At 56.0% G+C, this 55908-nt stretch carries 55 protein-coding genes, 1 tRNA gene, 1 riboswitch and 1 other annotated feature (1 of these 58 only partly in view); of the genes, 28 read left to right on the top strand and 28 right to left on the bottom strand.

Features of this window, described 5'->3' with window-relative positions:
• Positions 1–880, top strand: the 3' portion of a protein-coding gene (locus tag RDQ42_RS07760; protein WP_308588520.1) for an ATP-binding protein. It extends 221 nt beyond the left edge of the window; only the last 880 of its 1101 coding nucleotides appear in the window; its start codon lies beyond the left edge, outside the window; the stop codon is at positions 878–880.
• 86 nt (positions 881–966) lie between these two features.
• On the opposite strand, the gene megL is transcribed toward RDQ42_RS07760, so the two are convergent.
• On the bottom strand, positions 967–2166 hold the full coding sequence (gene megL / locus RDQ42_RS07755) for a methionine gamma-lyase (RefSeq protein WP_054331750.1): 1200 nt from the start codon (positions 2164–2166) through the stop codon (positions 967–969).
• A gap of 172 nt (positions 2167–2338) precedes the next feature.
• Between megL and RDQ42_RS07750 the strand changes: the two genes are divergently transcribed.
• Positions 2339–3283, top strand: a complete 945-nt coding sequence (locus RDQ42_RS07750; protein ID WP_054331749.1) for a LysR family transcriptional regulator — start codon at positions 2339–2341, stop codon at positions 3281–3283.
• A gap of 132 nt (positions 3284–3415) precedes the next feature.
• Here RDQ42_RS07750 and RDQ42_RS07745 read toward each other — a convergent pair whose 3' ends face one another.
• The gene (locus RDQ42_RS07745) at positions 3416–3817 is read right to left on the bottom strand and encodes a pyridoxamine 5'-phosphate oxidase family protein (protein ID WP_071427979.1); all 402 of its coding nucleotides are present in this window, start codon (positions 3815–3817) and stop codon (positions 3416–3418) included.
• Between the two features lie 153 nt (positions 3818–3970).
• On the opposite strand from RDQ42_RS07745, the gene RDQ42_RS07740 reads away from it, so the two are divergent.
• Positions 3971–4306: a helix-turn-helix domain-containing protein gene (locus RDQ42_RS07740; RefSeq protein ID WP_054331748.1), complete on the top strand. Its 336-nt coding sequence runs from the start codon at positions 3971–3973 to the stop codon at positions 4304–4306.
• Between the two features lie 178 nt (positions 4307–4484).
• Complete coding sequence (locus tag RDQ42_RS07735) at positions 4485–5033, top strand: NADPH-dependent FMN reductase (RefSeq protein ID WP_071427975.1); 549 nt, start codon at positions 4485–4487, stop codon at positions 5031–5033.
• A 62-nt stretch (positions 5034–5095) separates the two neighbouring features.
• Here RDQ42_RS07735 and RDQ42_RS07730 read toward each other — a convergent pair whose 3' ends face one another.
• Entirely contained in the window at positions 5096–6538 is a 1443-nt protein-coding gene (locus RDQ42_RS07730) for an FAD-dependent oxidoreductase (RefSeq protein WP_054331746.1), read from the bottom strand.
• Between the two features lie 438 nt (positions 6539–6976).
• Positions 6977–7063, top strand: a riboswitch (ZMP/ZTP riboswitch).
• 82 nt (positions 7064–7145) lie between these two features.
• Here RDQ42_RS07730 and pflB point away from each other — a divergent pair.
• From pflB to RDQ42_RS07715, 3 genes are all read left to right on the top strand, one after another.
• Complete coding sequence (pflB, locus tag RDQ42_RS07725; RefSeq protein ID WP_308588519.1) at positions 7146–9377, top strand: formate C-acetyltransferase; 2232 nt, start codon at positions 7146–7148, stop codon at positions 9375–9377.
• Between the two features lie 15 nt (positions 9378–9392).
• Positions 9393–10127, top strand: a complete 735-nt coding sequence (pflA, locus tag RDQ42_RS07720; RefSeq protein ID WP_054331744.1) for a pyruvate formate-lyase-activating protein — start codon at positions 9393–9395, stop codon at positions 10125–10127.
• 230 nt (positions 10128–10357) lie between these two features.
• Positions 10358–11869: an IMP dehydrogenase gene (locus RDQ42_RS07715; protein ID WP_308588518.1), complete on the top strand. Its 1512-nt coding sequence runs from the start codon at positions 10358–10360 to the stop codon at positions 11867–11869.
• Positions 11870–11937: 68 nt separating this feature from the next.
• Here RDQ42_RS07715 and RDQ42_RS07710 read toward each other — a convergent pair whose 3' ends face one another.
• Complete coding sequence (locus RDQ42_RS07710; protein ID WP_308588517.1) at positions 11938–13428, bottom strand: HAMP domain-containing sensor histidine kinase; 1491 nt, start codon at positions 13426–13428, stop codon at positions 11938–11940.
• Positions 13429–13445: 17 nt separating this feature from the next.
• Positions 13446–14120 carry a response regulator transcription factor gene (locus tag RDQ42_RS07705; protein WP_308588516.1) on the bottom strand — a complete coding sequence of 225 codons (675 nt, stop codon included), beginning with the start codon at positions 14118–14120 and terminating at the stop codon, positions 13446–13448.
• Positions 14121–14466: 346 nt separating this feature from the next.
• On the opposite strand from RDQ42_RS07705, the gene RDQ42_RS07700 reads away from it, so the two are divergent.
• Complete coding sequence (locus RDQ42_RS07700) at positions 14467–16215, top strand: PatB family C-S lyase (protein ID WP_308588515.1); 1749 nt, start codon at positions 14467–14469, stop codon at positions 16213–16215.
• Positions 16216–16588: 373 nt separating this feature from the next.
• On the opposite strand, the gene RDQ42_RS07695 is transcribed toward RDQ42_RS07700, so the two are convergent.
• The 3 genes from RDQ42_RS07695 to RDQ42_RS07685 all read right to left on the bottom strand — a co-directional run bounded on the left by RDQ42_RS07695 (position 16589) and on the right by RDQ42_RS07685 (position 21305).
• Positions 16589–17128, bottom strand: coding sequence for a methylated-DNA--[protein]-cysteine S-methyltransferase (locus RDQ42_RS07695; RefSeq protein ID WP_054331742.1), 540 nt, complete (start codon positions 17126–17128; stop codon positions 16589–16591).
• 91 nt (positions 17129–17219) lie between these two features.
• Entirely contained in the window at positions 17220–20426 is a 3207-nt protein-coding gene (locus RDQ42_RS07690) for a DUF4241 domain-containing protein (protein WP_308588514.1), read from the bottom strand.
• 573 nt (positions 20427–20999) lie between these two features.
• The gene (locus RDQ42_RS07685) at positions 21000–21305 is read right to left on the bottom strand and encodes a CRISPR-associated protein Cas5 (protein ID WP_231358219.1); all 306 of its coding nucleotides are present in this window, start codon (positions 21303–21305) and stop codon (positions 21000–21002) included.
• Between the two features lie 624 nt (positions 21306–21929).
• Here RDQ42_RS07685 and RDQ42_RS07680 point away from each other — a divergent pair.
• Complete coding sequence (locus RDQ42_RS07680) at positions 21930–22418, top strand: helix-turn-helix domain-containing protein (RefSeq protein WP_231358150.1); 489 nt, start codon at positions 21930–21932, stop codon at positions 22416–22418.
• A gap of 197 nt (positions 22419–22615) precedes the next feature.
• On the opposite strand, the gene guaA is transcribed toward RDQ42_RS07680, so the two are convergent.
• Positions 22616–24148, bottom strand: coding sequence for a glutamine-hydrolyzing GMP synthase (gene guaA / locus RDQ42_RS07675; protein ID WP_071427954.1), 1533 nt, complete (start codon positions 24146–24148; stop codon positions 22616–22618).
• Positions 24149–24440: 292 nt separating this feature from the next.
• Positions 24441–24683, top strand: a binding site (T-box leader).
• Between the two features lie 91 nt (positions 24684–24774).
• Here guaA and RDQ42_RS07670 point away from each other — a divergent pair.
• A complete protein-coding gene (locus tag RDQ42_RS07670; RefSeq protein WP_231358142.1) occupies positions 24775–27402 on the top strand; it encodes a valine--tRNA ligase in 2628 nt (875 codons plus the stop codon).
• A gap of 263 nt (positions 27403–27665) precedes the next feature.
• Here the strand turns inward: RDQ42_RS07670 and RDQ42_RS07665 are convergent, their stop codons facing one another.
• Entirely contained in the window at positions 27666–28250 is a 585-nt protein-coding gene (locus RDQ42_RS07665; protein WP_071427950.1) for a hypothetical protein, read from the bottom strand.
• Positions 28251–28429: 179 nt separating this feature from the next.
• On the opposite strand from RDQ42_RS07665, the gene RDQ42_RS07660 reads away from it, so the two are divergent.
• The 5 genes from RDQ42_RS07660 to RDQ42_RS07640 all read left to right on the top strand — a co-directional run bounded on the left by RDQ42_RS07660 (position 28430) and on the right by RDQ42_RS07640 (position 31808).
• A complete protein-coding gene (locus RDQ42_RS07660; RefSeq protein WP_071427948.1) occupies positions 28430–29725 on the top strand; it encodes a folylpolyglutamate synthase/dihydrofolate synthase family protein in 1296 nt (431 codons plus the stop codon).
• Between the two features lie 157 nt (positions 29726–29882).
• Positions 29883–30215, top strand: a complete 333-nt coding sequence (locus RDQ42_RS07655) for an anti-sigma factor antagonist (protein ID WP_308588512.1) — start codon at positions 29883–29885, stop codon at positions 30213–30215.
• The gene (gene spoIIAB, locus RDQ42_RS07650) at positions 30202–30648 is read left to right on the top strand and encodes an anti-sigma F factor (protein ID WP_054331721.1); all 447 of its coding nucleotides are present in this window, start codon (positions 30202–30204) and stop codon (positions 30646–30648) included. The genes RDQ42_RS07655 and spoIIAB overlap by 14 nt, the downstream gene beginning before the upstream one ends.
• The gene (locus tag RDQ42_RS07645; RefSeq protein ID WP_054331720.1) at positions 30641–31312 is read left to right on the top strand and encodes a sigma-70 family RNA polymerase sigma factor; all 672 of its coding nucleotides are present in this window, start codon (positions 30641–30643) and stop codon (positions 31310–31312) included. Before spoIIAB ends, RDQ42_RS07645 begins: the two co-directional genes overlap by 8 nt.
• A gap of 61 nt (positions 31313–31373) precedes the next feature.
• Positions 31374–31808, top strand: coding sequence for an N-acetyltransferase (locus RDQ42_RS07640; protein WP_231358140.1), 435 nt, complete (start codon positions 31374–31376; stop codon positions 31806–31808).
• A 53-nt stretch (positions 31809–31861) separates the two neighbouring features.
• On the opposite strand, the gene RDQ42_RS07635 is transcribed toward RDQ42_RS07640, so the two are convergent.
• From RDQ42_RS07635 to RDQ42_RS07625, 3 genes are read right to left on the bottom strand one after another with little or no spacing between them, the layout of a single operon-like run.
• Entirely contained in the window at positions 31862–32077 is a 216-nt protein-coding gene (locus RDQ42_RS07635; protein ID WP_054331718.1) for a hypothetical protein, read from the bottom strand.
• Between the two features lie 24 nt (positions 32078–32101).
• Positions 32102–32938: a hypothetical protein gene (locus tag RDQ42_RS07630; RefSeq protein WP_054331717.1), complete on the bottom strand. Its 837-nt coding sequence runs from the start codon at positions 32936–32938 to the stop codon at positions 32102–32104.
• A 30-nt stretch (positions 32939–32968) separates the two neighbouring features.
• Complete coding sequence (locus RDQ42_RS07625) at positions 32969–33823, bottom strand: radical SAM protein (RefSeq protein ID WP_054331716.1); 855 nt, start codon at positions 33821–33823, stop codon at positions 32969–32971.
• Positions 33824–34058: 235 nt separating this feature from the next.
• Between RDQ42_RS07625 and RDQ42_RS07620 the strand changes: the two genes are divergently transcribed.
• On the top strand, positions 34059–34256 hold the full coding sequence (locus RDQ42_RS07620; RefSeq protein ID WP_308588511.1) for a helix-turn-helix transcriptional regulator: 198 nt from the start codon (positions 34059–34061) through the stop codon (positions 34254–34256).
• Positions 34257–34299: 43 nt separating this feature from the next.
• Positions 34300–34725 (top strand): hypothetical protein, encoded by a 426-nt coding sequence (locus tag RDQ42_RS07615; protein ID WP_231358133.1) that lies wholly within the window; start codon positions 34300–34302, stop codon positions 34723–34725.
• A 107-nt stretch (positions 34726–34832) separates the two neighbouring features.
• On the opposite strand, the gene RDQ42_RS07610 is transcribed toward RDQ42_RS07615, so the two are convergent.
• Positions 34833–36110 carry a hypothetical protein gene (locus RDQ42_RS07610; protein WP_308588510.1) on the bottom strand — a complete coding sequence of 426 codons (1278 nt, stop codon included), beginning with the start codon at positions 36108–36110 and terminating at the stop codon, positions 34833–34835.
• A gap of 99 nt (positions 36111–36209) precedes the next feature.
• Positions 36210–37046 (bottom strand): purine-nucleoside phosphorylase, encoded by an 837-nt coding sequence (locus RDQ42_RS07605; protein WP_308588509.1) that lies wholly within the window; start codon positions 37044–37046, stop codon positions 36210–36212.
• A 162-nt stretch (positions 37047–37208) separates the two neighbouring features.
• Between RDQ42_RS07605 and RDQ42_RS07600 the strand changes: the two genes are divergently transcribed.
• Positions 37209–38237 carry an aldo/keto reductase gene (locus tag RDQ42_RS07600; protein ID WP_308588508.1) on the top strand — a complete coding sequence of 343 codons (1029 nt, stop codon included), beginning with the start codon at positions 37209–37211 and terminating at the stop codon, positions 38235–38237.
• Positions 38238–38321: 84 nt separating this feature from the next.
• Here the strand turns inward: RDQ42_RS07600 and RDQ42_RS07595 are convergent, their stop codons facing one another.
• From RDQ42_RS07595 to RDQ42_RS07580, 4 genes are all read right to left on the bottom strand, one after another.
• Positions 38322–40097 carry a DUF885 domain-containing protein gene (locus tag RDQ42_RS07595; protein ID WP_308588506.1) on the bottom strand — a complete coding sequence of 592 codons (1776 nt, stop codon included), beginning with the start codon at positions 40095–40097 and terminating at the stop codon, positions 38322–38324.
• A gap of 106 nt (positions 40098–40203) precedes the next feature.
• Positions 40204–40277 (bottom strand) — tRNA-Gly (locus tag RDQ42_RS07590).
• An 81-nt stretch (positions 40278–40358) separates the two neighbouring features.
• On the bottom strand, positions 40359–40616 hold the full coding sequence (locus tag RDQ42_RS07585) for a hypothetical protein (RefSeq protein ID WP_054331530.1): 258 nt from the start codon (positions 40614–40616) through the stop codon (positions 40359–40361).
• Positions 40617–40801: 185 nt separating this feature from the next.
• Positions 40802–41050, bottom strand: coding sequence for a helix-turn-helix domain-containing protein (locus RDQ42_RS07580; RefSeq protein ID WP_071427942.1), 249 nt, complete (start codon positions 41048–41050; stop codon positions 40802–40804).
• Between the two features lie 223 nt (positions 41051–41273).
• Between RDQ42_RS07580 and RDQ42_RS07575 the strand changes: the two genes are divergently transcribed.
• Both RDQ42_RS07575 and RDQ42_RS07570 read left to right on the top strand, forming a co-directional pair.
• Positions 41274–42137: a GGDEF domain-containing protein gene (locus RDQ42_RS07575; protein WP_231358127.1), complete on the top strand. Its 864-nt coding sequence runs from the start codon at positions 41274–41276 to the stop codon at positions 42135–42137.
• Between the two features lie 79 nt (positions 42138–42216).
• Entirely contained in the window at positions 42217–42534 is a 318-nt protein-coding gene (locus tag RDQ42_RS07570) for a putative heavy metal-binding protein (protein WP_054331528.1), read from the top strand.
• Between the two features lie 61 nt (positions 42535–42595).
• Here the strand turns inward: RDQ42_RS07570 and RDQ42_RS07565 are convergent, their stop codons facing one another.
• From RDQ42_RS07565 to RDQ42_RS07530, 8 genes are all read right to left on the bottom strand, one after another.
• Positions 42596–42886 (bottom strand): hypothetical protein, encoded by a 291-nt coding sequence (locus tag RDQ42_RS07565; RefSeq protein WP_054331527.1) that lies wholly within the window; start codon positions 42884–42886, stop codon positions 42596–42598.
• 132 nt (positions 42887–43018) lie between these two features.
• Positions 43019–44080, bottom strand: coding sequence for a type IV pilus twitching motility protein PilT (locus RDQ42_RS07560; protein WP_071427940.1), 1062 nt, complete (start codon positions 44078–44080; stop codon positions 43019–43021).
• 28 nt (positions 44081–44108) lie between these two features.
• Positions 44109–44498 (bottom strand): hypothetical protein, encoded by a 390-nt coding sequence (locus RDQ42_RS07555; protein ID WP_231358119.1) that lies wholly within the window; start codon positions 44496–44498, stop codon positions 44109–44111.
• On the bottom strand, positions 44488–44913 hold the full coding sequence (locus tag RDQ42_RS07550; protein WP_054331524.1) for a hypothetical protein: 426 nt from the start codon (positions 44911–44913) through the stop codon (positions 44488–44490). The genes RDQ42_RS07555 and RDQ42_RS07550 overlap by 11 nt, the downstream gene beginning before the upstream one ends.
• Positions 44910–45398 (bottom strand): DUF4860 domain-containing protein, encoded by a 489-nt coding sequence (locus tag RDQ42_RS07545; RefSeq protein WP_231358217.1) that lies wholly within the window; start codon positions 45396–45398, stop codon positions 44910–44912. The genes RDQ42_RS07550 and RDQ42_RS07545 overlap by 4 nt, the downstream gene beginning before the upstream one ends.
• A gap of 18 nt (positions 45399–45416) precedes the next feature.
• The gene (locus tag RDQ42_RS07540; protein ID WP_054331522.1) at positions 45417–45731 is read right to left on the bottom strand and encodes a hypothetical protein; all 315 of its coding nucleotides are present in this window, start codon (positions 45729–45731) and stop codon (positions 45417–45419) included.
• A gap of 93 nt (positions 45732–45824) precedes the next feature.
• On the bottom strand, positions 45825–46886 hold the full coding sequence (locus RDQ42_RS07535) for a type II secretion system F family protein (protein WP_195254306.1): 1062 nt from the start codon (positions 46884–46886) through the stop codon (positions 45825–45827).
• Between the two features lie 25 nt (positions 46887–46911).
• Positions 46912–47883 (bottom strand): transglutaminase family protein, encoded by a 972-nt coding sequence (locus RDQ42_RS07530; protein ID WP_231358118.1) that lies wholly within the window; start codon positions 47881–47883, stop codon positions 46912–46914.
• Positions 47884–48251: 368 nt separating this feature from the next.
• On the opposite strand from RDQ42_RS07530, the gene RDQ42_RS07525 reads away from it, so the two are divergent.
• The 5 genes from RDQ42_RS07525 to RDQ42_RS07505 all read left to right on the top strand — a co-directional run bounded on the left by RDQ42_RS07525 (position 48252) and on the right by RDQ42_RS07505 (position 50976).
• Entirely contained in the window at positions 48252–48491 is a 240-nt protein-coding gene (locus RDQ42_RS07525) for a heavy-metal-associated domain-containing protein (RefSeq protein WP_054331518.1), read from the top strand.
• Between the two features lie 481 nt (positions 48492–48972).
• Positions 48973–49338 carry a helix-turn-helix transcriptional regulator gene (locus RDQ42_RS07520; RefSeq protein ID WP_054331517.1) on the top strand — a complete coding sequence of 122 codons (366 nt, stop codon included), beginning with the start codon at positions 48973–48975 and terminating at the stop codon, positions 49336–49338.
• Complete coding sequence (locus RDQ42_RS07515; RefSeq protein WP_083386463.1) at positions 49335–49970, top strand: ImmA/IrrE family metallo-endopeptidase; 636 nt, start codon at positions 49335–49337, stop codon at positions 49968–49970. The genes RDQ42_RS07520 and RDQ42_RS07515 overlap by 4 nt, the downstream gene beginning before the upstream one ends.
• Positions 49971–50061: 91 nt before the next feature.
• A complete protein-coding gene (locus RDQ42_RS07510) occupies positions 50062–50289 on the top strand; it encodes a hypothetical protein (RefSeq protein WP_071427929.1) in 228 nt (75 codons plus the stop codon).
• A 108-nt stretch (positions 50290–50397) separates the two neighbouring features.
• Positions 50398–50976 (top strand): hypothetical protein, encoded by a 579-nt coding sequence (locus RDQ42_RS07505; RefSeq protein ID WP_054331515.1) that lies wholly within the window; start codon positions 50398–50400, stop codon positions 50974–50976.
• 195 nt (positions 50977–51171) lie between these two features.
• Here the strand turns inward: RDQ42_RS07505 and RDQ42_RS07500 are convergent, their stop codons facing one another.
• Entirely contained in the window at positions 51172–52752 is a 1581-nt protein-coding gene (locus RDQ42_RS07500) for a DEAD/DEAH box helicase (protein WP_308588504.1), read from the bottom strand.
• A 339-nt stretch (positions 52753–53091) separates the two neighbouring features.
• Here RDQ42_RS07500 and RDQ42_RS07495 point away from each other — a divergent pair, with 339 nt between their 5' ends.
• The 3 genes from RDQ42_RS07495 to RDQ42_RS07485 all read left to right on the top strand — a co-directional run.
• Positions 53092–54099, top strand: coding sequence for an extracellular solute-binding protein (locus RDQ42_RS07495; protein ID WP_231358116.1), 1008 nt, complete (start codon positions 53092–53094; stop codon positions 54097–54099).
• Positions 54092–54859 carry an ABC transporter ATP-binding protein gene (locus RDQ42_RS07490; RefSeq protein WP_071427924.1) on the top strand — a complete coding sequence of 256 codons (768 nt, stop codon included), beginning with the start codon at positions 54092–54094 and terminating at the stop codon, positions 54857–54859. The genes RDQ42_RS07495 and RDQ42_RS07490 overlap by 8 nt, the downstream gene beginning before the upstream one ends.
• Positions 54856–55908: ABC transporter permease subunit (locus RDQ42_RS07485; protein WP_308588502.1), on the top strand; the 1053-nt coding region annotated here is incomplete at its 3' end. The genes RDQ42_RS07490 and RDQ42_RS07485, both read left to right, overlap by 4 nt.

Raw genomic sequence — 55908 nt, 5'->3', positions numbered from 1 at the left:
CCCTGACGCCGAGGGCAAAGGCCAGCAGCTCTCCCTGGCTATCTCCGTACAAAGCGATGCCGTCCGCGGGGATCCCACCCGAGTGCAGCAAATCCTCCTCAACCTGCTGTCCAACGCGGTAAAATACACCGGTGAAGGCGGCCACATCTCCTTGAAAGTGGAAGAAAAGCTCTCCGGTAAGAGCGGGGTCGGCTGCTTTGAATTCCTGGTGGAGGACGATGGGATCGGCATGTCCCAAGAGTTCCTCGGCAAGGTGTTCACCCCCTTTGAACGGGCGGAAGGCCCCCGGGTGAATGCGGTCCAGGGCACCGGCCTCGGCCTTGCCATCACCCACAACCTGGTGCAGATGATGAACGGTACCATCCGGGTGGAAAGCAAGCTGGGCGAAGGCACCCGGTTTGTGGTAACTATCTTCTTAAAACTAGCCCAGCAAGGGGCATCCGAACCGGCCAGCACCGATCCAGCGGTGGAACTTCCCCCCTTCCCAGTGGGGACAAAGCTCCTTTTGGTGGAGGACAACGATCTCAACCGGGAAATCGCCCAGGAGCTATTAGGCATGGCCGGCTTGGACACCGTCAACGCCAGCGATGGCCAGCAGGCGGTGGATCTCTTTTCCTCCAACCCGCCAGGGACCTTCGCTTTGATTTTAATGGACATCCAGATGCCGGTGATGAACGGCTATGAAGCTGCCACAGCCATCCGCCGTCTGGCGGAAACCGGACAAAGGCCTGACGCAGCCACTATCCCCATCATCGCCCTGACTGCCAACGCCTTTGCCGACGACGCCTACCGCGCTCGGCAGGCCGGTATGAACGAACATGTGGCCAAACCCTTAGAAATGGACCGCCTGTTGGGGGTGCTCCACCGCTGGATCAGCTGACCTAGCCCATTTGGCACTGCCATTCCATATTTGCACTTAAAAAGGCGGAGAGATTTCTCTCCGCCCTTTTGCGCTATTTTTAATTGTTACCAAGTCAGAGCATCCAAGCCCGCCTTTAAATCTGCGATGATATCCTCTGGGTTTTCCAAGCCCACCGACAACCGCACCAATCCCTCAGAGATGCCCACTGCTTTAAGCTCCTCTGCACTATAGGGGGAATGGGTCATGGATGCAGGGTGCTCGATGAGGGTTTCTGCGTCACCCAAGCTGACTGCCAAAGTGCACAGCTTCAAACTGTTGAGGAGTTTCGCTCCGTTGGCACGGCCGCCCTTGACCTCAAAGGAGATCATGGCACCGGGGCGGGACATCTGCTTCTTAGCGACCTCGTGGCCGGGGTGCTCCGGCAAGCCGGGGAAGTTGATGGCCTCCACCGCGGGGTGGCCTTTGAGGAACTCCACGATCTTCTTTGCAGAATCGCAGTGGCGATCCATCCGCACCTCCAATGTCTTCATGCCGCGGAGGATCAAAAACGACTCAAAGGGACCGATGACCGAGCCGGTCATATCCTTGATGCCGAACAGCTTGACCTGGGATATGTAATCGGCTTTTCCCACCACAGCGCCAGCGATGACATCTCCATGTCCATTCATGTACTTGGTGAGGGAGTGGACCACCACATCCGCTCCCAGTTCCAGGGGACGCTGGAGATAAGGGGTGGCAAAGGTGTTGTCACAAATCACCTTGATTTCTGGATTGTAAGCGTGTACCAGGTCGCTGACCGCCTTGATGTCGGTGATTTTCAGGTTGGGGTTGGCCGGGGTTTCCAGGTACACCACAGTGGTGTTAGGGCGCAGGGCGGCCTCGATCTCCTCCAAGCTGCTGGTGTCCACAAAGCTGACATCCACGCCATAGCGGGAGATGCCGTGGGACAGGTATGCATAGGTGCAGCCATACAGCGTGCCGTCGGAGATGATGTGATCCCCCGCCTTGCAGATGGTCCAGATGGCCGAGGTGATGGCCCCCATGCCGGAACTGGTGACCGCGGCGGCTTCCCCGTTTTCCAAAGCGGCAATCTTCTCCTCCAAAATGGTAGAGGTGGGGTTGCCCAACCGGGAGTAAATATACCCGCGCTCCTCTCCGGCAAAGCGGGCGGCACCCTGCTCACAGCTGTCGAACACGAAGGTCGAAGTTTGGTAAATAGGGGTGGTCAGTGCTCCATTGACGGTGTCCTTTTTGTTCCCGGCGTGGATGGCGCGGGTCCCGAAACCGTAGTTGCTTTTCTCCATCACAGATTCCTCCTTGCTGTCGTGGGTGATTTCCTTACAATTCCATTATAGCTTTTCAACAAAAATAGTGATAATATGTTTTTGAAATGGTTTGTTATATCCAAAAGGAATAACCAACTGGAGATTATTTCTAACAGCTATGGAAATGCACCAAGAAAAAGGGAGGGGTTCTATGACATTTCAACAACTACAATATGTCCTGGAGGTGGCCCGCTGCGGTTCCATCAACAAAGCTGCCCAGGGGCTTTTTGTCTCCCAGTCGAGCATCAGCAAATTGCTTAAGGATTTGGAGGAGGAATTGGGGGTCACCCTCTTTTGCCGGACTAACCGGGGCATCACCGTCACCGACCAGGGCAAGGAGTTCATCGGCTATGCCCGAATTTTAGTGGAGCAGAAGAGGCGGCTGGAGGGGCTTTACTCTGCCAAGGAAGAGACCCCTTCCCTGCACTTTTCCATCTCCTCCCAGCACTATCCCTTTGCAGTGGATGGGTTCCTGCGCTTTCTCGGGGACTGCAACCCTCCCCAGTATGTGCTGCACATGATAGAAACCGACATGTACCAGGTCATTGAGGACGTCTACCAAAGCCGCAGTGAAATCGGGGTGATCTTCCTTTCCAACCTCACCGAAACCTTTATCAAGAAGGTGCTCAAATCCAAAGGCCTTGTCTTTCACCAGCTGCAAAGCCTCCTCCCCCATGTGTATGTGGGGGTCCAGCACCCTTTAGCGGGACGGGAATCGGTGCGGCTGGAAGAAATTGAAACCTACCCCATTGTGGTGTTTGAGCAGGAAAGCGGGGTGGGGATGGATTTTTCAGAGGAAATCGCCCTCCTGGACCTGCGGCGCACTGGCCGGATCATCTACATCAAAGACCGCTCCACCTTCTACAATGTTGTGGAAAACACCGATGCCTTCTCCATCGGCAGCGGCATTCTGCCCCGTCGGTTCAGCAGCGACCGGGTGGTTTCTATCCCTATCGCAGGGGAGCAGGACGCCATGAAACTGGGGTGGATTGCTCATCAGGACAAGCCGGTCACCCGAGAGATGACCGCATTTCTCCACCACATGACCGAAGCCCTCAACGACGCCCTCTCCCCGTCGGAGGAGATGCGCCAGTAGAAAAACCCCCTCCACAGTTGGAGGGGGGAGTTGTTGGGCTGGGGCTGCCGCAATAAGGGAACTTCCCCCATTGTGGTCGCCGCGGCAAAACTATACAATTTGGATATTTTTTAATCCATTTTACTATTTAGATTAAAATTGATACTCTCGAGGTGGGTTCCCGGAGAAGTCAGCGAGTACGGCGCGGGCCTCTTCCAAGTAGAACACCACAAAAATTGGGTTGTCTGCGGTCTGGTACTGGCTTTTGACAATGGGGTTGCCCATACACATCTCCTTGGCCTCCCGGCTGTCTTCAAACACGGCTTTGCCGCTGAGCCGGATCCAGGCGTAAGCAGGGCTTGCCACCGATACTTCCACATAGGGGTTTTCCACAATATCCCGGTAGACATCTTTTTGGTTGTTGGTGCAGAACCACAATTTGCCGTCCAGTTCCCCGGCGAACATAAAGGGGCGGCATTTGGCCCTGCCGTCCCGGCCAACGGTTGCCAGATACTGCACTGGGTTTTCCCGCAGAAAGGCGATTGCTTCATTCATGATTTGTACCTCCTTGGAATGGGTTTGCTTGGGGCTTGCTTTTTCCCCCTGCTGCCTTTATAATAAATCCATAGAGTAATTATGTAAAGTAAGCATAATTTTGTACTGTAGGTACCAAAATGATACTATTGGATTTACAAAGGGGATGATTCCATGTCTGAAAGAACTGCCACCCAGTTGCCCGCCTGCCCAGTAGAGACCACACTATCCCTGATCAGCGACAAGTGGAAGGTCCTGATCCTGCGGGACCTCCTGCCCGGGACCAAACGGTTCGGGGAGCTGAAAAAATCCATTGGCCACGTCTCTCAAAAAGTGTTGACTGCCCAGCTGCGGGAGATGGAGGCAAGCGGCCTCCTCACACGGACAGTCTATGCCGAGGTTCCACCCCGGGTGGAGTACACCTTGACCGATTTGGGGTATAGTCTCAAACCCATTCTGGACGCCATGTGGGACTGGGGGGAAGGATACCAGGAAAAGTGCCGCCAATAGCCCTCTTCCGTTTGACAATTTCCCCCTACGACAGTACAATGGATATCGTAGTGGCCCAAAAGGGGATAAGCTGCGTTTCATGCCGCTTTCGCCGGTGGGGCCTCCCCATTTTTCCGAATAGAATTGGGGGAAATCGCCCATGCTGGTCTGAGAATGGATGGATATGGAGGTTGGCTGTATGAACCAAAAGCGGATTTTAATGATAATTGGCTCCCTGCGGAAGGAATCGTTCCAGCGGCAGTTGGCCCAATTGGCCCAGGAAATGCTGGGGGAACGGGCTGAGGTCGCGTTTCTCGATTACACGCAGGTTCCCTTTTTTAATCAGGATATGGAATTCCCTGTGCCGCTGCCGGTGGCGCAGGTCCGGGAGGCAGTCTCCCGGGCGGATGGGGTATGGCTCTTTGTCCCTGAATACAACCACAGCCTCCCCGGTGTTCTGAAAAACCTGCTGGATTGGCTCTCCCGTCCCAATCAGCCTGGGGAAGCAACCTGCCTCTTTGGCAAACCAGTCACCTTTTCCGGGGCTGGCGGAGCTGCGGGTACCGCCTGCGTCCAGGACCATTTGATGATGCTTCTCTCTGTCCTGGGCATGAAGATGATGGCAGTCCCCCGCACCGGGATCCCCCTGTCTCCCGAGGCGTTCAAAAGCAACTGCCTTTCCCTCACCGAGAGCCAGGAAGGACGCCTGCGCAAACAGGCGGAGGCATTTCTCACCTTCTTAGATTAACAAATCTCCCCATCTGCATATACAGATGGGGAGATTCTTTTTCCAATTGCGTTCCGAAGGCCTTATCCCCGGTGGAGGCCGGTTTGGGCTGGGCCATCGATCCGGTTGCCCTTGTAGTCAAACCGGGAACCATGGCAGGGGCAATCCCAGCTTTTTTCATCGGGATTCCACTCCAGCTGGCATCCAAGATGAGGGCAGCGGGTGGACACCAGGAAGACCTCCCCTGCCTCATCCCGGTAAGCACCCACCTTCTCTTCCCCCCACTCCACGATGCCGCCGTGGCCAGGCTGCAAATCCTTGAGCAGAGCCCGCGGCGGTTCCAGAAGCTGGCTGCCCAGGCCTTTGACCGCTTGGAGGCCGTTTTCCAAAAAGGTTTTAGCCGAGGCGCCTGGGGTGAACCGCTGGGGGGAAAAAACCTCCCAATCCGGGTTTTCCCGGCCTAGAATCCGGTCGGAAATCAGTTGGGCCGCCACCATGGAATGGGTCATTCCCCATTTTCCAAACCCGGTGGCCACATACCAATTGGGGGTGGATTCGGCAAACTGCCCAATATAGGGAACCCCATCCAGGGTCATGCAGTCCTGGGCGGACCAGCGGGCTGCCTCCCGGCTCTGCGGCCAGAATTCTTTTGCCGCATCGGCGAGGGAGCGGTATTTCCCCCCGGATCGGTTGTCCCCCGTGCGGTGGTTGCCGCCGCCCAGGAGGAGATATTCCCCTGCGTTGCGCATGGACCAGCCTCCCTCTTCATCGACGCCATAATAGACGCCATCCAGCTTTTGGGCACCTTCCAGGGCGATCACATAACTGCGCTCCTGGTGCATCCGGGCAAAGTACATCCCCGGCAGGTTGAGGAACGGGTAATGGGTGGCAAAGACAATCTCCTCCGCAGTGACCCGCCCTCCTGGAGTGACCAAGGCATCCCCCTCCACTGAGAGGACCGGTGTTTCCTCATACACCGTCAGCTTCGGCAGAATCCCCTGGAGAAATTCCAGGGGATGGAACTGGGACTGATTTTCAAACCGGACTGCCCCCGCCACCGGAAAAGGAAGGGTGGTATCCATGGTGAAGGCTGCATCAAAGCCTAAAGATTTGGCAGCGTCTGCCTCCCGGCGCAGAGGCTCTTCCTCCAACCGGGAATACAGGTAGGCGGGAAGCTCCTCCATCCAGCAGGAAATCCCCAAATCCCCGGCGATCTGGCGGTATTGCTCAATGGCCCGTTGGTTGGCGTGGGCATATTGCTGGGCCTTTTCCCGGCCTAGGGTATCCAGCAGTTTGTGGTAGATCATGCCGTGCTGGGCGGTGATTTTGGCCGTGGTGTTGCCAGTCTGGCCGCCTGCCACCCGGTCCGCCTCCAGCACCACTGCCTCCACCCCATTGCGCTCGAGGAAAAGTGCAGTCAGCAGCCCCGCCATGCCCCCGCCTACAATGGCGCATTGCACTTGTAAATCTTGTCCCAGCACCCGTTGGCGGGGCAGTTCCACCGTCTTTTTCCATAAGGATTCCATATGTTTTCACCTCCTCTTTAGGATGGGCAAAAACCGTGGAATTACCCCTTCAAAGGGTGAAATCCCGGCGATTTTTTCCTGGGCAGAGGAGATAAAATTTATTTCAAAAAGTGATAGATCTTGGTTCCATTTTGTCCGCATTCTGATTGGGTAATACCCCGCCTTTTCCCTTTGAGACAAACCGTTTATCTAGGGGATTCTGTTTTTGCAAGCCGTTTCTTGCCTCAGCGCGGCCCCTCTTTGCCATCAGTGAGCTTCCAAAAAGTGGATATCACAGCAGCCATACATTTTTTCCTGTATATCAATGTTTTACACAAAAATTCGCTCTTTTCTCCAAAAACCTCTCATTTTATCTCTGCCAGGCCAGGGGATTCTCCAAACTTTTGACAAATACTTGACAAATTTCTCCTTTTCGTTCTATACTGGGGCTACAACAAAACACCTCTTCGCCACTGGCAGATAAGTGGACAAAACCACAGGGCGGCGCAGGGGATTGGGTTTACGCCGGCTGCCTGGGCAACATGGATGGATACACCATCTGTGTTGCCCTTTTTGTTTTGTCCGGTTGGCAGCCGGGGCACCTGTCAAAAGAAAGGGGAGCATCACCATGGAATTTGCAGCTTGGAAGGGATTCAAAGGCGGGCACTGGCAGCAGGAGATCGACCTGCGGGATTTTATCCAACAGAACTACACCCCCTATCTGGGGGATGAAGGCTTCCTCACCCCTGCCACAGATCGGACAAAAAGCCTGATGCACAAACTGGAGGGCCTGTTCCGGCTGGAGCAGGAGTTCGGCGGGGTGCTGGATGTGGACACCCAGACCGTCTCCTCCCTCACCGCCTACAAGCCCGGCTACCTGGACAAGGAGAAAGAGATCATTGTGGGCCTTCAGACCGACCGGCCCCTCAAGCGGGGGGTCAACCCCTTCGGCGGCCTTCGCATGACCCGGGAAGCCTGTGAGGCTTACGGCTATCAGCTCTCCCAGAAGGTGGAAGATGAATTCCAGTACCGCACCACCCACAACGACGGGGTGTTCCGGGTGTACTCCGACGAGACCAAAGCCGCCCGCCACTGCGGCATCATCACCGGACTGCCCGATGCCTACGGCCGGGGCCGGATCATCGGGGATTACCGCCGGGTGGCCCTTTACGGCATCGACGCTTTGATGGAGGAGAAGCGCCGGGACAAGCGGCAACTTTCTTTGGAGGTCATGGACACCGACACCATCCGCCTTTCGGAGGAGCTATACCAACAGATCAACTTCTTGGGCAAGCTCAAAGAGATGGCCGCACTCTACGGCTATGACATCTCCCTGCCTGCCCAGAACGCCCGGGAAGCTGTCCAGTGGACCTATTTCGGATACCTGGGAGCCATTAAAGAGCAGAACGGCGCCGCTATGAGCCTTGGCCGGGTCTCCACCTTCCTGGACATCTATTTTGAACGGGATCTGGCTGCCGGCACCCTCACGGAGGAAGAGGCCCAGGAGATCATGGACGACTTTGTCATGAAGCTGCGGATGGCACGCCACCTGCGCACCCCCGCCTACAACGAGCTGTTCGGCGGCGACCCCATGTGGATCACCGAATCCCTGGGCGGCATGGGGGAGGACGGCCGGACCCTGGTCACCAAAAACTCCTACCGGATGCTCCACACCCTATACAACCTTGGCTCCGCCCCCGAACCCAACTTGACCATTTTGTGGAGCGAGGCCCTGCCCGAATCCTTTAAACGGTACTGCGCCAAGGTCTCCTGCGACACCGACTCCATCCAGTATGAAAACGACGACCTGATGCGCCCCATCTACGGGGACGATTACGGCATCGCCTGCTGCGTCTCGGCCATGCGGCTGGGCAAGGAGATGCAGTTCTTCGGGGCCCGGGCCAACCTGGCAAAGCTGCTGCTCATGAGCCTCAACGGCGGCAAGGATGAGCGGTACGGCATCCAGGTGGGACCGGAGGGGCCGGTTTACGAGGAGGAGATCCTAGACTATGACAAGGTCCTGGCCCGGATGGCCCCCTATCGGGACTGGCTGGCCCGTCTCTATGTCAACACCATGAACGTCATCCACTACATGCACGACAAATACGCCTATGAAAAGACCCAAATGGCCCTCCACGACACCCAGGTCCACCGCAACATGGCCTTTGGCATCGCGGGGATGAGCGTGCTGGCTGACTCCCTCTCCGCCATCAAATACGCCAAAGTGCGGGCCATCCGCGGGGAAAACGGGCTGATCACCGACTTTGTGGTGGAGGGCGATTACCCCGCCTTTGGCAACGACGACGACCGGGTGGACTCCATCGCCTGCCAGCAGGTGGAGGCGTTCTACAACGCCCTAAAACAGAACCCCACCTACCGGGATGCCACCCACACCCTATCCATCCTGACCATCACCTCCAACGTGGTGTACGGCAAAAAAACCGGCTCCACCCCCGATGGCCGCAAGGCTGGAGAGCCCTTTGCCCCCGGCGCCAACCCCATGCACAACCGGGAGAAAAACGGCGCCCTGGCCTCCCTCAACTCGGTGGCTAAACTGGATTACAACCTCTGTCGGGACGGCATCTCCAACACCTTCTCCATCGTCCCCGACGCCCTGGGCAAAACCGAGGAGGAGCGCTGCCGCAACCTCTGCGACCTTCTGGACGGCTACTTCGCCCAAAAGGCCCACCACATCAACGTCAACGTCCTGAACCGGGAGACATTGGTGGACGCCTACCACCACCCGGAGAACTACCCCAACCTGACCATCCGGGTGTCGGGGTACGCGGTCCACTTCCACAAGCTGACCCGGGAACAGCAGCGGGAGGTCATCGCCCGCACATTCCACCAAGCCATGTAGAAACGGGGGAAAACCATGGAAAACACCGGAAGAATCCACTCCTTCCAGTCCCTGGGGGCGGTAGACGGCCCTGGCCTTCGCTATGTGGTCTTTTTGCAGGGCTGTCCCCTGCGCTGCCAGTACTGCCACAACCCCGACACCTGGGATCCCGCCGGCGGCACCCCCTATACCCCCACCCAGGTGGCAGAGCAGATCGCCCGGTACCGGCCCTACCTCAAGCGTGGCGGGGTGACGGTCAGCGGGGGGGAACCCCTTGCCCAGCCGGAATTTGTAGCGGAACTGTTCCGCCTACTTCACAGCATGGGCCTCCACACCGCTCTGGACACCAGCGGCGCAGGCAACCTGCAAAAGGCACGGGAGGTACTGCTCCACACCGATTTGGTCCTCTGCGACATCAAATTTCTCTCAGAGGAGGCATACCGTCAGCGGTGCCATGGCAGCTACCAACATACCCTTGATTTCTTGAACCTGGTCCAGGAGATGGAGATCCCCCTCTGGGTGCGCCACGTGGTGGTGCCCGGCCTCACCGATTCCCCAGAGCACATCCGGGAGCTGGCCGCCAAGGCCGGAGAATACCCCAACCTGGAAAAGCTGGAGCTTCTCCCCTTTCGCAAGCTCTGCCTGACCAAGTACCAGGAGCTGGGCATTCCCTTCCCTTTGGCGGATGTCCCCGAAATGTCCCCTCAAGGAATGGGGCCTCTCTTGGCCATTGCAGAAAGCTGCGGCAAGTGCCGATCCATTCCCCTGTAACCCCTTTTTCTGTGTCAAAACCCGGGCGGAGAACCTAAATTTCCTCGCCCGGGTTTCTTTATTCGGGACAATCCGGCAAAATTCTGCAAAAAGCCCTGCAAAATCCCTCTAGATTTTGGCAGTTCGCCCTGCTCCCTTTGCTTCAAAGTGTGCTATAATAGATACAATTCTACTCTATATGATTTTCCATCCAGATAGATCCCCACATCAGATGCAAAGGAGCGTAACTTATGGCGTTTTATTTTGAAGAGCCCTCCCACACCTTTAGCGAGTATCTGTTGGTGCCCGGCTATTCCTCCGCCGCGTGCATCCCTGCCAATGTCAGCCTGAAAACCCCACTAGTCAAGTTCAAAAAGGGGGAGGAACCCGCCATCTCCATCAACATCCCCATGGTGTCCGCCATCATGCAGTCGGTCTCCGACGACAGAATGGCCGTCGCCTTGGCCCGGGAAGGCGGCATGTCCTTTATCTACGGCTCCCAGTCCATTGAAAGCGAAGCCGCTATGGTGGCCCGGGCCAAGTCCTACAAGGCCGGGTTTGTGGTCAGCGACTCCAACATCAAGCCCGACCAGACCCTGGCCGATGTGCTGGAACTTCTGCAGAAGACCGGCCACTCCACCATGGCCGTCACCGAGGACGGCACCGCCACCGGCAAACTGCTGGGCATTGTCACCAGCCGGGATTACCGGGTCAGCCGGATGGACACCTCCACCAAGGTCAGCGAGTTTATGACTGGGATGGACCACCTGGTCTATGCCGGCCCCGCCACCACCTTGAAGGAAGCCAACGACATCATCTGGGACCACAAGCTCAACAGCCTGCCCATCGTGGACGACAACGGCCACCTGATGTATATGGTCTTCCGCAAGGACTATGACTCCCACAAGGAGAACCCTTTGGAACTGCTGGACAGCCACAAGCGCTACATGGTGGGCGCGGGCATCAACACCCGCGACTATGAGGAGCGGATCCCCGCCCTGGTGGAAGCCGGCGCTGACGTGTTGTGCATCGACTCCTCCGAGGGTTTCTCCGAATGGCAGAAACGCACCTTGGACTTTATCCGCGGCAAATACGGCGACACCGTCAAGGTGGGTGCAGGCAATGTGGTGGACCGGGAAGGGTTCCGCTTCCTTGCCGAAGCCGGGGCTGACTTCATCAAGGTCGGCATCGGCGGCGGCTCCATCTGCATCACCCGGGAACAGAAGGGCATCGGCCGCGGACAGGCCACCGCCCTCATCGACGTGGCCAAGGCCCGGGATGAGTATTTTGAAGAGACCGGCGTCTACGTTCCCATCTGCTCCGACGGCGGCATCGTCTACGACTATCACATGACCCTAGCCCTTGCCATGGGCGCAGACTTCCTGATGCTGGGCCGCTACTTCGCCCGGTTTGACGAGAGCCCCACTGAGAAGGTCAACATCAACGGCAGCATTATGAAGGAGTATTGGGGCGAGGGCTCTGCCCGTGCCCGCAACTGGCAGCGGTACGACATGGGCGGCGCGGCCAAGCTTTCCTTTGTGGAGGGTGTGGACTCCTATGTACCCTACGCCGGCAGCCTGCGGGACAATGTGGCCATTAGCTTGAGCAAGGTCCGTTCCACCATGTGCAATTGCGGCGCCCTCACCATCCCCGAGCTGCAGCAGAACGCCAAGCTCACCTTGGTTTCCGCTACCAGCATTGTGGAAGGCGGCGCCCACGACGTGGTGCTCAAGGACAACGACCGCTCCAACTTCCCCAAATAACCAAAGTTCCCATCTGAATGAAAAGCCCCCGGCTTTAAGCCGGGGGCTTTTGTTATGGAACGCGTCATTTATTTCTCTTCCTGGGGCGGCACGGTTTTTAGCTGGAACCAGAATGTGCTGCCGCCCGGCGTGGATTCCACCCCATATCTCCCGCCGTGGAGTTCCAGTACCGATTTGACGATGGAGAGGCCCAATCCAGTTCCGGTCACTGCCCGCTTGTGGGTTTTATCCACCTTGTAGTACCGGTCCCAGATATAAGGCAGGTTCTCCGGGGAGACCCCTTCACCGGTGTCCCGCACCCGAACGGTGACCCACTCCCCCGCTACCGATTGTTCCACATAGATTTTTTTATCTTCACCGGTGTAGTTGATGGCATTGGTCAGCAGGTTGTAAAACACCTGGTGAATCCGGGTTTGATCCGCATGGACCCACACCGGCTGGTCATAAGAAAACTCCAGGGAATAGCCATCTTTGCGGAGCAGCTCGTTCATCCGCAGCACCGCCCCCGATAGGGAATCGGTCAGGTTATAATCGGTTAAGTTGACGCTCTGCATCCCCGACTGGAGCTTGGAGAGGTCGAGGACATCATTGACCAAAGTAGAAAGCCGCTGGGCTTCATCAATGATGATTTGGGCGTTTTCTGGGGTATTTTCATCGGGCAGATCCCGCATCACCTCGGCGTAGCCGCTGATCAGGGTCAGCGGGGTGCGCAAATCATGGGAGATGTTGGCGATCAGCTCCTGCCGAAGCCCGTCCACTTTGGAAAGCTCCTGGGCCGCATAGTTGAGGGTGGTGGAGAGCTCGTTGATCTCCCGGTAGCCGCTGCCGGAAAAGTGGACGTCATAATCCCCTGTGGCCAATTCCTTGGCCGAGCGGTTGATAGCCTCAATGGGGCTGGACACCCATTTGGAGATCACCAGGGCCAAGAGGGTGGCAAACAGCAGCATAAACCCGGCGATGTAATAAAACTGAGTTCGCAGGGTGGCTACGGTGGCATCCACTGGCGATACCAAGGCATTGATCATAATAAATACCGATTCCCCATTCTGATCCTCCATGACCTTGGAAAAGATGATGGTCTGCTGGGGGGAGTGTTCCACCTTGGGGAACGGCCCTTTGAACTTCCCAGTGTCAAAATTTGGGAGGCGGAAGCTGTCATAGTTGTAATACCCCAACAGCTCTCCGCCGTTTTCCAGGGTTTTTTGGAAAAGCCCAAACCGTTCCTCGTTGGGCATCCGGTGGATGAGGCAACCTCGCAGCGCGTCGGAGGAGACCCTTTTCTCCCCATTCTGCCATCGGATGTCCACACAGACCTCGTTGCCGAAGGAAATCTGCTCTACCAATTCCTGGAGATGCTCATTGTCTATGTTCTGCACAATGGAGTTGGCGCTCTTTTTCACCGTGCTGATTTTGATGTGTTTGTAAAAGCTGTCCAGAAAGACCACCTGGAACAGCCAGAGCAGCACCAGCAAGATGGTGCAGAAGCTGATGAGCACTGCAAAGATCTTCCATTTGATGCTGGTGTTGTCAAACCGCTTTTTGATTGCCGCAATACCCATACCCGTCCCCTTCTCTATCAGCCTTCAAACCGGTACCCCACACCCCGCAGAGTGACAATCCGGTCGCTGTAATTGCCCAGGCTTTTGCGCAGAAGCTTGATGTGGGTGTCCAAGGTGCGGGCATCGCCGTAGAAGTCATACCCCCACACCTCGCAGATCAGCTTCTCCCGGGTCAAGGCAATGCCCCGGTTTTTCACCAGGTAGAAAATCAGGTCGTATTCCTTGGGGGACATCTCCACATTTTCCCCATCAATCAACACCTTGCGGGCGGTGAAATCCACCAGCAGGCCGCCGGTTTTATAGACCTCATGGCGGTCTTGATCCCCACCGCGGCCGGATCGCTTCATGATGGCATCCACCCGCATCATCAGCTCCTTGGGGGAAAAGAGTTTGACCACATAGTCGTCCACCCCCAGCTCAAAGCCGTGGATTTTGTCGTATTCCTCCCCCCGGGCGGAGAGCATGATCACCGGGGTGGAGGCGGTCTTGCGGATCTCCTTGACGGCAGAGAAACCGTCCAGTTCCGGCATCATAATATCCATAATGATCAAGTCAAAAGCCTTTTTCCGGCAAAGTTCCACCGCTTCTAGGCCATTGGACGCCTCAAATACGGTATGCCCTTCAAACTGGGCGTATTTTTGAATCAGAGTGCGGATGCGTTCCTCGTCATCCACCACCAAAATCTGGTACATAATCCATCACCTTTCCTCGGGCAATTGTTAGCGGTTTTCACAGTCACCCTTAGTATAATACAAAAAGGATAAATTGAAAATGTGTTTTTTAGATGAATACAGATTGACCGCTGTTCGAAAACAAATCGGCTCTTTCCGGAAACAGGAAACCTCTTTGCCATCGGTTAGGCTCTAAATTGGGAAATCGATGGGAAATTGTCTAATATTTACATATAAATGCTGGTAAAAACTGTTTTAGTTGACATTTTGGGCAATTAGTGATATCGTTTAGACAGTTAACATTCCGGTCATAACCGATTCACATTTGCAACGCGCCAAGCGGAATACAGCAGGAGGTCATTTGTTTATGCATTACGATTTCGAAACGCTGGTCAACCGAACCGGTACTGGTTCCTCCAAGTGGGAGGGGATGAAAAAACACAACCCCAATATTGAGCGGGACATCGTCCCCCTGTCGGTGGCGGACATGGAGCTGAAAAACGCGCCGGAAATCATCGAGGGGCTTCAGGATTACCTGGGCGATGCCATCCTGGGCTATACCACCGAGACCGAAGGATATCTGGCTTCGGTGACCTCTTGGATGGAACGCCGTCACAACTGGAAGGTGGATCCCCAGTGGATTGTCACCGCTCCCGGCGTGGTGCCGGCCCTGGGCTACGCGGTCCAGGCGTTCACCAAACCCGGCGATGGGGTCATCATCAACCGCCCCGTCTACTACCCCTTCAGCATGGTAGTGGGGATGACCGGCCGCAAGGTGGTCAACAACCCGCTAATCCACGACGAGGAAAAGCGCAGCTATACCTTTGACCTAGAAGACCTGCGCCAAAAGGCCGCAGACCCCGCCAACACCCTGATGATCCTTTGCAGCCCCCACAACCCGGTGGGCCGGGTCTGGACCCGGGAGGAACTGACCGAGGTGGGCCGCATCTGCCAGGAGAACAATGTCATCCTGGTGGTGGATGAAATCCATCAGGATTTTGTGATGCCTGGCCACAAACACACCGTTTTGGCCTCCATCTGCCCCGAGTTTGCCCAGAACACCATCACCTGCACTGCCCCCAGCAAAACCTTTAACCTGGCCGGCATGCAGACCTCCAACATCATCATCCCCAACGCTGAATTGCGGGAAAAATTTGCTTCTGCCCGCCTGGCCAACGCGGTGATGTCCCTGAACATCCTGGGCTACAAAGCCTGCGAAATCGCCTACAATAAATGTGAAAACTGGTTGGACCAGCTGCTCTCCCTCATCCACCTCAACGCCAAAACAGTGGAGGCCTTTGTGGAGAAGAAGCTGCCTCAACTCAAGGTGTATCCCCTGGAAGGCACCTATCTTCTTTGGGTGGATTGCCGCGGCTTGGGCATGTACGGCAAGGACCTGGAAAACTTTATGAAGGATGAAGCCAAGCTCTTCCTGGATGAAGGTATCCTCTTTGGCGAGGAAGGGGACGGCTTTGAGCGGATCAACCTGGCCTGCCCCACCAAAGTATTGGTGGAAGCCCTGGAGCGGCTGAAAGCCGCTGTGGACGCCCTCAACGCCCGGGGTGGATTCCAAAGCAAAAAGCGCAAAGCCGGCGACAAGATGCCCGACTTTGTGGTAGACACCCCCTTCCGCTCCGGCGTCTCCCTCCGGAAGCTGACCGGCGGCCGCCCCACCGCCATCCTCTTTTTGCGGTACTATGGCTGCACCCTGTGCCAGTATGACATCCATCAGCTGAAGGTGCAGTATGAGAAGATCGCCTCTCAGGGGGCAAAAGCCCTGGTAGTGCTCCAATCCGACCCTGCGGGGATGGCTCAGCAGCTCCAGCCGGGGGATCTGCCCTTCGAAATCGTCTGTGATCCACAGCAAAAGCTGTATGGGGAACTGGACATCCGCCCCGCCAAGGATAAGATGGAACTGGCCGGCGGCGACGCCCTGGACAAGATCGCCAAGGTCAAGGAGGAAGGATTCCAGCACGGCGCCTATGAGGGGGAAGAATTGCAGCTTCCCGCCTGCTTTGTGGTGGACGGGAACCTGACCATCACCTATGCCCACTATGGCAAAAATGCGGCTGACATCCCCACCGTGGAAGAACTGGCCCAGCTGGTAAAAGAATAATCGAATCCGTTTGCATCCGGTAGAAATTTCCATGGCCCAGCGAACGGGACTGGGAAATAAAATACATACCGTCGGCGGGAGGGCTAAGTTAGCCCTCCCGCTTTTTGCGCCCCCAGCCGGAGGGAACCCGTTTTATCCCTATGGATCGCCTCTCTATTTACAATACAATTCGTAATAATTTTCACAAATTATCCTATTTATACTTATGAATTCCACCGTTATAGAAAACGCAGCCTTTCCCCACATCCTCGTAGGAAAAGGCCGCAAGGCCATCGATATAACCGGCCCATGCCTTTCCGAGAGTTGGGAAGGGCCGGGGAGGATGCCCTCCGCTACAGAGCCGGGATATCGGTCCTGCGGTTGGCGCTGATGATCATAAGGCAGTTCCTTTGGTGGGGATGGTGAAACGAGAGGTGTCCACCCCTTCCCTCTCCAGCAGCTGAATCTTTTTCCCGATGCCTCCGGCATAACCGGTCAAGCTCCCGCTGGTGCCCACCACTCGGTGACAGGGGATGATAATGGAGATGGGGTTACGGCCCACTGCACTGCCCACCGCCTGAGGTGACATGCTCGGCCTCTTTTGGATGGCCGCTATTTTTCTGGCAAGCTCTCCATAAGTAGTTACCGACCCATAGGGGATTTCACAGAGCAGCTTCCAAACTTCCTGCTGGAACCTGCTGCCTTCAGGAGCCAAAGGGAGATCGTCAATCTTCGGCTTCTCCCCCGCAAAATACCGGTCCAGCCACCTTTTCGCGGCCTGGAGCACCGGCGGCTCCTCTTGAAGGGGCATCTTCCCCTTGAGGGTGCTGGCAAAGTACTTCTGCCCCTCCAACCACAAACCGGTGAGATTTTGGCCGTCACTGGCCAAGGTGATCATACCGAGGGGAGAGGGATATTGGGCTGTATATACCATGTCGATTTCCTCCTTCATTGAGAGCATATGGCCGGTCCGGATACACTTTCTGGCACTGCTCCAGCAGATTCATAAATATTCTTCTTTCTGATCACTGATTGTAACTTTCCGCAATATCAATGAAATGGACATACACCCCGCAGACCTTGTCCTGGGCGTCATAGCCGAAATAAACCGGATAGACCCCATCGCCCCAGCCGGAGGCAAAGATGGGGAGGTCACAGTCCGTCTCCGGCACTGTCCAGTTGAGCCAGTCACCGCCCTCTCTCTGGTACATAGGGTTCATCTGGAAACTTTTCTCCAACAAATCACAGAACAAGTCGTTATAGGGGTCGATGTCCTCATCCTTCCCCAGGCGCTTGGCCCAATATACCAGGAAGGCTTCCCGGGTCTGGATGTCCGCAATACAGCCCATACCGGCATCCACGCCGAAACCGAAGAAATCGCCGTCCTCTAGTTCTTCCTCCAAGTCCTCATTGCCCACCATGCCCAGCTCGTACCGGACTGGCTTCTGGTCGCTGACAGCTACTTTGACACAGGCGTAGCGGTCGCCGTATTGTTCGCTGGGCACCACGCAGATCTGCACCGAGTAAGTCCCGGCGGGGATGGTCTGGAGATAGGGCCGGGCGTCCTCCAGCTCCACCAGAGGGTCGCAGGCAAAGACCGTCCCGGTGGGGAAATGGACTGTGCCGATGTCCAGTACATCCACCGCCATGCTGCCAATGCCCTTTTCTGTGAAATAGGCATCCAGGTCGATTTTACAGGCTAGTTTGCCTTGGATGGATTCATATTTATTCAGCCATTCTGTTGCAGGCATTTCATTCTCTCCTTTCGGTTCCAGCTTCACCCGGATGATGGGCCGGTAAAAGTCATAGTTGCCATTCAGTTCGTTTTCCTCCTGCACTTCCGGCTTGCAGTGTGGAGAACAGGGCAGGAAACCGAGGAACGGCCCCAGCCCGCCGCAGATATTGCACCCGCCGTCGCCGCCGCAGGTGGTGAGCCGGTCGGCGTTCACGACTTCCCGCATATAGGGGTCGTAGGCGATGGACAGGCCGAAGAAGTTGGGCTCCTCCATGTCGTAAGGCCTGTTCTCGTCCTCATCCATATCCTCAAACCAGCGCAGACGCATAGAGTAGTCTAACCCATCCCCCCAAGGAAACAGGGTGCGGCACCCACCACCGCACAGGTAGGCCCATTCATCCGGTGTAGGAAGGGAAAAGCCCTGTTTTTGCAGCCAGCTTTGAAAGTCCGGATAGTCCACCTCGTGATAGAGGCTTGCCTGCCAGCTGTCGCTATCCCGCTCGAAGCGGGCACGGCCTGCCAACGTCAGACTGTCCCTGCCAGTCGAAGCGAATTGGCGGAAATCTTCCAGCCATTCTGGGCGCAGCCGTGGGTCTTCCAGCTTGACCGGCTCCCAGTTGATCTCCTCCAGCTCCCGCCCCACCAGCATGGGACTGATAGACACCTGCCGGACGGGAGCCATGCTTTCTCCAATGAATTCTGCCGGGTCCTGCTCCAATTCCCATTCCTGAAACAGGTACTCCAATTCCTCCCGGCTCTCCCGGTTCAGTCCTACGGCAAACTGTTCCCAGCCCAAGGTGACAGTATCGCCGGGGACAAAGACGAACTCCCGGCCATCTTTTTTGAACATGCCGGTGGTGCAGCTTTGGCCCCAGCGGTCAAAGTGCTCCATCCGCACAAAATCCAGGCGATACTGCGCTGCCAGCTGCTCCATGAGCGACTGTTTTTTCTCGGGTGAGAGTTGGCCGAACTGGAGGCGGAGCAGAGGGCTGCCTGTGTCATGGGAGCTGTTTGCGCCATTCTGCTTTGGTTCTTCCCCTGGGAGGAAGAAGGGCAGGTTTGGATAAGTTTCTTGATACTCCCGCCAGGGCTCCAGTTTGCGGGGCTTACCCGCTGTCCGCAGAAAGCCCCAGAAGTCGGTGGGGTAGCGGAACACCGGCCCTACGCCGCCCCGCCGGGTGACGATGACCACCGCACCATCGGTGAGCACTCCGATGTGCTGCATCTTTTCGCCGCCGAACATCCCCGGACGGATGCGGAGCACCTCACGGGTGGTCATATTGATGAGCTGGGCAAAGTCGTCGGAGAGGAGCTCGCCGTTTCCCTGTACCAGCAGCCAGTCCTCGGTAAACCAGCGAAGTTTCAGCCCCTCGCCCATGCCGGGCAGAGCGGTGATGCGGCAGCGCCCGGTGTCCATGTCCAGTTCCAGCAGACATTCCTCGATCCGCCCTTTTCCGCTGACGCTGTGAATCATGTAGATGCGGCCTGTGCCGGGAACAGGGACCGCTTCGGAGAGATGGTCGTATCCGTACAGAGGGAAGGGATGTTCGGTCACCTGACCGTCCGCCCGGCGGTAAATGCGCCCTTTGTACCACTCATTGGAGAAGTAGACCCGGCCCAGCCCGTCGGCTGTAATGCCGCAATGGTATTTGCTGCTCCATCCATCTTCTGGCAGAGTCCAATTTTTTACATCCTGACAGGTACCCCGGTCGGTCAGTTCAATCCGTGTGGCGTTGGTGGGATCACCCACCCAGAGCGAATGGCCAGCCCAGCAGAGGGTCCGGGGCGGTCCGTCATACCCAATGGGGGAGGGCTCAAAAAAGTTTAGGGTATTGGGATTTTTGCATAGCAAGACCTTTCCAATCAGTCCGCTTGCAGAGGCCCCTGAGGCGGCATACACCCCGGTTTTATCCGAATAGGAGATGCACCCGAAATGGTATAGGCTTTTGGAGCGGGTCACCTTCGGCGGGCGGCAGCGCAGATCCGCCACACAGCCATAGTTCCATTCCTCGGAATGACTGCTTTTCCACTCCCCCGCCGCAAAATCCCCCGACAGAGAGTTGAAGAAATAGTCGTATTCATCTTCCAGGATGTATTCCTCGCAGGGCATCAGCGCCCCGGGATCCTGCTCCTTGGCGTGGTCTCCCCATTTTCGCCCCGGCTGTTTCATCAGGCGGCAATATTGCCCCTGCTTTTTGCAGTAATGTTCCCAGTCGCTGCGTTCTTCTTCTGGAATCAGGGTAAACAGATACTCGTCCTCATCGTCCAGGTTATACAGGGCCCAGCCGAAGGCGGACAGTTCCTGTCCCAGCGCCGCCGCCCCTTTTTCGTGGGGCAGTCTCATATACTGGACGCCGACGGCATCAAAGCGTTCATCGAGCAGCGCCGGGACCTGTGCGCCCCATTTTCTCCGAAGCTCTTCCAGGGTGTCCTGAACCGCCCCGTCATAGTTTAAAATATCCAGCGCATCCGCTGTGATTTTCATGAAGTCCAACATGAAACACCTCACTTCAAATAATCAAAAAGCCCTGCGCTGAACTGTCACAAAGACAGATTGACACAGAGCGTGAAAAGGCCGCACAGAACCAGCGGCCAGTTACAAAGAACCGGCCCTTTTCGATGATTGTGAGTATTTGATTGCTTTGTTCCCTTATGGGGGTACTCAGGTTATCTCTGTTCATCTTTTTTCACCTAATTGGTTTCTTCTTTCGCCCGCTGTATCTCATCCAGCGGGGCATTGATCTGGAACTCGCTCCCGCTAAGGATTTTATAAACAGATTTGCTTATAGGATTTATTCTGAGATCATTGGTATTCTTTTCATTATTCAGATAGCAGAGGCTATCTGATTTTTTATTGCCATGGTGTTGCCATGATATAGAGGTATTATACAGTCCTAGGGACCGAAATAGGACGGGGTGAACTCCCGCCAACCCAAGGCCAAACTTGCATAGGACTGCCCCCGCTGCAAACGGCGTTGAAAGATAGCTTGATAGGCGTGGCCGGGAGAGGTGATCTTGCTATCTCACTCCAATGCCCGCTCAGGCAGGTTTGCCTTGTGGGGGTTTGGGACTACGAGCCCATAGAGGCGGTAGCAGACATCCACCAGGACCGTGACGAACAGACGAACAGCTGGTAGTTATTTCCACTTTTGATAGAAGTACTCTTTCGGATCGGTCCACCGTAATTGGTTGCATAGGAATGGTACTGGATGGAGCGACACAGCTCCACCTTTTGCGGAATCACCCATACATCCGGGCCCCATAGTACCGACTCGAATAGACCCTTCACCGCCGAATAGGTGGGAGCTGGATAGCTTGTGGGGCTATCGCCCGTGTCCGGTCTCGACCAGAGAGCCGTTGGGCCGGCTATCTCCATTTGGATGGGATAGGAGTTTGGCAAGTGGCATCACACTCCTTATTTATTGATTTTATTGTAGAATAAACAACAAAAAAATCAAGTGATTCAGGAAAATTTTTGAGTTGTAAGTAGTAGATATATAGGGTATACTTTTTTCATCGTCTTCGATTCAGGGGGCGTGGATTGAAACATTGAGTTTATCATGTTGAAGAAGGAATCTCCACTCCGGTTTTGATTTGGAGTGGGGATTCTCTTTCTTTTTACTATTTTTAATACCTCGTTCTCCACAAAGGGTACCAAAACGGCGTCTCCATTACCCGCATAAAACTCTGTTTAATCAAAATGAAATACCTTTCTTTGTTGCTGGTAACTGCTGCTTGCAGTTGTTGCGTTTCATAAATGCCTCCTCACTCTCTACTGCCACTTTTTTCTCAGTTGTATAACTAAAAAACTGGCGTAATATTTTTTGTGCTTTATTATCTAAGCTTATCTGCTTAGTATTTTTATGATACTATATATATAAGCTTAGTTCAAGTGTTTTGAAAGAAATATTGTTAAATAAATTTGCTTAGATTATCTTGATAAAACTAAGCAAATATGCTATGTTTCAAATAAGAACAATCATAGATTGGAGTTGATGATATGGCGATTGGTGAACGAATTCACTTTTTCCGTCTCCTTCGGGGGATGACACAAAAATATCTCGGCATGTCACTGGGCTTCCCAGAGAAGTCTGCTGATGTGCGCCTTGCACAATATGAAACAGGATCAAGAACCCCAAAGGCAGACCTGACCGCCGCTTTAGCGCAGGTGCTGGATGTCTCGCCTCATGCACTCTCTGTCCCGGACATAGACTCCTATGCAGGGCTCATGCACACGCTGTTTACTCTGGAAGACAACTATGGTCTAAAGATCAGCGAGATGGACGGAGAGGTCTGCTTGAAGGTTGATGTGCGGAAGAACAAGGACGCTGCCCAACTGCATGAAATGCTCTGCTCTTGGCAGCAGGCCGCCGCCATGCTGGAGACGGACGAGATCTCCAAAGAGGATTACGACAAATGGCGCTACCATTACCCGGAATTTGACAAGACCCAGAACTATGTGAAGGTGCCGCCCCAAGATTTCGTTTGACCCTCCCACTTGTAGGACACGGGAGAGGCCGTTTGTTGCACAAGACAATAATAAAAAGAAAAAGAGAGCTAACTGACTAATCAAAATCAGTTAGCTCTCTTTTTATGAATAATGAAAAAATGTTGCCAAATCGTTGCCACGAAGGGCTTTAGCCCCTCAAAAACCCAGTCATTCCGGGCTTTTTCAGACCTCTGAAATTATTCCCACTCAATAGTTGCCGGGGGTTTGGAGGTGATATCATACACAATACGGTTGATGCCGCTGACTTCATTGATGATCCGGCTAGAAGCCTTCTCCAGCACCTCATAAGGAATTCTAGCCCAATTAGCAGTCATGAAATCGGTGGTGGTAACCCCACGAAGGGCCAAAGTGTAATCATAGGTTCTTCCATCGCCCATGACTCCCACCGACCGCATGTTGGTCAGTACAGCAAAATATTGGTTGATATCCCGGTCAAGGCCAGCCTTGGCGATTTCATCCCGGAAAATCCAATCCGCATCCCGCAGGATAGACAGCTTCTCCTCGGTAATTTCGCCGATGACCCGGATGGCAAGGCCAGGCCCTGGGAAAGGCTGTCTCCACACTAGGTAATCTGGCAAGCCCAACTCTTTGCCCAAAGCGCGGACCTCATCCTTAAACAGGAGGCGCAGAGGCTCCACAATTTCTTTAAAATCCACATAGTCAGGCAGTCCACCCACGTTGTGATGGCTTTTGATAACGGCGGCATCGCCGGCGCCGGATTCGATGACATCGGGGTAGATCGTCCCCTGTGCCAGGAAGTCCACCTTGCCGATCTTTTTGCCCTCTTCTTCAAAAACGCGGATAAACTCCTCGCCGATGATCTTGCGCTTTTTCTCCGGCTCGGTGACCCCAGCCAATTTGGCTAAAAACCGCTCCCCTGCATTGACCCGGACAAAGTTGACCGGGCCGCCGGCAAAGACTGCTTCCACTTCATCGCCTTCGTTTTTGCGCATCAGGCCGTGATCCACAAAAATGCAGGTCAGCTGGCTGCCCACTGCTTTCTCCAACAGCTTAGCCACCACAGAGCTATCCACGCCGCCGGAAAGGGCCAGCAGAACCTTCCCGTTCCCCACCTGTTTACGGATATTCTCAACGGCGGTTTTGGCGTAATCCCCCATAGACCAATCGCCTTTGGCACCGCAGACTTCAAAAAGGAAGTTGCGGATCATTTTGATCCCATTTTCCGTGTGATTGACTTCGGGATGGTACTGGAAGCAGTAAATTTTTCGCTCTGCATTTTCCATCGCCGCCACAGGGCAGTCATCCGTTTGAGCCACCGAGGTAAATCCGGTAGGCATGGCATCCACATAGTCGTTGTGGCTCATCCAGGTGATGCCGCTCTCCGGCAGGTTCCCAAACACCTTGGATTGGTTGTTAAATCTGGTCTCGGTCTTGCCAAACTCCTTATTGGGAGCGGATTTCACCGAACCACCCAACAGCTGGGCCGTCAACTGGCAGCCGTAGCACAGGCCCAAAATCGGAACGCCCATCTCAAAGATGGCGGGATCGACTTTCGGAGAGTTCTCGTCGTACACGCTGTTGGGACCACCGGTAAAGATGATGCCGATGGGGTTCATCTCCTTGATTTTTTCCAGGGGCGTGGAATAGGGATGAACCTCGCAATATACACCGCATTCACGGACGCGGCGGGCGATCAGCTGATTGTACTGTCCGCCAAAATCCAGAACCAATACAAATTGATGTGTCATAGCTTCCCCGACTTTCTTAACAGATTTCAAAAAGTTTCTTTTTTCCATTTTGCCATGATTGGGTTAAAAAATCAACTGATTTTACTGTGTTTCCACTTTTTTCGCCCCTGTGCCAATTTCCCATCGCCAAGGGGCTTTGGGATTGTGAAAATAGCCGGAGGGCTGCCCCCCTCCTATTTCGGCCTTCTCCCTTTCCCGATCCGCTGCAGCGGTTTTGATTCCGCCCTGGCAAAAAATTTTTCTCCCCGCTTGACATCGCCCCCTTTCCGGGGTAAGATAAAGATGATATAGTAAAATGGCGTTGACAAAGAGGAGTACACACCCTTCCAAAGCACAGAGAGAAGATGGCTGGTGAAAATCTTCGTGAGGGCGGTGTGGAAGTAGCTTTCGAGCCGTGGACCCAACGGGCACAAGCCTCAGTAGGCTCCACCGGAGTTTCCACCGTTACCGGGAAAGCGATATGAATGTATCGGCAGAGTGCGGGCAGCTTGCCCGAAGTTAGGTGGTACCACGGACCAAACGGTTCGCCCTAAGCAGAAAATGCTTGGGGCGGGCCTTTTTTGTTGTATCCAAAAAGGAATATCCCCGCCCGCCTCCCCGCGAGGCGGCAGAAAAGGAGTTGTCTTATGCGAAAAGAACTGGAAAAGCTCTACGACCCCAAACAGGTGGAAGACCGCACCTACCAATTTTGGCAGGATGGCGGCTACTTCAAAGCCCAGGTCGACCCCAATAAAAAACCCTACACCATTATGATGCCCCCGCCCAACATCACCGGCCAGCTCCACATGGGCCACGCCCTGGACGCCACCTTCCAGGATGTGCTCATCCGCTTCCGCCGGATGCAGGGCTACAGCGCCCTCTGGCTCCCCGGCACCGACCACGCCTCCATTGCCACCGAGGCCAAGATCGTCGCCGCTATGAAACAGGAGGGCCTCTCCAAAGAGGATCTTGGCCGGGATGGCTTCCTTGAGCGCGCCTGGGCCTGGAAGGAGACCTATGGCAACCGGATTATCGAGCAGCAGAAGAAGATGGGTTCCTCCTGCGACTGGGACCGGCAGCGGTTCACCCTGGACGAAGGCTGTTCCAAAGCTGTCCGGGAAGTGTTTGTCAAGCTGTATGAGAAGGGCCTCATCTACCGGGGCGAGCGGATCATCAACTGGTGCCCCGACTGCCTGACCTCCATCTCCGACGCCGAGGTAGAGTATGAGGAAAAAGACGGCTTCTTCTGGCATATCAAATACCCCCTGGCCGATGGAACCGGTTACCTGGAAGTGGCCACCACCCGTCCCGAGACCATGCTGGGCGACGTGGCCCTTGCCGTCCACCCCGACGATGAGCGGTACAAAGATTTGGTGGGCAAAACCGCCATCCTGCCCCTCATGGGCCGGGAGATCCCCATTGTGGCAGATACCTATGTGGAGATGGACTTCGGCACCGGTGTGGTGAAGATCACCCCCGCCCACGACCCCAACGACTTTGAAGTGGGCCTGCGCCACAACCTGCCCATCATCAACACCATGAACCCCGACGCCTCCCTCAACGAGAACGCCGGCAAATACTGCGGCCTCTCCCGGGAGGAAGCCCGCAAACAGGTAGTATCGGATCTGGAAGAGGGCGGCTGGCTTCTCAAGACTGAGCCCTACAAGCACAACGTGGGCACCTGTTACCGCTGCGGCAGCGTGGTGGAGCCCCGCATCTCCAAACAGTGGTTTGTGCGGATGGCCCCCTTGGCCGAACCTGCCATTGAGGCGGTGCGCAATGGCGACACCAAATTTGTCCCCCAGCGGTTTGACAAGATCTACTACAACTGGATGGAAAACATCAAGGATTGGTGCATCTCCCGCCAGCTGTGGTGGGGCCACCGGATCCCCGCCTGGTACTGCGACGACTGCGGCGAACTGATCGTCTCCCGGGAAGATCCCTCCTGCTGCCCCAAATGCGGCGGCACCCATCTCACCCAGGACCCCGACACCCTGGACACCTGGTTCTCCTCTGCCCTGTGGCCCTTCTCCACCCTGGGCTGGCCGGACAAAACCCCGGAGATGGAGTACTTCTACCCCACCAACACCCTGGTCACCGGGTATGACATCATCTTCTTCTGGGTGGCGCGGATGATCTTCTCCGGTTTGGAGCACACCGGCAAAACCCCCTTTGACACCGTTTTGATCCACGGCATCGTCCGGGATGCCCAAGGCCGAAAGATGAGCAAATCCCTGGGCAACGGCATTGATCCCTTGGAGATTATCGACCAATACGGTGCCGACGCCCTGCGGTTTACCCTGGCCACCAACAACAGCCCGGGCAACGACATGCGGTTCAGCGACGACAAGGTCAAAGCCAGCCGGAACTTTGCCAACAAGATCTGGAACGCCTCCCGCTACATCCTGATGAACCTGCCTGAGGGGGATGACTTCGACCTTACCCTCCCTGCGGAGCTCTCCACCGAGGACAAGTGGATCCTCTCCCAGTACAACCGCCTGGTGGCTGAGGTCACCGACAACCTGGAAAAATTCGAGCTGGGCGTGGCTGTCTCCAAACTCTATGACTTCATCTGGGATGTGTTCTGCGACTGGTACATCGAGCTGACCAAACCCCGGCTTCAGGCCGGCGGCGGCACCGCCATGGGCGCCCTGCGGGTGCTGGTGTATGTGATGAGCGGCACCCTCAAGCTGCTGCATCCCTTTATGCCCTTTATCACTGAGGAGATTTGGCAGGCTCTGCCCCACCAAGGGGAATCCATCATGATCGCCCAATGGCCCGTTTGGGAGGAATCCCTCAACTTCGCCGCTGAGGAGGCGGAGTTCACCCGGGTAATGGATGCCATCAAGGCGGTGCGCAACGTCCGCACCGAGATGAACGTCCCCCCGAGCAAGAAGGCCAGCCTCTTCATCGAAACCAAGTTCGCTGAAACCTTCCTGGCCAGCGCCCTCTTCTTCCAGCGTCTGGCCTCTGCCTCCACTGTGGAAGTAGAGGAGCACTACGATATGCCCGGCGCCGTACAGGTGATCACCGACTCCGCCCGGGTGTTTATCCCCATGGATGAGCTGATCGACCGGGAGAAGGAACTGGCCCGCCTGGCCAAGGAGAAAGCCTCCTGCGAAAAGGACATTGAGTTTGTCATGAAGAAGCTCTCCAACGAAGGGTTTGTGGCCAAAGCACCCGCCAAGGTCATTGAGAACGAGCGGGAAAAGCTGGCCAAAGCCCAGGAAAAACTCCAAAAGATTGAACAGAGCATTGCGGCTTTCAGCAAATAGAGAAAAAAGAGACAGCGCTTGATCCCAGGAGGGGGACCAGCCGGAATGCGTGGAGCGCGCTCGCCCAAACAGGGCGGGCGCTGTTCCTGTTTCCAGCGCTGTGGCTTCATCAAACAAAAGAGGGGGAGGCTCCCATGTGGGAGCCTCCCCCTCTTTTGATGAAAAGGCCAATAGCAGGCAGGGGAGCTTTGACGGCGCAGCATCAACCGCACCACTAGGGACTCCGCCCCAAAAGGATGAAGGAATAGCCGCTCAGGAGGGGGTTATGCTTTTTGAATGGTGCTTAAAACCGTTTCAAACTCCTCCCTCTGGGTGCCGATCCCAAGGCCAAAGGCAGGGTAAAAAGCGATGGTGACCAGTTGATCCTCCACAGCGATGCAGTAAAAAACCGTGTTGTCATAACCGCCCACAGCTCCTTCTGTAATCGGCTTCTGGATCAGGTACCCCTTCCCCGCATATTCCCCAAAGGTGGATTCCCAGGTGTTTTCGGCTTCTGAATACAACTGGTCACAGGCCAAGAACGGGGAATCGGAATCCGCGATGGGGCTGACAGAGATCAGCTCTGCAACCACCCTTGCCGATTCACCGGCATCGCTGTACAAGATGCCCTCCTTCGCCACCACCGGTTCGGTCATCCCATAGGAAAACCCTTCTTTGGGGAACCAAAAAGAAAATTCCCCCAGCAGGATTTGGTAGGAATCTTCTGGGATTGAGGATTCCCCTTCCATCTGGGATGCCGTGGAAAGGGGCTCCTCCCGCGGCGCTTCTCCTGCGCCCTCGTCCCTCTGGGCGCAACCCGCCAACAGGATCAGCGCCAATCCGCAAGCGAGAATGCTCTTCTTTTTCATCTGCTGTTCCTCCTTCTTTGCCATGCCGGCACAACTTTTTGCCCTGTAGGCTTTTCCCCTAGCCTAACACAAGCTATAAACCCTGTCAAACCGCCTTGCAAAAGCCATCCTGCTGTAGTACCATGGAGGGAAAGAGAGCTATGCCACTTCAATCCAACCATGTATAGGACGTGATACATTTGAACGATCAACAGGCCCTCGCCTTCATACACAGCCGCCACGCCGTGGGCCAAAAGGTGGAACTGCGCAACATCACCCACCTGCTGGAACGGCTGGGCAATCCCCACAAACAGCTGAAATTTGTCCACGTGGCCGGAACCAACGGCAAGGGTTCCACCTCCACCTACACCGCCGCCGCCCTCACCAAGGCTGGTTACCACACCGGTCTTTTCATCTCCCCCTATGTCATCGAGTTCCGGGAGAGGATCCAGCTGGACGGCCAGATAATCCCCAAGGAAGAACTCGCCCAGGTAACCGCTTCGGTCAAAGAGGCGGTGGAATCCCTGGATGCCCTGGGAGAACGGTGCACCGAGTTTGAGACGGTGACCGCCATCGCCATGGTGTGGTACTCCCGGAAGCAGGCGGATATTGTGGTGCTGGAGGTGGGACTGGGCGGCCGGATCGATCCCACCAATGTCATCGACCGGGCCCTCGTATCGGTGATCACTTCCATCGGTTACGACCACACCGATGTGCTGGGGGACACCTTGGGGGAGATCGCCGCCCAGAAGTGCGGCATCTTCCGCCCAGGAGGACGGGTGGTGGCCTACCCGGATCAGGACCCGGAAGCTATGGCGGTGATCCGCAAAAAAGCAAAAGAACTCTCCTGCACCCTCACCCTCCCAGACCCCCAGGCGGTAACCCTCCGCAAAATGGACCTCTTCGGGGAGGAGATGGACTACAAAGGCCTGGCCCTCCGGGTGCCACTGATCGGCAAACACCAAATTCTCAACTGTATCACCGCGGTGGAAACCCTCTTCCAGCTGCGGGAACTGGGCTTTGTTATCCCAGATGCCGCCATCCAGGACGGCATTGCCGGGGTTCGGTTCCCCGCCCGGATGGAGATCCTCTGCCGCGACCCCTTGGTCATCCTGGACGGCGCCCACAACCCGTCAGGCCTGGCCGCCCTGGCCGCCGCCCTCGATCTGGTTCCCGGGCAAAAGGTCTATGGGGTCATCGCCATGATGCGGGACAAGGACTGTGAACAGGCCCTCTCCCTCCTGCTTCCCAAAGTCAGCCGGGTGATGGCGGTCTCCGCCTCCAACCCCCGCTCCCACACGGGGGAATCCTTGGCGGCCATCTGCCGCCGGCACTGCGGCCAGGTGGATTTCCGGGAATCCGCCCAGGAGGGCCTCAAAGACGCCCTGGCTCAGTTGGAACCGGGGGAGGCCCTGGTCGTCTGCGGTTCCCTTTACCTGGCCAGCGACCTGCGCCCCATCGCCAAGGAATTGGCGGAAGCTTCCAAAACCCGCTAAACCCGACGGGATCTCCCACCGGATGACCGGTTTTTCCCCCTCGGTGCGGCAAACCTCTCACTCAAAATCCTCTATCCTTATGGATAGGGGATTTTTTTGTTGCCCTTTTTTAGGACAACCTCCCACTGGACTGAATTCAAGCGAAAGGATGAACAACATGCCGGTTCGTTTACAGATTCTCGACGACCAAATCACAGCTTATCTCTCCGGCGAAATTGACCACCACACCGCCGCCCCCATGCGGGAGGAAATTGACGAGACCGCCCAGCGGGTGCAGCCAAAGCTGCTGATCCTCGATTTTTCCGGCGTCACCTTTATGGACAGCAGCGGCATTGGTCTGGTGATGGGCCGTTACCGCCTGATGCAGGAGCTGGGCGGCGAGCTGCAGATCGCGCGGATTCCCCGCCCCCTGCGCCGGGTGATGCAGGTGGCCGGCCTTTCCAAATTGACAAACCTTGACGACGGAGGAGACAGCCATGAAAACCAGTAACCGGATGAAATTACAGTTTGACAGCCGCTCGGCCAACGAATCCTTTGCCCGGATGGCCGTCAGCGCCTTTATCGCCCCCCTGGATCCCACGGTGGACGAGCTCTCCGACATCAAAACCGCCGTTTCGGAGGCGGTGACCAACTGCATTGTCCACGGCTACCGGGATGAGATCAACACGGTGACCATCACCGCCGACATCTACCCGGACAACCGGGTGGTCATCCGGGTCCGGGACAAGGGCTGCGGCATCCCCGACATCAAGGCGGCCATGGAGCCTTTGTTTACCACCTGCACCACCGGCGAGCGGGCCGGCCTGGGTTTTGCAGTGATGCAGAGCCTGATGGACAAGGTGAAAGTCTCCTCCAAGGAGGGGAAGGGCACCACCGTCACCATGGAGCGGAAGATCACCTCCCGGGGGGAGGCCAATGGTTAGCCTTTCTGAGCGGAACCGGGAGGAAGTCATTGAACAGAACATGGGCCTGGTCCACTCCTGTGCCCACCGGTTCAAAGGCCGGGGCATCGAGTACGACGACCTGTTCCAGGCGGGGTGCATCGGCCTGGTGAAAGCGGCGGATGCCTTTGATTACGACCGGGGGGTCCGGTTTTCCACCTATGCGGTGCCGGTGATCCTGGGAGAGATGCGCCGCCTATTCCGGGACGGTGGGGCCATCAAGGTCAGCCGCACCTTGAAGGAGCTCTCCCTCAAGGTGACCCGCACCCGGGAGCATCTCTCCGCCAGCTTGGGACGGGACCCCACCATCGGGGAACTGGCCAAGGCCCTGGACATCCGGGAGGAGGATGTGGTGGAAGCCCTCAATGTGTCCTCCCCTCCCCTTTCCCTCACCGAAAGCGATGACGAAGGCGGCGGCCAGATCGACCTGCCGGTATCCTCCCCCGAGGAGCGGATCTCCGACCTTCTCTCCCTCAAACAGGTGGTGGGCCAGCTCCCGCCGGAGGACCGGAAGCTGATCGTCCTGCGCTACTTCTCTGGCAAGACCCAAACCCAGACCGCTCAGGTGTTGGGTCTCACCCAGGTGCAGGTCTCCCGCCGGGAGAAGAAAATCCTCACCTCCCTAAGGGAAAAACTCCTGGAATGAGGTTGACCCCGCTCCCTTCTTCTGGTACAATCGGTGCAAACGACGACAAAGGAGCCTTTCTATGATCAAACCCTATACCCCTGACTGCCAGGATCGGGTGATGGCCATCTGGCTAGAATCCACTGTCCAGGGCCACCCCTTCCTCCCCCGCGCCTATTGGGAGAAAAACTTCCCGGTGGTGAGGGATCAATATCTCCCCTCGGCAGAAACAACCCTGTATGTGGAAGATGGGAAAATCCTCGGTTTTTTAAGCCTCATCGACGGCACGTTTATTGGGGCGCTTTTTGTGGACCCCGCCCACCAGGGAAAAGGGGTAGGCCGGGCGCTGGTTGAGGATGCCAAAGGCCGCTATCCCCAGCTCACCTTGGCGGTGTATGCCCAGAACACTGGTGCCATCGGCTTTTACCAGCGAATGGGGTTTCAGGTGGTCACAGAGCAGCCCAATGAGGACTCCGGCCTCCCAGAGCTGTTGATGGCCTGGCAAAGAGAGAATTAGTCAAAAGATCCCGCCCCCTAAAATTTGGGGGCGGGATCTTTTTCGGGAAGCGGCTATTTTTTCCCTCTGGAACGGAACCAGTCCATACCGCAGAAAAACAGGAAGGCAAAGACAAAGGATACCCCCAAATAGATGGCGGCCTGGATATGAAAAGGCTGATCGCTGGTGGATGGCCCGGAAAAGACAACCTGGGGCAAGATAAGGCCGCCCAGGGTGATGCCCACCGAAAACCAGATGGCGTTTCTAAAGTGCCGTTTAAATTGAATCATGCTGTTTTCCCTCTTTCTTTCGCATTATTGGGGGCTTTTGCCTTTTGGGCAGACCTCCAGAAAATATTGGCCGTTCACCATCTCCTGCTGGTATATGTGGGAAAAATCCCCATTGGCGGCGGCATAGCCGATGGACTGCCCTTCCCCGCTGTAGATTTCATACTCTTGGCAGCTCTCCCCCCGGATCTCCACCATTTCTCCCCGTTTTAGGGTGATGGAGCCCTCCGGGTACCTGCCCTCTCCCTCAAAGAAGGGGCGCAGATAGTCCAGCAGCAGCTGCTCCTGCTCCTCCCGGGGCTGCCCCGAAAAAGACACCGCCTCCAGGCCGTGCCGGGGCATGGACCGCATCTCCTCCCCCTGGGAGAAAAACACCAGCTGGTTCCCATCCCCGCTCAGCTCCACCGGTTGGATCTCGCGCCGGTCCACCTTCACTTCATCCCGCAGCAGGTAGGAAAATTCCTCCCACACGGATTCCCCGTCGGTGTAAAACCAATCCACATAGCAGGGGAGGGGCTCCCCCATCCCAACAAAGGCGATGCTGTCCGGCTTGCCATCCAGGCAGTTTTGGCAGAATTCCGCCACCCGGTCGTAGCGGAACAGCGGGTGATCCAGGCCGTAGGAAGCGATCATCCCATCGCTTCTGTAGTCAAATACCAGGCTGCCTTCCACCCCATCGGTTTCCAGCCACTCCTCCAGCTGGTCTTCTCTCATCCGCTTTGCAGCCTCCCGGGTGACCTCCCCGGTGACCGCAAAGGGCTCCTCCTTACCAGTAGTCGCCATCACAACGGCAAAGTCGTCTGCCCTCCCGCAGCCGGCCAGCAGCAGGACAACTGTCAACAACAATCCGATCCATCGTTTCATCCTCGCTCTCTCCTTTCTTTCAGCCGGGTCTCAGCCTAGCAGTTGATTGATCGCACCCAGCATAGCCTCCCTGCCGTCGGGAAGCTGGCCCTGGATGGTGTATTTCCCCAAAACGGTGGTGTCCATGTAAAAGCAGTCCTTCACCGTCAGGTTTTCCAGCAGGAGCCGCTCCTCCAGCAGCATACCCCGGTAATCGAGGGCGTCAAACTCCCCCCGCTTTTCTGCTTTATACAAGGGGGTGCCTGGCCAGAGTTTCAGCGCCAATGCCCAAATGCATTTGGGGTGGGTCTTATTCAGCATCCGGGCGGTTTCAATGGCGTGGAGGTTGCGGAAGGTCTTCCCCCCCAGCCCCAAAATGATGGTCAGGTAATAGCCAACCCCCAATTTGTCCAGCCGCTGGAGGGCCGTCAACGTATCAAAGGAGGTGATCCCCTTGTTCACCATTTCCAGGATGGAATCGCTGCCCGACTCCACTCCGATGTGCAGGTCGCACAGACCCATGCTCTTGAGCAGGAGGATATCCTCATCGCTTTTGCGCAGCACGTCGTCGATCCGGGCATACATGGCGATCTCCTCCACGTTGGGCATGTGGGCGTGGATCAGGTCAAAAACCTCCACCAGCTGGTCGGTGGAGAGGACAAAGGCGTTCTCCCCCAGCAGGAACACCCGCTTAGCGTCCCGATCCAGGAGGCCGAGCATCCGGGCGTTGAACTCAATTTTGTCCATGGGGTGGATGGAAAAAGCGTCCTTGGCAAAATCACAGAAGGTGCATTTTCCCCAGCTGCACCCCAAGGCTACCTCCAACATGGCGCTGCCCTCCTCCTGGGGCGGGCGGTAGACGGTGTCATGGGAATAAATGGAGGCATACATCTCTTCTCGGGTCATCGCTGCACTTCCTTCCTGCGCGCGGCAGCGGCTGAACAGCTGCCGGCCATCCTTTTTTTCGCCGCATTGGCACAGATTTTCCACGGCCTATCCCTTTGGGACCATTATAGCATGGAAAGGGGAAAAATATCCACCCCAAAGAAAAATGGAAAGTTTACTTGACATTGCAGAATGCGTGTGCTATCCTATGGATGTAAAGTTAACTTTCCACTTCAAATACAAAGAAGGTGACCACTTGAAAAACCGCTTAGAGGAGTTCCGCAAACAGCGGGGTATCCGGCAGGAGGAATTGGCGGAGATTCTGCAGGTCTCCCGCCAGACCATCGGCTCGTTGGAAAACGGCCGGTACAACCCCTCCATCCTGCTGGCTTTTAAAATCGTCCGGTTCTTTGGAACCGCCATTGAAGACATATTCCTCTACGAAGAGGAGTAGGCCCAACCCTCTTGCACACCTAACCCAAAGGAGGTACCCTTTTATGAACAACACAAAGCTTTGGCTCAAATACGGCCTTGTCGCCCTGGCTGGCGGCGTCATCGTTTTCTTCGGCCTGCGGGACTTCCCCGACAGCCCCTACCTGATGGGTCTGGGCTTCGGGCTGCTGGGCTCGGTGGCCGGACAGGTCATCCGCACCCTGTACTGGGCTATGCCCTCCCACCGGGAGGAGCGCCAGCGCCGGTTGAAAGAGGAAAAAATCAATCTGGCCGACGAGCGTAAGATCATGCTGCGCCATCTGTCCGGCTACCGGATGAACCAGATCATGTTTCTGGTCAACTGCCTGCTCTGCACCTTTTTTGGGCTGATGAAAGCCCCTGTCTATGTAATTGCCACCATGGTGCTGGTGTTGGTATTCCAGTACCTGTGCGGGGTCGTCCTCTTCCACCGCTACAGCAAGACCATGTAACACACCGTGCCCAAACCCCCATAAAAAATCCCCCTTCCCATCTTTGTTTCGGATGGAAAGGGGGATTTTGCCGCAATTGGACAGCGGTTTACCCGCAAAACAATCTGTTACTGCCGCCCCAGAATCGCCTGAACCTCTGGATCCACCCCGGCTACATAGTCCTCGTAGGTCTGGGCCACCGGCTGGTCAGGATAGAGGGAGTCTTTCTCATAACCGGGGATCAGCTCGAAGTACTTGGTGGAATAGTACACCTGAACGGGGGTGTTCTTCAGCTGGAAGCTCTGCAGCTCCCCATAGCCGTTGACACTGCCCCCGGTCTGTTCGCCCACCAGCACGGCATCCAGTGCCTCCTGGGCCTGGATGGAATTGATGATAGCTGAAGAGAAGGTGTTCCTTCCAATAAGGACATAGACCTGGAAACCCTGCTGCTCCTTGAGCTCTCCCAATTTCTCGATCATCGGCTCAAAAATCCGGGAATCACCGCCGGTGTTGTACCGCAGGTCGAGGATCACCTTGGTGTACTGCCCGGCGCAAAGGGCATCGGAGGTGAGTTCCACAAACTCGGCCATGGGCAGGTCTTCCGCCTCCTGGCAGGTGTTGTATTGGAGGAAAAAGGCCCCGTCCCCTAAATCCAAGGTGCGGTAGTAGCCCCTCGCTGCGGTGGCAGGAGTCTCTCTGCGCTCCACCTGGAGGATGGTGGCGGCAAAGATCTCCTCCTCGTTCATCCCCTTGAGGGGGAGGGTTTCTTCCGGGCTGCCCTCCCCTTTCTGAATGGTCAAGGTGATGCTGTCTGCATCCTCCCCTACAATGCCCAGGTACTTTAGGGCATCCAGGAAGTTGATGGTGTTGGAGAACTGCTGACGGGCCCAGGATTCATTTTCATAGCTCATAATGGTCTTGGCCTTTGCATATACCTCGTCGATGGGGGTCCCGTCGATGGCCAGAAGCCGGTAACCCAGGTACTGCTGGTTTTGCTCTTCCAGCATCATCAGATGCCAGCCATCCTCAAAATACATCACCGCAAAGGGGAGGGCGGTCAGATGACGGTAGTTGGAATCGGTAAAACCCAGGCTGGTGTGAGCGTCCCCCACCAAGGAGAGAAGGCGCCGCAGGGAATAGTAAAACTGGCCCTCGCTCATGCCCGGCAATTCTGCCCGCACCTGTTCCACCTCTGCCTGGAACTCCTCTTTTGAGATGTTGGCATAGAGGTTTTTGTGGTTTTCCTCCAGGGTGGAGGTGAAGAGATCCAAATCCTCTTCCATGGGGGGTTTTTCCACCCCGGAGGACTGGGTGCTCCCGCTGGAGCCAGAATTCCCAGCGGCGGGGCCGCAGGCGGCCAGCAACACCGCCAAAACGGCGAGAAGGGCCGCAAGTTTTTGTTTCATGGAATGTACCTTCCTTTCCGATTCCTCTCCAGGAGGGATTTCCTCGGGCGGCGTTCCCCGTCTGGGGAACCCCCCATGTGCCTATTATGCCTGCCGCCCCTAGATGGCCTGGGCTACCGCTTCGATGAGGGCGGTGAACTTCTCAGTCACCTTGCCGGCGGTCTCGCTGACCTCTTCATGGCTCAAAGGCTGGTCCAAAATTCCCGCCGCCATGTTGGTGATGCAGGAAATGCCCAACACCCGCATCCCCATGTGGCGGGCGACCATCGCCTCCGGCACGGTGGACATGCCCACTGCATCGCCCCCCAGGGTGCGCACCATGCGGATCTCCGCGGGGGTCTCATAGGTGGGGCCAGTCATCCAGGTGTAAACCCCGCTTTGCAGAGAGAAGCCCAGTTCCGCCGCCTTCTGGTGGGCCAAAGCCCGGTATTCTTTGTCATAAGCGGTGGAGAGGTCGGTGAACCGCTGTCCCCAGCCCTCCAGGTTGGGCCCGATGAGGGGGCTCTGCCCGGTCAGGTTGATGTGGTCGTCAATGACCATCAAATCCCCGGGTACAAAGGAGAGGTTGACCCCGCCCGCCGCATTGGTCAGGATGATGGAATCCACCCTCAGGGCGTGGAGCACCCGCACCGGCAGGGTGACTGTCCGCAGGTCATACCCCTCGTAGTAATGGAACCGGCCCTGCATGCAGATCACCGGCTTCTTGCCGATGTAGCCCGCCACAAACCGGCCGGCGTGGCCTGCCACTGTGGAACGGGGGAACCCGGGGATGTCGGCATATTCCACCGGGATGGGATTTTGGAGCCGGTCCGCCAAACCACCCAGCCCAGAGCCCAAAACAATGGCCAGTTCCGGTTGAAAACCGCCCAAAGTGCGGCGGATATAAGCCGCGGAATCCTCTACCCATTTTATATAACGTTCATTTTCATACTGCATAAGCTGCCTCCCAACGATATTTGTACCCAGTATATCAAATTCTCGCCTCCTTGGGAAGGAGAACCCCACAAGACCCCGAAGGAAGATTTTTCTTCCCCATTCCACGGCCAAGGTGTATAATGAGGGTAACAAATTCGACACCATTTCCGAAAGGAGACACTTATGAAGCGTAAACAACTGGGCCGCACCGGCCTGATGGTCACCGAGAACTCCTTTGGCGCCCTGCCCATCCAGCGCATCGACAAACAGAGCGCGGTGGAGCTCCTCCACATGGCCTACGACGGTGGAATCAACTTCTATGACACCGCCCGCGCCTACTCGGACAGTGAGGAAAAACTGGGGGAAGCCTTCCACGACCGGCGGGACAAAATCGTCATCTCCACCAAATCCATGGCCAAGGACAAAGCCGGCCTCCTAAAGGATTTGGACGAGAGCCTTCGCATGCTCCGCACCGATTATGTGGACATCATGCAGCTGCACAACATCCAGTCGGTTCCCGACCCGGAGGATGAAAACGGCCTGTACCAGGGCCTGCTGGAGGCCCAGCGCCAAGGCAAATGCCGGTTCATCGGCATCACTTCCCACCGCCGGGCCATCGCGGAGGAAGCGGCTAAGAGCGGCCTTTACGATACCATCCAGTTCCCGGTGTCCCACATCTCCCCCCAGGAGGACATCGACCTCATCGCCCTGTGCAAAGAGCTGAACTTGGGCTTCATCGCCATGAAGGCCCTCTCCGGCGGGCTGCTCACCTCGGCGGAGGCGGCATATGCCTTCTTCCAGCAGTTTGACAACGCGGTCCCCATCTGGGGGATGCAGAAAAAAGAGGAACTGGCCCAGTTCCTGGACTGCGCCCAGCGGGAAGTCACCCTCACCCCGGAGCTGGAGGCGGTCATCGCCAAGGACCGGGAGGAGCTGGCCGGCAACTTCTGCCGCGGCTGCGGCTACTGCATGCCCTGCCCCCAGGGGATTCAGCTGAACACCATCTGCCGGCTTCCTCAGCTGCTGCGCCGCTCCCCTTGGCAGCAGTACATGAACGAGTATTGGACTGCGGAACTGGCCAAAGTGGAGACCTGCCTCCACTGCGGGCTGTGCGAATCCCGCTGCCCCTACGGCCTCAAATGTTCCCATCTGATCGCCGAGAACCTGGAGGATTGGCGCCAATTCCGCAAGGAAAAAGGCATCGCAGACTAACAGCTGTTCCAGCGGCTTGGGGCCAAAAAATCGTTTTTCCCAAAAAACAAGATCCCGGGGACGACGTCCCCGGGATCTTTCCTTTTATTTGCTGGCGTTGATGTATTTGTCCACATTGCGCTCCACCACGCAAAACGGTGCGGCGCCGCTCTTCAGAATGGCTTCATGGAACGCCTTTTGATTAAAGCTGTCCCCCAGCTCCTTCTCTGCCTTCCGGCGGAGGGCCATAAACTCCTCATACCCCACATAATAGGGCTGGAAAGCACAGGGGGTGGATTGGAGCTGCTTGTACTGGGACTCATACAATGCCTCATCCCCCAATTCCAGGCCCATTTCGGTCAGGAAATCCTGAAACTCCTGGAGGGACCAGCCGTCGTAATGAATGCCGATGTCCGACAGGACGATGGCGCAATAGGTGTAAAGTTCCTGTTGCCGGTAGGCATCCAAAACCCTTGGGTCGATCCCATCCAAGTACTGAAACGCGGAGTATTGGGCATAGACGGCAAAGCCTTCGCTGTACGCCGGCGAGTTTGCCAGCGCCTTGCGATAGGGGGAATCCAAATTTTCATAGGCATAGGCATAGGCATTCTGGTACATATGGCCTGGGTAGCCCTCATGGGCTACCACGCTGTAGGTGTAGATGTCATCCACGCCCCCGATATCCGGGTTGACCCGCAGCTGTTTATCCCCGGTGTCGTCGATGGGCGGGATGTTAAAGTAGGCGGCCACCCCAGAATTGGCAATCTCCTCGTTGATGTTGACGATGTTGTAGTCCAAATTGCTGACCTCTGGGTAATCCCGGTACATCTTCCCCTGAATGTTGTCCAAAATAGCGGTATAGCTGCCAAACCCAGTGGTGGGGAAGTTGACAAAGGATTCATAGAGATCCGGGTTTTCCAGGATGATTGTCTCAATGCCTTTGTCATACCGGTTGCAGGCATCCTCCATCATCTGGCGAATCTCCTCCACCGACTTGTTGCTTCCCACATTCTGCTGCAGGAGGAGTGTGTAATACTCCTTGCCATATTCAAAATGGGCGAGCCCCTCTTGGTTGTTGTCGCCGGATTTGAGGGCTTCCATGGTGGTGATAATCTCTTCATATGCGGGCAGGAATGAATTTTCAAACGCCTCTTTCAGCTCCGCTTTGTAGCGGCTGGCTGCCTCTTTGTCCAGCTGCAAAGCGTCAATATTCGCATTCATGGAGTGGAGCACCGCGCTGTTTTCCCCCGCGGCGGTCACCCCCTGGCAGTATTGGATGACACCGTCCAAATCGGTCATCAGCAGGCCCTTTTCCTCCTGCTTCCGGGTGTAGTCCAGCAGGCTGTCCACATACGGCTTGACGTCGCCGACCACCGCGATTAGGTCCTTGACATCCTGTTCACTCCGCAGTTGCCAATCGGACAGCAGTGTCGGGATCTGGGTGTGCAGCCCCGTTGTCGATCCAAACGCCTGCTGGTAATAATCAAATTTGGGGTCACACAGTTTGGAGTCCAAATCAATCTGAAATTGGTAGATGTCATAGGTATCCTGTTGTTCCTCTGTCAGCAGTTTGCGGTCGAAGGTCTGGAATTCCTCCCGGGCCGCGGCCACATCCTGGGCTGTCTTCTCGATCGTTTGTTCATCTACCCGAAGGCCGAGGCCCACCTCCACAGCACTGGGGTCCACCCCAAAATCCTCCGGATGAATGAGAAATATATGCATACTCGGATAGTCGCTCTCCATGGTATCCACAAATTCCTGCTGGATGAATTGGTCAAACCGTTCCTGTTCCCCTGTGGCGTCCTTTTTGCTGCATGCAACAAGGGAAAGGGCCGCCAACGCGCCCAGCAGTAGAGCGCTGCATCGTTTGAACTGTTTCATGGTATTTCCTTTCCGGCACATCTTCAACCTTTTGTCCATTTGTCTCTGCGATTTGGCGGGTATAGAAAAAACTGCGTAAACAAAGACTTGTTTACGCAGAACTTTTTGGAGCGGATGACGGGAATCGAACCCGCAACCTCAGCTTGGGAAGCTAATATTTTACCACTAAACTACATCCGCATTGCTATATTATTATGCATCAAATTTTGGAAAAAGTCAACCCAATTTCATCGACAGAATTTTTACTTTTTCCATGGCCCGCTACCGGTGGGCAGTGAGATAGGCTTCATATTGAGCGTTGAGCCACTCCCCTGCCCCCTGCAAGCCCTGGTCGCTCATCTCCACCCGGGTTTCCGCCAGTTTGGGTGCAACCTCAAAACAGTAGGTCTCGTAGGTGTACACCTGGATACCGTCCCCATCGGGGATCATCATATAGCGGAAATTCCCCAGGCTTCCGCTCAATTTGTTCTTGCTCTGGAAAAAATCCACACCGCGAAAGTCAAACTCAACCTTTCCCATAACAATCTCCCTTTCCACTGTCAGCCCGGCTCAGGCCCGCTACTCAAAGATACCGGCGCAGCAATAAAAAAAGCATAACAGCCACAACGTGACCATTATACCAGCAGGAAGAAAAAAAAGCAATTTTTACTGGTGAATCCTGTCCAGCCGTTTATTCAGCGGCCAGACCCAGTGGTATCCCCACTTTAGTTTTGCAACAAGTCCTTTACATCCACGTTTAAAACATGAGCCAATGCCATCAGTTCAATATCTGTGACGAAGCGCTGACCGCTTTCAATCCGCTGGATCGCATTTTTATCGATGTCCAGCCCTGCCACCTGAAGCATTTCTGCCAGCGCCCGTTGGGAGACTTTAGGAGTCATACGTTTGCGAAGCCGTGCAACCTGTTTTCCGCAGATGTTGTTCTTGCCATCACTGGTCTTATTGATGAACATACTGCACCTCTTGACATTACAATTGCCAACAGTAACAGTATATGTTATACTATATACAATATTGACATTTAGTAAATGTCAAATTATCCGGTCCTTTTTTCCTTTATTTTCTTCCCAAGTCGGATTTTCGAGAAAGCAAGGGAAAATTCCCTTCCCCGCTGGACCTGCCGCAGAAAGTCCCCTCTTCCTGTATCGAGATGTGTTGTAAAGGAGTGCTGCCGTTATGTTTGAATTGGAAGATCTGGGCCGGATATTCTCCGGCCAAAGCGATCTCTGCCGGATTTTTGACAATTTTCGCCTCGTCGACCCTCAAAACGGCCTCTCCTACCGCTTGGACCAAGGGAAGCTGGTCTTATTGGCCTGCCATGGGGATCCCACTGAAGGCCTTGCCCGGCAATCCCAGCTCCAGCGGCGGCAGCTAGCCAAAGTGGAATTGCGGGACCAAAAGGCGAAGCTGCTCATCGCCGTTCCCATCACCTGCCTTTGCCAGCCCATGGTGCTGGAATTGGAGAAAGAAATCGCCGGCCCTGGAGGCGATTTCCAGGCCGTTTGCTCCAACTGCGGCAATATCCCTGACATCCTGCTGGAGCTGGGGAACCTGGCCTCCACCGACTCCTTTACCGGCTTATATAATAAAAACACCTTGGAACTCCGGCTGCGGCGCAATCTACAGGAGGCAAGGGACACCGGCCGCAGCCTGTGCGCCGCTATGGTGGATATTGACAACTTTAAACAGATCAACGATCTGTATGGCCATACCTTTGGAGATGAGGTCATCCTACAGATTGTGGCCCTGCTGCGCAGGCATACCGACGGTGGGGAAAACTGGTCCGCCCGGTTTGGCGGGGATGAATTTCTGACCATCTTCCCCGGAGAGGACCTTCCCTGTGTCCAGCGGCGATGCGACGCCTTGAAACAGGACATCGACCTCTTTCCCTTCCGGCGGGGGGATCAGCCAGTATCGGTGAGCGTCAGCATCGGCACGGCAACCTTTGATCCTCAAACCGATACCCTATCCCAGTTTCTGGACCGGGTGGACCGGGCCATGTATCAGAAGAAAAAACAAAAGAAAGCCGTTCAATTGTAAGAAAAAATTCCTTCTTCTCCAGCCTGATCTCTGCTATACTGATGGGGAACGCAGAGGCTATAGGCAAGGAGGCAGAACAATGATTGTCACAACAACAAACAATGTGGACGGCCGCCCGATTTTGGATTACAAAGGGGTTGTCTTTGGCGAGGTAATCACTGGAATCAACATGTTCCGGGACATCGGCGCGGGGATCCGCAACATCTTCGGCGGCCGCAGCCAGGGGTATGAAGAAGAACTCCAGGCCGCCCGGGAAGAAGCCATCCAGGAGATGTGTGGCCGCGCCCAGCAAAAGGGTGCCAATGCCGTTGTCGGGGTGGATGTGGACTATGAAATCCTCGGCTCTGACAACGGGATGCTAATGGTCAGCGTCTCCGGAACTGCAGTGGTCATCTAAAAAGCCAAGAAAAACGAAAGGCCCCCGGCAGATGCCGGGGGCCTCTTTTTCTGTCGCAATACTAGCTCAGGCAGACTTTTTCAGCTTCCTCAGGGTGGAAGTCGTTTTTCATATCATAGGTGTTGTGGCTGGTGGAATCCCGCAGGACACGGCCCTTCAGGGAATAGCAGCGGATAAACCGCCGGCCGTCCACGCTGGTCCAGTGCTCCACATCCCAGGTCAGGTACCCGTCGGAGTCGGTCTTCTCCTTGGGCAGGTACAGGTCAACCTGGCGTCCTTTGACCATAAAATCAATTAAGCCGTTGTAATCGGTGTCCAGCTCGGTCTTATGTACGGTGTCAACAACATGCATTTTTTATTCCTCCCGTTTCAAAATCGTTCCATACTCCCTTATTATATGCGATACCGCCCCAAAATTCAAACCTATTTTTGCCAGCTGCCAGAAATTGTGGCATCTTCCAAAAATGAGGTGGCCAATTTGGGGTTACATCCGCAGCCGCTTCTGCATCAGCTCGGGGTTGGTGGAGAAATGAAGGGCTGTCTCCGCCGTGATCTTCCCCTGCTGGCAGAGGCCCAGGAGGGAGCTGTCCATGGTGATCATCCCTTCGCCCGATGAGGTCTGGATCACCGTGTCCATCTGGTGGACCTTGGATTCCCGAATCATGGTGCGAATGGCGTTGTTGAGGAACATCACCTCACAGGCGGGGACCACCTGGCCGTCCACTGTGGGCACCAGCTGCTGGGAGACCACAGCCTGCAGGGTCATAGAGAGCTGCACCCGGATCTGCTGCTGCTGGTTGGGCGGGAAGGCGTCGATCACCCGGTCGATGGTCTTGGCCGCCCCGATGGTGTGCAGGGTGGAGATGACCAGGTGCCCTGTCTCCGCTGCGGTGATGGCGGTTTTGATGGTCTCATAGTCCCGCATCTCCCCCAGCAGGATCACATCCGGCGCCTGGCGCAGCGCCGCCCGTAGGGCGACTTCGTAGCTGTCGGTGTCGGTGGAGACCTCCCGCTGGCTTACCACGCTCTTTTTGTGGCGGTGCAGGTATTCGATGGGGTCCTCCAAGGTGATGATGTGGACATCCCGGGTTGTGTTGATGGCGTCAATGATACAAGCCAAAGTGGTGGATTTGCCGCTGCCCGCCGGGCCGGTGACCAGCACAAAGCCCTTGGTCATCCCCGCTATGCGCATCACATTATCCGGGATGCCCAAGTCCTTGTAATCCGGCAGTTCAAAGTTGACCACCCGGATCACCGCAGCCAGGGAACCCCTCTGTTTATAGGTGCTGACCCGGAACCGGGAAAGCCCGGGCAGGGAGAAGGAAAAGTCGTCATCCCCGTGTTCCAGCAGATGGTTGGGGGAATGGCCCTTGGAAAGGCCATAGATGGCTAAAATCAATTCATTGGTCTGTGCGGGGGTCAGTTTCTCCTCGTTCTGATGGCGGATCTGCCCGTTGATCTTATAGGAGAGGGGAAGGCCGGCCACCAGGAAGATATCGGCCGCCTTGCTTTTCACCGCGCCGGATAAAATCTGTTGAATATCCATAGATACACCTGCTTTCGCTTGCTGTTGCTTAAGGGACCCAGACGTCCAGGCTGTCGTCCCCCACCCATTCTTTGGTGATGACCACCCGCCATTCCTCCACCTCCAAAGTGAGGGCGGCCAGGGTCACCCGCAGGGCCTGCCGGTCATCCAAAGGGAACTCTTTTTGCAGGGTGCCCTCCTGCCGCTGCCAGCCCATCTGTTCCAGTTTGACGGCATCCCCCTCCGCTGCGTTGACCTCCCGGGCGGCTTTGGCGTCCGCCTCATAGTAGACGTTTACGGCCTGGGCAGTCTTTTCCGACAGCTTTAAATCCGCTTTGGCAGACACCAGGGACAGAGAGGAGAGGGCGGTGAGGCAGACGGCCACAAACACCATGACGATGGAGGCGCTGCCGATGGGATAGCGTTTCTCACTGGCCAAATCCGCCCCCTCCTTCCCGATGCAGGGGCACCGCTTCGATGGAGAAGAGGGTTTCCTCCCCTTTTTTCACAGTGATGCGGGTGGAGCCATCCCCTTGGTCCAGCAGCTCCATCCGGTAGACGGCGCCGGAGGGGGAGCCGGAGATGGGCCGCCAATCTTTATCATACTCCACCACCGCCTGTCCTTCTCCAGTTGGGGTGAGGTATTCCAGCCGCTGCCAGCCCTCCGGGCTGGCCTTCACCGTTTCCGCCGCCGATTGGGCGAGGAACACAGCTTGGCTTAAATCCACGCTTCGGCTGCTGGTTTTGTGGGCTCCCACAAAGATGCTGATACAGACCGCCGCCGATGCGGCGAAGAAAAAGATGGCCACAATCAATTCCATGAGGAAGAGGCTGGATTTGTTCTTGGTTTTCATCGGTCCTCTCCCCCTTTCATAGAGCGCAGAGACAGGGTGAGCCCCAATTTCTCCCCTTGGGGGCCAATGGCCTCCACCCGGAGCAGGCCGTCCTCCTCCCACATCGAAAAGGCGGTCAAAGTCAGGAGCTCTACCCCGTCGGCGGCAGTGAGGCCGCTGTCCTTGGCAGTGTACAGCTCCCGCAGGGAACCCTCATACCAGTAGATGGCGGTGAAGTACCGGCCATCCCCGTCCCCATCCTCCAGAATCAAAGCGGGCTGGCCGGTGATCTCTGAAAGATAGACCCTCCCGGCGGCATCGTGCTGCCGCACCTGGTTGGCCACATAGGCAAGGCAGGTGCGCTGGTTGTAGTTTTCATCCATCTGGCGGACGGTGTTTTGGTACACATTGGCCCCAAAGAGGAGTGCCATCACCGCCGACGCGGCAAACACCAGAAACAGCGCCAAGGTGAACAGCAGGTCGGCGATATGGGTTTGTTTTTTCATCTCCAAAAGCCTCTCCTCCTATTCCTCCCCGTCCTCCAGGGCGAAGACGGTGATATCCGGCATCAGGTTGGAGGCGATCACCGTGTAATGAACCACATACTCCCCTGCCTCAATGCCGTAGTTTTCTTTCAAATATTCCAGGGAGGGAGGGTACTCCCCTTCGATGGCATAGCACTGGACTGCCGCCCGGCGGATGGCCTGCTCGGTCACCCGGACCCCCTCCTCGGCGTTGCGGGCCTGTAAGTCCCCCATGCCATACCACAGTGCCGCCGCCAAGATCAGAAAGGTGCCCACCGGCACCAGATAGCCCAGCCATTTTCCCTGTGCCTTCATACAATTCCTCCCAACTTGGGGAACCCCTCCCCAACAGCAGCAGCCGGGACCCCAAAGGCAGACCGCCCCGGGACCTCGGCTGTCAAATTCGGATTAGATGATGGAGGACATAACCCCCATCAGCGGGAGCATCACCGTCATTAGGATGAGCCCAATGACAATGGAGAGCACCGCCACCATGGCCGGTTCCACCACCCCGATGGCCCGGGAGAGGAGGTCGTCCAGCTGCTCATCGCACCGGCGGGAGATCTCCTCCATCACCGTGTCCAGCTGGCCGGTCCGCACCCCGACGCCCAGCATCCGGGAATACATGGCGGGCAAGATCCCCGCCTTGGCGATGGATTCTTCAAAGGCCTGGCCTTCGTCCATCCAGCGGCGGCATTCTTCCACCTTCTGCCGCATGGGGGGATAGTCCACCAGCCGGGCGGTCATCTCCATGGATTCATCCAAGTCAAGGCCGCTTTTCAAGGTCATGGTCATGGCCGAGGAAAAGCGCCGCATAGCGCTGAGCGTGGCGAATTTCTTCCAGCCGAAGCTGGCGGCGGACCACCGGGCAAAGGCTGCCCTTCCCGCCTGGGTGCGGCTGTAAAGCCACACACCTAGAAGCGCGGCGGCCAGGATGCCAACCCCCGCAGCGGAAAACCGGCCCAGCCAGCTCCCAGCCGACAAGAGGCCCTGGGCCACTGGGGACATCACTGCCCCCAGCTGCTGGAACACCTGCTGGAAAATGGGCAGGACCTTGGTCAGCAGCAGAAATACCACTGCGGCCATCATCACCAGCATCACCGCGGGATAGGCCACCGTGCTTTTGATGGTTTTTTTCAGATCTTCTTCTTTGGTGTAATAGCGGGACAGTTCAAAGAGGACGTCGTCCAGCCGGCCGGTGGTCTCGCCAATGCGGCACATGTCCACCAAGTACTGTGGGAACCTCCCCGCCTGTTCCAGGCTGGAGAAAAAGGGCTCCCCCAAATCCAGCCGTTCCGCTAGGGGGGAGAGCCATTCCCGCTCCGATTCCGCCGCATCCTCACAGAGGATGGACGCGCCTTCCCCCGCCGGGATGCCGGAGCGCAGAAGGAGGGCCATTTGCAGGCAAAAAGCAGAAAGTTCTTGGGCTGGCAATGTTTTTTTGGTTGCAGCGGGCCGTTGGGTCACCATGCATTCAGGCTCCTTTTTTGGCAGGTTAATAGGTGTATTTGCTGCGGTAGTTGCGGCCGTCGCCGATGTACTTCATGATTTCCGGGCTGGATTTGCCATTGGAGGCAAAGGTGGGGTCCATCAGCTTCCAGCTGGTGCCGTCAAAGTAGATCATGTTGTTCACCCAGCCCACATTGGGGATATAGGTGTTGATCCATGCGTGGTACAGGTCGCCGGTGTAGCCCACTACCAATTTGGTGGGGATCCCCTGGCTGCGGAGCATAGCGGTCATCAAGGCTGCATAGTCAAAGCAGATGCCCTTGCCGGAAGAGAGCACCGAATCCACCTTTGGCAGGTACCCAGAACTGACCGTGGCGGCTTTGGCGTCATCATAGGTGACATTGTTGATGACAAAATTGTACACATTGGCGATGGTCTCCAACTGGTCGCCGGTGGGGCTGGCCAGTTCAGCAGCCTTCTTCACCGCCTTGCTGTCGGCGTTGAAATCCACATACTGGTTGGGATACAAAAATGGGGTGAAATTGTTTTTTAAGGTCACTGAAAAGGTGGTGCTGTAGGCCTGGGCATATTTGTTGCCCGAAACATTCTCAAACACCTTTACGGAATAGGAGCCGTCCCCTTCGCTCAGGGGAAACACCTCATAATTGCCCTTGTTGTTCAAATCATAGGTGTAGGTGGTGTTCTTGGTAATCTGCACTTTGATGCGGCTGGAAGAAGATCCAGTGTACTTCACCGAGACGTAGCCTTCGCTGGCGTTGGAAGCATCGATGGAGGCGCTGCTGTTGGAGTACACCGTAATGCCCGGATTGGTGGGGACCTTGACATAGGAAACCTGGGGGATCTTATCCTTGGGCACCGCCTCCTGCTCGATTTCCACCAAAGCGGAGCTGTCCCCTTGGCTCTCCACCTCCTGAGGGGCCGACTGGCAGGCCGTCAGCGACAGCAGCATAGAGACAGCCAGCACCGCTGCCGTGGTTTTATAAAAATGAGTTTTCATTCAAAAATCTCCCTTTTCACACAGAACTCGCCGCCCTGCTACAAGGCGGACTTTTGCCATAAAACAATTTTTTACAAGAAAAAATGATCGTTTTACCTATTTTTATTATATATCATTGGCATGGCCCTGCACCAGTACATTACCATACTTTTGGGAAAAAATCTCGCCAATTTTTCTCCATATTGTGACTACTTCCCTTGTACAGATATGCCAGCGGAGGAACCTCTTCCCTCCGTCGGGTTCCTGGGGCGTCCCCCGCGCCATAAATTGGGGCTGAAGAGGCTTCCCTTGTAAATCAGCCTTACGAACGAAAAATTTGTCTGGTATGGCTAGCTCGCCCCAGGGGAAACTACCATTGAGGTGATAACATGCCCCAGGAAAGCGCATATTTTATTGTAGAACGAACCGCAGGCAAGCGGAACCTTCAGGAAGTTAAAGCCAAGCTGGACACCATCCACGGCGTGACATCCGCCGCCGTCAATCCGGACCGCCGGCTAATCGCCGTGGATTATGACAGCTCCGGCACCTCCTACGATGAGATTGAGCACTGTCTCAACAATCTGGGGTATCAGATTGCGGCAGATGCCAGCGTGATTCAGAGCCGATGACCTCATCCCCTCCCCCGGCTGGGGGAGGGGATTCTTTTTCCTCCCTTTCTTCCGCGGGGTTTCCCTCCGGCCTTTGGTGAGAGAAACCCTCCGCAGAAGTGGACGGCGTACAAACACCCCTCATGGGAAAGGCATGCTTCCCCATCCCCTGTTAAACCCGCAAAACAATGCCCTTTTGTCCCCGAAAAAAATTGTTTAAACAGAAAAAATTCGTCAAAAATAGATGGCTTTCATCATTCTTTGTGCTATAATAAAAGTGGAAAAGTTTCTAACCGATTCCCATAACAAATCACCAACCGCAACGCTCGCCGCTCAAAATGGGAATGCATCGTATCCCGATCCCGTCTGGCTCCATTGGGGAGGTGCCTATCTTGACCTCCCTCTTAGCCAACTTCAGATAAGCCGGGTTTTCCCCCATTGATAGACCGGGCCTTACCCGCAAACGGGCTGTTGCACACATTTTTGATAAGGAGGGATTCTCATGTTTGACACCCGTTTGAAAGAACTGCGCACCGGTGCCGGCTTGACCCAGGCTCAGCTTGCCAAACAATTGGGCGTCACCCAGAGCACCATCGGCAACTGGGAGAGCGGCTGCCGCGTGCCCCGCACCGAAACTGCGCGCAAAGTGGCTGCGTTTTTCGGTGTTTCCACCGATTACCTGCTGGGGGAGGATTCCCCTGTCTCCTTTGGGCCGGATGGGGAATCCATGCCAGACATCTACTTCCGTCTGGCCCAGGGCGCCAAGGCCCTGGATTTGACCCAACACGATGTGGACCTTCTGCTGGGCATCGCCCGGGAGATCAAGGACAAAGAGAAAAAGTTCAAAGAAAGGAATGAGCGGCCATAGAAAGCTATGCCACCAAAGCCCAGCTCTACCGCCGGGTAGACGAAATCCGGCGGGAGCATGGATTTACTGCGCCCTTTGACCCCTTTGAAGCCGCTCAGCAGCTGGATGTGCCCGTGCGGCTTCTGGATTTTCAAAGCACACGGCTCTGCGGCGTTTTGATCCGGGGGGAATTCCTCTCCCAAATCGCACTCAACCAAAACGCCTCTTTGCCGAGCCAGCGCTTCACCTTGTCTCACGAACTGTCTCACTATCTACTTCACCAAAATCACACGCAATTTCTCTGCGATGGCTGCGAACGCTCTCCGCTGGAATGGCAGGCCAATGAGGCTGCGGCGGAGCTGCTTTTGCCCTATCGTATTTTTTTGCCGATTTTGTCGAACATACGTTCTAATTCTAACCGGTTGTCGGGTTTGCTCGAACTGGCCCAGCGCTTTGGAGTCAGCACCCAGATGGTCCGAAACCGGGTGGAATCCCTCTCCTATGAGCTGTGGCAGTACAACCGCGGCGTGCCGGTGGACAAGCTGAAATTGATCTCCCGCAGCCGCCAAACCCGGCTTGGCTTGCCCCGCGGCCCGGGGCCGGATTACTATTTTTCCCGTCCTTCCATTACCGTCTGGGACGATGGGGTCTAACCCAGTTTCTTCCTGCCGCAAACTCCCTGGTCCAAACGCTGTTAACTGCACCGCGGGGTGAAATAATAAAGGGGAAAGGAGCTGTTTTTTCATGCAAAAAAAACACAAGCCCATCCTCCCCTACGATTCCCCGGACGGCCAGCCCTATGAAGAGCTGTATGGCGTGGCCTCCAGCACCGAGTGCACCGGACTCATCCCCAGCGCGCCCCTCGACCCTGCTGAGGTCTCCTCTTATCAGGCGATCTACGACGTGCCGATGAGCAAAAATGCCAAAGCGGCTGACCACGGCCTACAGACCGAACACCGTGCCCACAAATAGTTTTCCGCCCAGTGGGGCGGTACATACTGGTCTTTCTTTACAATCTTCCCCATGCTTTGCTATAATAAGATAAAACGGTAAACTAAGGAAGCAGGAGGAAGCAACAGCATGATGAAATATTTTGACTTTGAAATCTGCGGCGTAAAACGCAAGCTGCCCTATGTAAAAATTGCAGACGATAAGGCGCTGGCCAGCTTTGTGGTCATCTCGGACACCGAACTGGTACAGGCCGTGGCGCCGGAGCTGGTCAAACGGCTTCCCGAGGTGGACTACCTGATGACCGCCGAGGCCAAGGGCATCTGCCTTTGCTATGAGATGAGCCGCCTGCTTGGGATGAAGGAATTCATCGTCGCCCGCAAGTCCCTCAAGCCCTATATGCAGGATGCCCTCTCCCACAAGGCCTGCTCTATCACCACCCAGAAGGAGCAGACCCTGTATCTCAACGGCTGCGACGCCGAGAAGATCCGCGGCAAACGGGTCGCCCTCATCGACGATGTCATCGCCACTGGGGAATCCCTGGCCGCCATTGAGGGCCTGGCGGTAGAGGCAGGCGCCCAGGTGGTCGCCCGCGCCGCCATCCTGGCGGAGCTGGGTGCGGTGAAGCGGGACGACATCATCTTTTTAAAGGAGCATTTTGTCTTTACCCCCCACGAGGACGGCACCTTTACCCCCATCTCGGTGGACTAAGCCGAACATCGTTTCTGCCGGTCTTTGGAGGGATGTTATATAAAAGTTGAAAAAGAAACTCCAAAACCATTAGGTTGTAGTGCAGTCCAATAAGAAATAGAAGCCCCCTTCTTCCTGTGGGAAGAAGGGGGCTTCTCTGCTGTTTTGTCCCCTGTGCAAGAGGACCGGCGAAGCCAAGGCCATCCGCGGCCGCTGTTATTTCCAGAACTCAAACCATTTGCGGGGGACGGTTTTCACTTCGGTGTGGGCCTCCCTCTGGAAGGCGATCTGGGGGCGTTTTTCCTCCGGAGCTACCGGCTGTTTCGGGGTCTTCTGTTCCCCTTTGGGCGCTCCCTGGCGAGCCGGTTTTTTCGCTGGGCGCTGCTGGGGGGCTCCTCCCTGTGCCCTCTCCCTACTAGAGGCAGGTTTCGCCGGGGATTCTTTTTTCTGGGAGGACGAAGGGTTCTTTCGCTGGGGCGCTTTTTCAGCCGGCTCCACCGCGCTCCCCTCCCTCTGGGGCCGGGCGGGGTGTTCTCCCCGCGACAGATCTTTTTTCTCTAGCTGCCGGGCCGGCTGTTTCACTTTTTTGGGAGCGGCCTTCCCCTGTTGCGGCTCCCGGGCCCTGCGGGGCTGGGGCGGCTGCTTTACCGTGGGCTCGAAGATCTCCATGGGGTAGGGGTGGCCCTCCACCACGGGGATCTGTTTGCGAATCAGTTTTTCAATATCTTTCAGGTTTTCCTTCTCATCAAAGTTGCAGAAGGCGATGGCGGTGCCTCCTGCCCCTGCCCGGCCCGTCCGGCCGATGCGGTGGACGTAGGTCTCCGGCACGTCGGGCAGGTCGTAGTTGAACACGTGGGAGAGCTCGTCGATGTCGATTCCCCGGGCGGCGATGTCGGTGGCGACAAGAACCCGGATCTCCCCTTTCTTAAACCGGGAGAGGGCGGCTTGCCGCGCCCCTTGGGATTTATCCCCATGGATGGCCGCAGCCCCAACCCCCGCCTTTTGCAGCAGTCGGGCCACCCGGTCCGCGCCGTGTTTGGTGCGGGTGAATACCAGAGCCGACGTGATAGCTGGGTCCTGGAGCAGGTGGATCAACAGCTTGGGCTTGTTGGCCTTGTCCACAAAGTAGACCGACTGGTCAATGATCTCCACCGTGGAGGAGACCGGAGTCACCATGACCTTCACCGGATTTTTTAAGATCGTCTCCACCAGTTTGATGATCTCCTGGGGCATGGTTGCGGAAAACAGAAGGGTCTGCCGCTTCTGGGGCAGCTTCCCGATCACCCTCTTCACGTCGTGGATAAAGCCCATATCCAGCATCCGGTCGGCTTCATCCAGCACAAAAATCTCCACCTTGGAGAGGTCGATGTACCCTTGGCCGATCAGGTCATTGAGCCGGCCCGGGGTAGCCACCAGAATATCCACCCCCTGTTTGAGTGCTTCCACCTGAGGCACCTGGGATACCCCACCAAAGATGACGGTGGTGCGGATGGGCAGATGCCGGCCATAGCTCTGGAAGCTCTCGCTGATCTGGAGGGCCAGTTCCCGGGTGGGAGTGAGCACCAGGCCCCGGATCGGCCGGATTTTCTCCCGCACCGGCCGCCCATACAGAGTTTGGAGCATGGGGCAGGCAAAGGCACAGGTCTTGCCAGTGCCGGTTTGGGCACAGCCCAATAGGTCGCGCCCTTCCAGCACCGGAGGGATGGCCTTCTCCTGAATGGGGGACGGGGCGGTGTAGCCCTCTTCCGCCAGCGCCTTCAGGATAGGGGCAGCCAAGTTCAGTTGTTCAAATTTCATATAAAGTCCTTTCAAAAAAGGGTAATTTCCCTCTGTGGTTGTTGTTGCAACGCCGGAGCCTTACCGACCGCCGCCGTGGGATTATTGTAGCATGGGCTGGAAAAAAATTCAAGCAAATTGGGGGCATTGCAAGAGATCCGTCCTCAATTCATACTGCCTTCTTGCCGGGTTCCATCCATTAAGGCGTAGATAATCGACAAATATCTACTCAATATAAATGGTCAAAGTGTTAAAATATTCTAAAATTTCTTTCTTTTTGTTGCGATATTGCCAACTTTATATTATAATAAAGTTGTTAGTTTTGAATGTATTGAAAATTGAAATGCAAGGAGGTCCCCCATGAAAAAACGTTTTTTTTCAACCCTTGCCCTTATGCTGACTGCAGCAGTAGCGGCAGGGCTGTTTGCCGGATGCAGCAGCAGCGGCAGCGGCGATAAACAGGTCGTCAACATTCTCTCCGCCAACTATGAAGACCAGATCGCATTGCAGCTGGACTATCTGCGGGAAATTTACCCCGATGCAGAAATCAACATCACCTATATGTCCTCCGGCAAGCTGGCTGCAAAAATCCAGGCGGAGGGAGCCGATTCTGAGGCTGACATCCTCCTCTCCCTCTCCAGCGGCTATGCCAATCAGCTGAAAGACGGCGGCTACCTGCGGTCGTTCACCCCCAAGAGCACTTACAAAGCCGAATACACCGACCCGGACAATGTGATCATCCCCAACGGCGTTTGGTCCGGTGCCATCCTGGTCAACACCCAAGAACTGGAAAAGTTGGGCCTTCCGGAGCCCACCTCCTATGAAGACCTGTTGAACCCTATTTACAAAGGCCACATTGTTATGAGTAACCCCAACACCAGTTCCACCGGCTACTTCTTCCTCCACGGCATTCTGGGCTTGTACGGTGAGGAAAAAGGCTGGGAGTATTTTGACAAACTGAGTGAAAACATCTTCCTGTTCGGTGAATCCGGCTCTACCCCGTCCTCGATGGTCGCCTCGGGCGAAGCCGCCATCGGCCTGGGCATCGATTACGAGGGCCTTCTGCTGCAAAGCGAAGGCAAGCCGGTCAAAGTCCTGTTTGCCTCTGAAGGCGCCCCTTATGACTACGACACCGCTCTGCTGGTCAACAAGAAAGAGGAACCCTCCCAGCTGGTACTGGATGTATTGGACACCATCACCAGCGCCGAGGGCAACGCCGTCTTCAACAACTACAACCTTTCCGTCATCGAAGGCGGGGAAAACCGGGGCGAGTACCCCGAAAACTTCAAGCTCCTGGATATGACTGACATCGCTGACCCGGACTTGAAGGCGGAAAGAGCACAAAAATGGAGTGAGCGGTATGAGTAATGTCTTAGACATCGTCGGTGTAAATAAATATTTTGGGCAGCAGCATGCCCTGAAGGACATCAATTGTTCCATTGAAAAAGGGCAGTTCATCTCCATCCTGGGGCCCAGCGGATGTGGCAAGACCACTCTACTGCGGGTGATGATGGGGCTGGAATCCCCATCATCCGGCCAAATCCTCCACCACGGCAAGGACATCACCAATCTGCCGCCGGACAAACGGGGTTTCTCCATCGTGTTCCAGGATTACGCCCTGTTCCCCCACATGACCCTATATGACAATATCGCCTACGGCTTAAAGCTGCGCAAAACTTCCCCCGAAGCAATTCGGGGGAAAATTGAGCCCATGCTTAAAATGCTCAAGCTGGAACGGGCCGTCAAGAAGTACCCCTCCCAGTTGTCCGGCGGCATGCAGCAGCGGGCTGCCATCGCCCGGTCACTGGTTCTAGAAAACGACCTCCTTCTTCTCGACGAGCCTTTCTCCGCATTGGACGCCATGGTCAAGGTGGATTTGAGCGAAGAGCTCAAAGAGCTTCAAAAACAGTTCGGCATCACCATGATCATGGTCACCCACGATCAGGAGGAAGCCCTCTCCCTCAGCGACCGGATCATTCTGATGCGGGCGGGGGCCATTGTAGCGGACGACACCCCGGATGGACTGTACGCCAGCAAGGACGATCCCTTTATCCGGTCCTTTGTCATCGACCAGATCGACAAGCGGGCGCGGTATATCTGGGAGCTTAAAGGGGGCGGAGCCTCTTGAAGAACAGTCCCACTACAACCCAGCGCAAACCGTATTTCCTCTTAACCGCACTCATCGCCATCGTGTTGATGAACTTGGTGCTGCCGCTGTTGGCACTGTTGGCAAAATCGGTGGACTACACCCCGTTTTACAAAGGGTTTGCCACCGTCCTCTCCAGCAGCACCACTCGGAGCGCCATCTTCAACTCCCTGAAGGTCACCCTTATCTCCTGCGTGATCTCCATCAGTGCGGCCTTTTTCTTCGCCTATATCGTGGAGTATAAACTCTCCCACAAAATGCGGGTGTTCTTCCGCTTTTTTGCCCTGATGACCATGCTTGTCCCCTCTATTACCCACGGTATTGTCATCGTGTACCTGTTTGGCAAGATGGGCATCTTCACCCGGCTGTTTGGGCTGAACCTTCCCATATACGGCCCTCTGGGCATTGTGATGGGCAGTTTTTTCTATGCGTTTCCCACCGCCTTCTTGGTGCTAAGCCAGGGCTTTGCCAATCTGGACGGCCGCCTTTTTGAAAACGCCGTCATCCTGGGCGCCAAGCCGATGCGCCGGTTCTTTGACGTGGTGTTGCCGGTGATGAAGTATTCGGTGTTCTCTGCCTTCGCCGTGGTTTTCACTATGGTGTTCACCGATTACGGTATCCCCCTGTCAGTGGGTGGTACATACTCCATACTGCCGCTTCTCTTCTACAAAAACGTCATCGGCATGCTGGATTTTTCCAAGGGCGCCATTTACAGCACCATCATCCTAGTGCCGGCTGCTGTGGTGTACCTGCTGGACATCTGTTATTTCAGCAAAAAGCAAGCCCAATCGGCCCACAACCTGCGCCCGGTGAAATCCGGCCCCTTTCACCCCATCCAGAAGCTGTTCTTCGGGGTAATCTCTTTGATAATCGCCATCCCTATCGTCATTATCATCGCTGCCCCCTTTATCGAGGGATGGCCCTATGACCTGACTTTCACCCTGCGCCATTTCCAGCGGATCATCTCGGTGGGTGCCCTGGGGAAACTGGTGGCCAATTCCATCCTCATCTCCCTGCTGACCGGCCTGGTG

The organism is uncultured Merdimmobilis sp. (genome assembly GCF_902471145.1).
Taxonomy (GTDB): Bacteria; Bacillota; Clostridia; order Oscillospirales; family Ruminococcaceae; genus Merdimmobilis; species Merdimmobilis hominis.
The sequence above is the reverse complement of the archived record's forward strand: the minus strand, read 5'-3'. Positions and strand labels throughout refer to the sequence as shown.

Excerpts from the sequence above, each read along its gene's own strand:
- megL (WP_054331750.1), bottom strand. The coding sequence starts at position 2,166 with ATGGAGAAAAGCAACTACGGTTTCGGGACCCGCGCCATCCACGCCGGG.
- RDQ42_RS07750 (WP_054331749.1), top strand. The coding sequence starts at position 2,339 with ATGACATTTCAACAACTACAATATGTCCTGGAGGTGGCCCGCTGCGGT.
- RDQ42_RS07745 (WP_071427979.1), bottom strand. The coding sequence starts at position 3,817 with ATGAATGAAGCAATCGCCTTTCTGCGGGAAAACCCAGTGCAGTATCTG.
- RDQ42_RS07740 (WP_054331748.1), top strand. The coding sequence starts at position 3,971 with ATGTCTGAAAGAACTGCCACCCAGTTGCCCGCCTGCCCAGTAGAGACC.
- RDQ42_RS07735 (WP_071427975.1), top strand. The coding sequence starts at position 4,485 with ATGAACCAAAAGCGGATTTTAATGATAATTGGCTCCCTGCGGAAGGAA.
- RDQ42_RS07730 (WP_054331746.1), bottom strand. The coding sequence starts at position 6,538 with ATGGAATCCTTATGGAAAAAGACGGTGGAACTGCCCCGCCAACGGGTG.
- pflB (WP_308588519.1), top strand. The coding sequence starts at position 7,146 with ATGGAATTTGCAGCTTGGAAGGGATTCAAAGGCGGGCACTGGCAGCAG.
- pflA (WP_054331744.1), top strand. The coding sequence starts at position 9,393 with ATGGAAAACACCGGAAGAATCCACTCCTTCCAGTCCCTGGGGGCGGTA.
- RDQ42_RS07715 (WP_308588518.1), top strand. The coding sequence starts at position 10,358 with ATGGCGTTTTATTTTGAAGAGCCCTCCCACACCTTTAGCGAGTATCTG.
- RDQ42_RS07710 (WP_308588517.1), bottom strand. The coding sequence starts at position 13,428 with ATGGGTATTGCGGCAATCAAAAAGCGGTTTGACAACACCAGCATCAAA.
- RDQ42_RS07705 (WP_308588516.1), bottom strand. The coding sequence starts at position 14,120 with ATGTACCAGATTTTGGTGGTGGATGACGAGGAACGCATCCGCACTCTG.
- RDQ42_RS07700 (WP_308588515.1), top strand. The coding sequence starts at position 14,467 with ATGCATTACGATTTCGAAACGCTGGTCAACCGAACCGGTACTGGTTCC.
- RDQ42_RS07695 (WP_054331742.1), bottom strand. The coding sequence starts at position 17,128 with ATGGTATATACAGCCCAATATCCCTCTCCCCTCGGTATGATCACCTTG.
- RDQ42_RS07690 (WP_308588514.1), bottom strand. The coding sequence starts at position 20,426 with ATGTTGGACTTCATGAAAATCACAGCGGATGCGCTGGATATTTTAAAC.
- RDQ42_RS07685 (WP_231358219.1), bottom strand. The coding sequence starts at position 21,305 with ATGGAGATAGCCGGCCCAACGGCTCTCTGGTCGAGACCGGACACGGGC.
- RDQ42_RS07680 (WP_231358150.1), top strand. The coding sequence starts at position 21,930 with ATGGCGATTGGTGAACGAATTCACTTTTTCCGTCTCCTTCGGGGGATG.
- guaA (WP_071427954.1), bottom strand. The coding sequence starts at position 24,148 with ATGACACATCAATTTGTATTGGTTCTGGATTTTGGCGGACAGTACAAT.
- RDQ42_RS07670 (WP_231358142.1), top strand. The coding sequence starts at position 24,775 with ATGCGAAAAGAACTGGAAAAGCTCTACGACCCCAAACAGGTGGAAGAC.
- RDQ42_RS07665 (WP_071427950.1), bottom strand. The coding sequence starts at position 28,250 with ATGAAAAAGAAGAGCATTCTCGCTTGCGGATTGGCGCTGATCCTGTTG.
- RDQ42_RS07655 (WP_308588512.1), top strand. The coding sequence starts at position 29,883 with ATGCCGGTTCGTTTACAGATTCTCGACGACCAAATCACAGCTTATCTC.
- spoIIAB (WP_054331721.1), top strand. The coding sequence starts at position 30,202 with ATGAAAACCAGTAACCGGATGAAATTACAGTTTGACAGCCGCTCGGCC.
- RDQ42_RS07645 (WP_054331720.1), top strand. The coding sequence starts at position 30,641 with ATGGTTAGCCTTTCTGAGCGGAACCGGGAGGAAGTCATTGAACAGAAC.
- RDQ42_RS07640 (WP_231358140.1), top strand. The coding sequence starts at position 31,374 with ATGATCAAACCCTATACCCCTGACTGCCAGGATCGGGTGATGGCCATC.
- RDQ42_RS07635 (WP_054331718.1), bottom strand. The coding sequence starts at position 32,077 with ATGATTCAATTTAAACGGCACTTTAGAAACGCCATCTGGTTTTCGGTG.
- RDQ42_RS07630 (WP_054331717.1), bottom strand. The coding sequence starts at position 32,938 with ATGAAACGATGGATCGGATTGTTGTTGACAGTTGTCCTGCTGCTGGCC.
- RDQ42_RS07625 (WP_054331716.1), bottom strand. The coding sequence starts at position 33,823 with ATGACCCGAGAAGAGATGTATGCCTCCATTTATTCCCATGACACCGTC.
- RDQ42_RS07615 (WP_231358133.1), top strand. The coding sequence starts at position 34,300 with ATGAACAACACAAAGCTTTGGCTCAAATACGGCCTTGTCGCCCTGGCT.
- RDQ42_RS07610 (WP_308588510.1), bottom strand. The coding sequence starts at position 36,110 with ATGAAACAAAAACTTGCGGCCCTTCTCGCCGTTTTGGCGGTGTTGCTG.
- RDQ42_RS07605 (WP_308588509.1), bottom strand. The coding sequence starts at position 37,046 with ATGCAGTATGAAAATGAACGTTATATAAAATGGGTAGAGGATTCCGCG.
- RDQ42_RS07600 (WP_308588508.1), top strand. The coding sequence starts at position 37,209 with ATGAAGCGTAAACAACTGGGCCGCACCGGCCTGATGGTCACCGAGAAC.
- RDQ42_RS07595 (WP_308588506.1), bottom strand. The coding sequence starts at position 40,097 with ATGAAACAGTTCAAACGATGCAGCGCTCTACTGCTGGGCGCGTTGGCG.
- RDQ42_RS07585 (WP_054331530.1), bottom strand. The coding sequence starts at position 40,616 with ATGGGAAAGGTTGAGTTTGACTTTCGCGGTGTGGATTTTTTCCAGAGC.
- RDQ42_RS07580 (WP_071427942.1), bottom strand. The coding sequence starts at position 41,050 with ATGTTCATCAATAAGACCAGTGATGGCAAGAACAACATCTGCGGAAAA.
- RDQ42_RS07575 (WP_231358127.1), top strand. The coding sequence starts at position 41,274 with ATGTTTGAATTGGAAGATCTGGGCCGGATATTCTCCGGCCAAAGCGAT.
- RDQ42_RS07570 (WP_054331528.1), top strand. The coding sequence starts at position 42,217 with ATGATTGTCACAACAACAAACAATGTGGACGGCCGCCCGATTTTGGAT.
- RDQ42_RS07565 (WP_054331527.1), bottom strand. The coding sequence starts at position 42,886 with ATGCATGTTGTTGACACCGTACATAAGACCGAGCTGGACACCGATTAC.
- RDQ42_RS07560 (WP_071427940.1), bottom strand. The coding sequence starts at position 44,080 with ATGGATATTCAACAGATTTTATCCGGCGCGGTGAAAAGCAAGGCGGCC.
- RDQ42_RS07550 (WP_054331524.1), bottom strand. The coding sequence starts at position 44,913 with ATGAAAACCAAGAACAAATCCAGCCTCTTCCTCATGGAATTGATTGTG.
- RDQ42_RS07545 (WP_231358217.1), bottom strand. The coding sequence starts at position 45,398 with ATGAAAAAACAAACCCATATCGCCGACCTGCTGTTCACCTTGGCGCTG.
- RDQ42_RS07540 (WP_054331522.1), bottom strand. The coding sequence starts at position 45,731 with ATGAAGGCACAGGGAAAATGGCTGGGCTATCTGGTGCCGGTGGGCACC.
- RDQ42_RS07535 (WP_195254306.1), bottom strand. The coding sequence starts at position 46,886 with ATGGTGACCCAACGGCCCGCTGCAACCAAAAAAACATTGCCAGCCCAA.
- RDQ42_RS07530 (WP_231358118.1), bottom strand. The coding sequence starts at position 47,883 with ATGAAAACTCATTTTTATAAAACCACGGCAGCGGTGCTGGCTGTCTCT.
- RDQ42_RS07525 (WP_054331518.1), top strand. The coding sequence starts at position 48,252 with ATGCCCCAGGAAAGCGCATATTTTATTGTAGAACGAACCGCAGGCAAG.
- RDQ42_RS07520 (WP_054331517.1), top strand. The coding sequence starts at position 48,973 with ATGTTTGACACCCGTTTGAAAGAACTGCGCACCGGTGCCGGCTTGACC.
- RDQ42_RS07510 (WP_071427929.1), top strand. The coding sequence starts at position 50,062 with ATGCAAAAAAAACACAAGCCCATCCTCCCCTACGATTCCCCGGACGGC.
- RDQ42_RS07505 (WP_054331515.1), top strand. The coding sequence starts at position 50,398 with ATGATGAAATATTTTGACTTTGAAATCTGCGGCGTAAAACGCAAGCTG.
- RDQ42_RS07500 (WP_308588504.1), bottom strand. The coding sequence starts at position 52,752 with ATGAAATTTGAACAACTGAACTTGGCTGCCCCTATCCTGAAGGCGCTG.
- RDQ42_RS07495 (WP_231358116.1), top strand. The coding sequence starts at position 53,092 with ATGAAAAAACGTTTTTTTTCAACCCTTGCCCTTATGCTGACTGCAGCA.
- RDQ42_RS07490 (WP_071427924.1), top strand. The coding sequence starts at position 54,092 with ATGAGTAATGTCTTAGACATCGTCGGTGTAAATAAATATTTTGGGCAG.